The organism is Chromobacterium sp. INPA-IVC (assembly GCF_059047085.1).
The window spans coordinates 374,202-416,302 of the sequence record NZ_JBTNLS010000006.1 but is presented as its reverse complement, the minus strand read 5'-3'; the positions used below and the strand labels follow the sequence as shown (position 1 = coordinate 416,302).

Genomic DNA, 42,101 nt, shown 5'->3' with positions numbered 1-42,101 from the left:
TTTATGTCTGGTGGCCTTAGCGAGGTGGTCCCACGCCTTCCCATCCCGAACAGGACCGTGAAACGCCTTAGCGCCGATGATAGTGTGGCATTCGCCATGTGAAAGTAGGACACCGCCAGACGCTCCATTGTTGAGCGAATCGAAGATTCGCACACGAACGCAGAACCCCAGCTCAGACGAGCTGGGGTTTTTGCTTTGCGCGCCGCGCGCGCGACTCCCCCAGCCCCGACCGGACCCCGGCGGGGCTTTGGCGTTTCCAGATCGCGGTTTGCCAAAGCGTTTCGGATTGATTGCCGTCCATTCTTGAGCTCGACCCTGCCGCCGGTAGGGTTTGGCATTCGGTTGCCGCGACGTATCATGTGGGCTCCGGAGGATTCAAGATGACAAGACGACTGAGAGCGGGATTGTTGGGCTACGGCTATGCCGGAGCAACCTTCCATGCCCCCTTATTGGCTGCAACTGAAGGCGTGGAGCTGATCGCAGTGGCGTCCAGCAGGCCGGAGCAGGTTCTGCGCGCTTGGCCGCAGGCGCGCGTATTGCCGGATGCTGAGACCTTGCTCGCTGAGGACGACATTGATCTGGTGGTGATAGCCACGCCGAACGACAGCCATTTCCCATTGGCCCTGGCCGCATTGCGAGCCGGCAAGCACGTGGTGGTCGACAAGCCCTTCACTCTGGATGCCGCGCAGGCCAGATTGCTGATGGAAGAGGCTGAGCGGGCAGGCCGGCTGTTGTCGGTGTTTCATAATCGCCGCTGGGATGCGGATTTCCTGGCGGTGCGCCAGCTGTTGGACGAGGGCGCCTTGGGGCGGGTCGTCCATTTCGAGTCGCATTTCGATCGCTATCGTCCGCAGGTGCGCCAGCGCTGGCGCGAATCGTCCGGGGCGGGCGCCGGACTGTGGTTTGATCTGGGGCCGCATTTGCTGGACCAGGCCTTGCAGCTGTTCGGCTTGCCGCAGGCGTTGAGCCTGGAAATGGCAGCGCTGCGCGACGGGGCCGCCAGCGACGACTGGTTTCATGCGATGTTGCGCTATCCGGACAAGCGGGTGATTTTGCATGGCAGCGCGCTGGTCGCCGATGCGGGGCCGCGCTTCATACTCCACGGCACGCTGGGCAGTTTCAGCAAATACGGGCTGGATCCGCAGGAGGATGCGCTGAAGGCAGGCGCGCGTCCGGGCGGAGAGGGCTGGGGCGTGGATATGAATCCGGGCCGGCTGGTGGTCGGAGAGGAGAAGGCGGCATTTCGCGGGCCGGCGGGCGATTACCTCCGTTACTACGCGGGCGTGCGCGACGCCATCCTGCATGGCGAGGCGAATCCGGTGCCGGCGGAGGAGGCTTGGCGCGTGATGGCTTTGCTGGAGTTGGGCAAGCGCAGCGCGATGCTGCAATGCTGGCAGCCGGTGCCTGACAATCTGCGAGAGCCGGCTGCCTGAGTTTCAGCCCTTCTTTTTCTTGCCGCCCGCGGCCTCTTCGGCCTGGGCGGCGGCTTTCAGTTCCGGCGCGATCTCAGTCAGCAGCTGTTCCAGCAATTTGCTGCGCGAGCTGATGTGGTGATCGAAGCGCCAGTCTTTGAGCAGGTCGATCGCGACATCGAAATAGCGCATGTCTATGTCGTAAAGCTGGCTGAGATCGTAGGAGCGACCCATCTCCAGCGCCGCAGCCAGTTCTTTCAACACCTGCATTTGCTGCGGATCGTGTCCTTCCTCGATGAAGCGGCGGATTTTCTTGGCTGCATTCATAAACAGGTCCTTGCCTGGGGTGAGGCGATGTCAAGATGGGGAAACGCGTATGCAATGATGGTGGCAGAGGCGGCGACGCGTCAATCTCGTCTTGTTCGGAACGGTGTCCCATCGCGTTGGCGGCATTGACTGGCCTTACTGGCAGTGGTTTATGTTGCAGTGCGATATTTGCGACATATTGCGGATGGTTTGCATGCAATCCTTTCTGAAGGGAGTTCGCCATGAAACAGCAAGAAGTCCGGCAGCGCGCGTTCGCCATGCCTTTGACCAGCCCGGCTTTTCCGCCGGGGCCGTATCGTTTCTTCAATCGCGAGTACATGATCATCACCTATCGCACCGACCCGACGGCGATCGAGGCGATTTTGCCGGAACCGCTACAGATGGCGGAGCCGGTGGTTCGTTATGAGTTCATCCGCATGCCGGACTCGACCGGCTTCGGCGATTATTCGGAAAGCGGTCAGGTGATCCCGGTGACGTTCCGCGGCGAGCGCGGCAGCTATACCCTGGCGATGTTTCTGGACGACCAGCCGCCGCTGGCGGGAGGACGCGAGCTGTGGGGGTTTCCGAAGAAGGCCGGCAAGCCCCGGCTGGAGGTGCATCAGGGCACCTTGGTGGGCAGCCTGGATTTCGGTCCGGTCCGCGTTGCAATCGGCACCATGGGCTACAAGCACGAGACGCTGGATCAGTCCTCGCTGCTGGCCGGCCTGGCCGAGCCTAATTTTCTGCTGAAGATCATCCCGCACGTGGACGGCGCCCCGCGGATCTGCGAGCTGGTGAGGTATCACACCACCAATGTCGTGATCAAGGGCGCGTGGAGCTCGCCCGGATCGCTGGAGTTGCACCCGCACGCATTGGCGCCGGTTTCGGCCCTGCCGGTGCTGGAGGTTCTGTCGGCGCGGCATTTCATTTGCGACCTGACGCTGGACCTGGGGACGGTGGTGTTCGATTATCTGCAGCAATGACGGAATTCTGTCCGCTGGATTAAAAAAACGGCCCCGAAGGGGGCCGTTTTGCATCCACGCGTAGCGTTTCAGAACCAGAAGTAGCGCTGCAGCGCCGCGTCCAGGTTGGCGACGTCCGGCGCGCCGACGCCGGTGGCCTGGTCGTAGCCGCGATGGGCGTTGTAGCCCCAGTTGTTGCCGGCGGTGATGTCGCGCAGCGGCGCGCCATGGCGGCCGGAGCCGTGGTAGGCGTGGCCGGTGGCAACCAGGCCGTACAGCGAGAAGTTCAGCAGGCCGATACGTCCGCCCAGCGACTGGTTCAGCAGCGCGGTGATGCCGGCCAGCTGCGGCGCGACGAAGCTGGTGCCGCCGTTGTTGGTCTGGATCGAGAAGCCGGTCTTGCTGGAGGTGTAGTACACCACGTAGCCGGTTTCCGGGTCGCCGTTCATCGATATGTCCGGCACGTTGCGGCCCTTGAAGTTGGCGGGCAGGGTGCCGATGACCTGGGGAGGATTCTGGCTGCTGTCCACCAGCTGTTGGCCGGCCGGGCTGTTCTGCATGCCAGGCAGCCAGTTCTGGTAGAACGGGCGTGCAATGAAGCTGCTGACGCCGCCGCCGTCGCCGACCGGGAAGATGCCGCAAGCCACCGGGTCTTTGCCCAGCGCCTTGCACAGGCCGCCCAGATAGTCCCAGCCCCACGCGCGCTCGGTCGGAATCTTGACCTTCATTTCCTTGCCGTTGGGATGGAAGGTCAGCGTGGTCGGCACGGTGGTGGCGCCGGCTGCGGTGATGAACTGCTGGTTGGCCGGGCTATCCACCGACAGCACCTTGTTGTACTGCGGCAGCGGCGCGGCGCGGTTCACGTCGTAGGCGCCGGAGTCGCCGGAGGCGGCGAACATGGTCTGGCCTTGCAGCGCGGCCTGCAGGAACAGGTCATGGTAGGTCTGCAGCACATTGGCGCTCTTGCCGCCCACCGGATTGACCGCTTGGGCCTGCTGGTCGAACCATTCCCACTCGCCCCAGCTGACCGACAACGTGTCGGCGGCATTGGATTCGATCGCCTTGGCGAAGGCGTCGACGAAGCCCTGGGTGGTGTTAGGCGCCTGGTAGACGATGATCTTGGCGTCCGGGGCGATGCCGCCGGATTGTTCGACGTCCAGCGTGGTTTCGCTGGAGCCGCCATCGTCGCTCGGCGCGCCGGGGCCGCCGTCGATGTCGACTACGGTGAGGCGGTTCGGATCGGTAGTCAGGCCGATCGAGCTCCAGTACTGGAAGGCGTCGGACGGGGTGAAGCTGGCCAGGGTGACGATGCCGATGGTGGCGCCCTTGCCGTGGATGCCCTTGTTGTAGAGCGGCGTGATGTTGTAGTGGCGCGCCAGGTCGGTGACGGTCCATTTGCCCGGCGCATTGCCGGTGGTCACGGCGCTGGCGCTCTTGTCCATCGATGCTTGCAGGTGGTTGGGCAGCTGGCGCAGGTGCGGGCGGAAGTGCGGACGGCTGTCCAGACCGATCACAGCCTGCACGTCGCTCAGGTCGACGCCGGGCGTCGAGGCGCGCACCGGCGCGGTGTAGCGGGCGGCGGCGCCCTGGACCACGGCCTTGTTCTGGAACACGTGCACTTCGGCGCCGAAGGCCTTTTGCACGGTGGCGGCCGGTCCGCTGACTTGCAGCAGGGTGCTGCCGACGCGCTTGACGCTCAGGCCGGCGGCTTGCAGACGGGCGCTGACTTTGGCCACGCTGGCTTCGGACGGCGCGTAGCGGGCGCGGAATTCGGAGGGGGTCAGAAACTGGTGGTAATTCGGGCTGGAAGGCGTATGCACTTCCTGCAGATAGCGGGCGGCGGCATCACGGTCGCGCAGGCTCAGCGCGATGGTCACGGTCAGTTTTTGCGCGGGGGCGGCTTGTTCCACCTTGCCCAGATCTTGCGGGGCGGCGGCCATCGCGCCGGAGGCGGCGACGGCGGCCAGGGCGGCTGCCAGCATTTTCATTTTGAACGCCATATTGTTTGCTCCTTGTGTAGATGCCGGGCCGCGTTTCTGTGGTGCGGCTCCGGTCCGGATGGGGTTTCCGGATATCCAATCGGAATAATTGGAGTGGCCAGTATAGGGAGCGGCTTCTGTGACGAGTTAAGCGTTTTTGTAACATTCTGTGTGGCCATTCCACCGATTTGTCATGAAGGGGCCGGGAGGGAGGCGCTAGCAATAGCTAGCGTTTGCAACTGAATTGTCCGTGGGGGGGGGAGGCGCTGCCGCGGAGGGCGGGACGACAGGGCCCATGCTTGCTGGAGCTTGTGATGCGCGCTTTGATTTTGATGGCTATCGATCAGCTTGTCCGCGCATGGTGAAGTACAATGGAAGAATAGTCGCGGACGATCCTGCTCCGCGGCTGGCGGCGGTGGCGAGACGATGTCAGATTGTCCGTGTAGTGCCGACTAAATGAGACACAAGGGAAGCGCTGCGGAGGATGCATGCTGATTGATCGTTTTGGCCGGGCCATCGAGTACCTGCGGCTGTCCGTCACCGACCGCTGCGACCTGCGCTGCAATTATTGCCTGCCCAAGGGCTTCAAGCATTTCGAGGAGCCGGACAACTGGCTGACCTTCGACGAGATCGAGCGGGTGGTGGCGGTGTTCGCCCGGCTCGGCACCCGCCGGGTGCGCTTGACCGGCGGCGAGCCGTTGCTGCGGCGCAATCTGCCGCAGCTGGCCGCGCGGCTGTCGGCCTTGCCCGGCCTGGAAGACTTGTCGCTGACCACCAACGGCACTCAATTGAGCCGCCACGCGGCGGCGCTCCATGCCGCGGGCGTGCGGCGCATCAACCTGAGCCTGGATTCGCTGCGGCGCGACTGCGTGGCGGAGATCACCGGCAGCGACAGCCTGCCCAAGGTGCTGGAAGGCCTGACGGCGGCCAAGGAGGCGGGTTTCGCGCCGATCAAGATCAATATGGTGGCGATGCAAGGCGTCAACGAGCAGGACATCGAGGCGATGACCGCTTTCTGCATCGAGAACGGTTTCATCCTGCGCCTGATCGAGGCGATGCCGATGGGCGACACCGGCCGTTCCGCGCATTATCTGGATCTGCAGCCGGTGATGCGCCGCCTGTGCCAGCAGTTCGACCTGGTCGAGCAGGCCAAGAGCCTGGGCGGAGGGCCCGCCCGTTACTGGAGCAGCCGCGACGGCAGCTTCTCGCTGGGGATGATCACCCCGATCTCGCAGCACTTCTGCGCCACCTGCAACCGGGTGCGGCTGTCGGTGGACGGCACGCTGTACATGTGCCTGGGGCAGGAGGAAAAAATTGAGCTGCGCCCATTGCTGCGCGCCGGCATCGACGACGCCGGCCTGGAGGCGGCGCTGCGCGAGGCGATAGAGCTGAAGCCGGAGCGGCATGAATTCCGCGAGCAGCCGCAGAAGCTGGTCCGCTTCATGTCGATGACCGGCGGCTGAGGCCTCGAACCGGCTTCAGCGCTCCAGTATCGCCCGGCGGTGGCGCCGGAACACCCATTTCTCCCACATCAAATGCGTATCCAGATCGAAGCTGCCGTGGATGTCCGCGCTCAGCAGGCGAAGCGTGCCGCCGTGAGGACGGGATTCCAGCACCCGCCCGTGCAGGCACAGGCTGAGCGCCGAGTCGGGGTTGGGATACAGCGACAGCAGAAGTGGCTGCCCCGGCGTCCACGGCTGGGTGTCCAGCCAGGCCACCGCGTTCAGTCCCAGGCGGCACGGCGTGCAGGATGGGCGGTCCGGGTGGCGTTCCAGCAACGAGACTTCCAGCGCCAGATCCAGCTTGGCTTCCAGCCGCATCAGCACCGGATTGGTGTCGTCCGGCGTTTCGCCGGGCGCGGCCAGCACCCGCAGCGCCAGCCGGGTTTCGCGCTGCAGCCGGGGAGGATAGTCGCCTTCCAGCGGCTGAGCCAGAAAGGGCAGATCGGCGTCGAAGCTGACGGTGTCCAGCTCCAGAAGTTGGGTCGTTTGCTTGTCGGCCATCATCGTCGCTCAGTGAAATAGCCGCAGGATGGCGTCCAGGCCGCCATGCTCGATGGCGATGTCGGCTTCGGCGCTGACGCGGGGCTTGGCATGGTAGGCGACGCCGGTTCCGGCCTCGCGCAGCATGGGCAGGTCGTTGGCGCCGTCGCCGACCGCGATCACCTGTTCGGGCCGCAGGTCCATCGCGTCGCGGGTGGCGATCAGCAGCCGCTTTTTCGCTTCGGCGTCGACGATGTCGCCCTGCACCCGGCCGGTGAGTTTGCCGTCGACGATTTCCAGCTGGTTGGCGTAGGCGTGGTCCAGGCCATAATCGGCCTTGAGCCGGTCGGTGAAATAGGTGAAGCCGCCGGAAACCAGCAGCGTCTTGATGCCGAGGCGCTGGCAGGCGGCCAGCAGCTGTTCGGCGCCCGGGTTCAACCGCAGCCTCTCCTCATACACCTGGCGCAATGCCGCCTCCGGCAGGCCCTCCAGCAAGGCCACCCGTTCCCGCAGGGCGGCCGAGAAGTCCAGCTCGCCGCGCATCGCGCGCTCGGTGATCTCCGCCACCTGGGGCTTGATGCCCTTGATGTCGGCGATCTCGTCTATGCACTCGATGTTGATCAGCGTGGAGTCCATGTCGGAAACCAGCAGGCGGAAATCGGCGAAGGCCTGGCCGTTGTCGATATAGGCGGCGTCGTAGCCGTGGGCGCGGCAGCGTTCCAGGACCGAGGGGCTTTGGTCCGGATTGGCGCCGCGCATCCGCACCACGTCGATGTGGGGATGGTCCAGATGCGGCGCTTCGGCCAGGCGGGCGATGTCGGAGAGATGCCGCGGGTCCGGCTGCGGGGCGAGTACGACCAGGGTTTTCTGAGTGCTCATTGTGCGATCGGGCGTCAAGACGATTGCTTTCATTATGCCACGTCTTGCGCCCGCCGCCGCCTCGCGCGCGGTTCCCGCTCAGCTGAGGCTGGCGGGGCAGCGGCCCGCGCACCAGCGCTTGAGCAGTGTGTCCAGCGACAGCAAGCCGGGGCCGAAGGACAGCAGCACCAGCAGCTGGGCGCCCCAGAAGTAGTGGAACTGGCGGGTGACGTCGTTCAAGCCGGGATAACTGATCACCGCCACAGCGTTGAGGATGAACAGGCCGGCGGCGGCGAAGCGTCCGCCCAGGCCCAGCGCCAGCAGCGTGGACAAGCCCAGCTCGCCGCAGGTTGCCATCACCGCGGCGACGGCGGGCGGCAGCAGCGGCACGTGGTATTCGTCGGTGAACAGCGCCAGCGTGATGTCCCAGTCGTCTATCTTGGTCAGGCCGGAGCGGAAGAAGACATCCAGCAGCCACAGCCTGAGCAGCAGCAGGACCAGCGGCTGCAGTCGGTCGGCGCTGCGGATCAGCAGCTGGTAGGCGGAGACCGCCGGTTTGGCGAGGGTATTCATTCGGTTTCACCTTGTCGGATATGGATGGAGGCCAGCAACGGCGGCTGGAACAGGCCGAGCAGCGCCGGCTGCAGGTCAAAATCGGCGTCGAACGCCTGGGCCGCTTCGATGGCTGCGGCCAGCGGCTCCCCGCTGAACAGCGCGGCGTAGAAGGCGTGGCGGGCGTCGTCCAGCGCCAGGGCTTTCACTTCGCCGCGGTCGCGGTAGACCAGCGCGTTTTCCGGCGGCAGCGCCAGCAGGCCGTCCAGCGGACCGTGCTCGCGGTGGGCACGCCAGATGCTAAGCGCAGGGCTGCCGGCCCGGCACAGCGCGACGTCGGGCAGCGGCGCGAAGACCAGCGCCTCCCATCGCTCCGGCGCGACGGCCGCCAGCGCGGAGGTGTCCAGCGGCTGAGCGTCCTCAGCGTAATAGCTGCGGTGGACCGCCCACTCCAGCCGCGCGACGTCGGCGAGGTAGGGCAGGTCGCGGCAATGCTCGAAGCCGGCGATGAAATCGGCGAAGCTTGCGCCGTAGCGGTGCAGGTTGCCGCTGTCCGAGGCATGGCTCTTCACGTATTCGCGCGCCAGCGCGGTGAAGAAATCTTCGCCCACCAGTTCGCGGCAGACCGGATGGCTGTGGGCCAGCGCGTCGATCAGGCCGATGCGGTAGTTGTTGCGGTAGACCGCCAGCCCGGCTGGATTCAAATCCAGTTCGACGGCGGCGGATGCCTGCGCCGGATCGGCTATCGCTTCCAGCAGCGCGTGTTGCCAGTCATGCCAGTCCATCGCGGCCCTCCAGTATCGCCTGCGCCTTGGCGGCTTCGGCCTGCAGCGTGGCCAGCGGCGGGATGTCGAGATCCCACTCGATCAGCGTCGGACGCGGGCCGATGCGGCGGATCACTTCGCGGTAGAACTGCCATACCTCGTCGTGAACCGCCTGGCTGTGGGTGTCCACCAGCATGCCTTCGCGCTCGCTGTAGCCGGCCAGGTGGATCTCGCCGATCGCGTCCAGGGGCAGGGCAGCCAGCACGGCGTCGGTGTCGGTGCCCAGGTTGACGCGGTTGACGTAGAGATTATTGACGTCCAATAGGATGCCGCAGCCGGTGATGCGCGTCAGTTCCGCCAGGAATTCGCCTTCGTTCATCTCATTGCCGGGGAATTCGACATAGCTGGACAGGTTTTCCAGCAGGATGGGACGGCCAAGCGCGTCCTGGGTCTCTGACACGTGGCCGGCCACCGAGTCCAGCGCCGCGCGGGTATACGGCATCGGCAACAAATCATTGACGTAGCGGTGCGGCGAATGGTTGAACGACAGGTGCTCGGACACTGAGGCCGGACAGGTCTCGTCCACCAGCCGCTTGAGCGACGCCAGATGGCCGCGGTCGGGGCGAGCGGCCGAGCCCAAGCCCAGGCCGACGCCGTGTAGCGACAGCGGCCAGCATTCGGCCACGCGGCGCAGCATGGCCAGCGGGGTGCCGCCATCGAAGAAATTCTCGCTGTGCACTTCCACCCAGCCCAGCTCGGGTTGAAGCGCCAGGGCTTCGCGGTAGTGCGGCGCGCGCAGGCCGATGCCGCAAACGCCGGGAAGAGTGGTGAGGGACATGCTGGTGTTCCGGAAAAGGCGGCCCGCCGATGAGCGGGCCGCATGGGGGGGGCGGGGATTACTTGGTGCCGGCCTTGCCGCCCATTTTCTCGCAGCTGCCCTTGGCTACGTATTTCCAGTCAGCGGGGTCCTTGTCCACCTTGGCCTGGCCGGCGCAGGAGTGGGTGCCGGACGCGCAGTCGTTCTTGCCTGCCTGGGCGATGCCGTAGCATTTTTCCTTTTCCGCGGCGGCGGCCGGGGCGGCGCTCAGCGCGCCCATGGCGATGACGGCGCCCAGGGCGGATGCGATCAGTGCTTTGTTCTGCTTCATATGTGACTCCTTGCTTAAGTGTGCGCCGGACGGTTCCTGCCGTCCGGCCGGGGTATGGTAATCAAAGCGGCTGGAATTGCCAGCCGGATAAATCACATCGGTTTGGTTTGACCGCCCATCTTCTGGCAAGTGCCGGCGGGCACCAGCTTGAAGTCGGCCGGATCGTTGTCCATCTTGGACTGGCCGGCGCAGGCGTGGGCATCGGTCTTACAATCGTTCTGGCCGGCTTTGGCGACGCCGAAGCACTGGTCCTTGTCCGCGGCGGCGGCGGGGGCGCTGGCCAGCACGCCGAGGGCGATCACTGCGCCGAGCGCGGAGGCGATCAGAGTCTTGTTGCTGTTCATGGTTTCTCTCCTGGGTAGTGCGATTGTTGTAGATGGCGACGGATGCCTGAGTCCTGGTGGCGTATGGGCATCGCCGCACAACCATTGAGTCGCGATGCCTTTTCGTTTCTTACGCGAATTTTCAAAAAATTTTCGCGGAGCAGGATCGCCGCGCCGGAGGGCCGTCGTCCTCCACCCGGCGCGGATGTTTTCGTCGTTATAGTGCGGGTTTTCCGGATGGCATAGAACGGTGGCGTGGAATGGCTGATGAGCGGAACCGCGGCAGGCGCATGTTTCCGCGGGGAAGCGTTTGAGAGGAGGAGAGCGGGTGGCTCGGAAACGAAGATGCCCGGACATGCCGGGCATCGGGCGCATGCCGTTGATCAATGGCATGCGAAACAGGATGGGGTCGCGTTCAGCGGATATTCACCACCTTGTGGGTCTGCACCGACAGCCGCCACTGTGGATGCGCCATGCAGTAGGCGATGGCGGCGCGGGTGTTGGCGGCCAGGTCGGGGCCGTCCATCGGCTGCAGGTAGAAGGTGCCGAAGTCCAGGTGGGCGACGGTTTCCGGCATCTGGGCCGCCTGCGGATAGACCAGCTTCAGCTCGTCGCCTGCGCGCTGCTTCAGCTCGGATCCCGCCTTGGGACTGACGCATATCCAGTCCAGCCCGGCCGGCGCGGCGACGGTGCCATTGGTTTCCACGGCGATCTCGAAGCCCTCGGCGTGCAGCGCGTCCACCAGCTCCGCGTCCAGCTGCAGCAGCGGCTCGCCGCCGGTGCAGACCACATAGGGCGCGCCGCCGGCGTCCTGCGGCCATTCGGCGGCGATGCGGGCGGCCAGCGCCGCCGCGCCGTCGAACTTGCCTCCATCCGGGCCAGCGCCGACGAAGTCGGTGTCGCAGAACTGGCAGACGGCCTTGGCGCGGTCTTCCTCGCGGCCCGACCACAGATTGCAGCCGGCGAAGCGACAGAATACCGCCGCGCGGCCGGCCTGGCGGCCTTCGCCCTGCAGCGTGTAGAAGATTTCCTTGACGGTATAGGTAGTCACGACATTCTCTCGCAATCGATGGTGGCGGTCACAGCAAGGGCCAGCGCATGTCCTGGCGGAAATGCAGCGACACGCCGGCGTCGTCGCTTTCCATCAGGTCTATCCGGGACAGCTCCGGGACCAGCGGCGCCAGCTGGGCGTGGATCCATTCCGCCACCGCGGCGTTGTCGGCGCGGCGCAGGCCGGCCAGCTTGTCCAGCGGGTTGTGGTCGAGCTGGCGGTAGATGGGCTTGAAGCGGTCCTTGACGTCGCCGAAGTCAAGCAGCCAGCCCATGGTGCGGTCGATGCCGCCGGACAGCATCAGCCGGACCAGATAGCTGTGGCCGGTGTAGTTGCCGTCGGTATCGAAGGGCATTGCGCTTTCGAAGCGCTGCTCCTTCCAGATGCGGAAGGTCTTGCCGTCGAACTGGCTGCCGGCGCTGTGCGTCTCGCGCACCTCCACCCAGGCGAGGCCGGGCACGATGCCAGCCAGTTGCTGGTGCAGCCACAGGGCCAGCACCTCGCTGGTTGGATTCTCCAAGCCGGGAATATCGTTCAGATAGCGATGGTTGAGCCGGCCGTGGAGCGTTGCCCAGGCGCGGGCCAGGTCATGCTGGCCGCTCAAGGCGGCGTCGGCGACGATGCGCACGCCGAAGCCATGGCCATGCAGGCGGCCGCATTTATGGCCCGGGGGCACGTGGGGCAGGTGGTGGGCCGCCTCGAAGGATGAGTTGATCCAGCTGAGCGCGCGCGCGCCGTCCAGCATCACGCCGCGGTCCGGCGCGCCGCGCAACTGGATGGCGGCGGGGTGGGGCAGGGCGTCGGCGATGCGGCGCGCCAGCGAGAGATCGTCGCTGGCTGCGAGCGCGGCGTTCAGATCGGTGTAGTCCAGCGGCGCCACGGCTGCCCGGACGGCTGCCTGCAGCGCGTCCTGGCTGGTGTTTTGGGCATCGCTGCGCACGCTAAGGCGGAAGCTATGGCCATGCGGCCGCGCGGCTTGGCCGTGGTCGGCCGGCAGCCGCCGCGCCGCTTCGAAGCCGGCGCCGGCTATCAGGTAACTGGCGTGCATTTCAGTGTCCTTGCGCTTCGGCCTGGCAGCGTTCCACCAGCGGATCCGGCATGCCGGCCTCGGCGAAGCCGCGGGCGCGCAGTTCGCATGACGCGCAATGGCCGCAGGGCGGCACCTCGCCGTTGTAACAGGTGTGACTCCAGGCCAGGGCTTCCAGCGCGCCCACCTGTTGCGCAAGAGTCACAGTTTCGGCCTTGGACAGGTACATCAGCGGCGTGTGCAGTTCCACTCGGCTGTCCATGCCCAGCCTCAGCGCCACTTCCAGCGCCTTCAGCGTGTTCTCGCGGCAATCGGGATAGCCGGAGTAGTCGGTCTGGGCGACGCCGGTCACCAGATGGCGCGCGCCGCGGGTATAGGCGAAGGCGGCGGCGAAGGTGAGGAAGACCAGATTGCGTCCGGGGACGAAGGTGTTGGGCAGCGCGTCGTCGTCGCGGACGCCTTCTTCAGGGGCGATGCTGGCATCGGTCAACGCATTGCCGCCGATGGCGGCGAAGGTGTCGATGGGCAGCACGGTCTGGCGCACGCCGGCAAGCGCGGCGATCTTGCGCGCGCAGTCCAGCTCCACGCGGTGGCGTTGGCCGTAATCGAAGGTGACGGCCTCCACGTTGCCGGCGCCGAAACGGCGCAGCGCCCAGTAGAGGCAGGTGGTCGAGTCCTGGCCGCCCGAGAGCACCACCAGGGCTTTTTCATCAGATGCTTGGTTCATATTCCGTCGAAAAACAGTCGAAGGTTTGTGACGGCGCGCCGGGATCGGTCTCACCCGCCGCGCAAACCGCTGATTTTAACCCACTATAGACCTGGCGGGGGAGGTGGATGGTTTGTGGTTGAAATATGACATGTGGGATATGTGCAACTGTGGGAATTTTTCTGATTGCGATCATGACATGTTCATGCAATTAATGATCTGTGCATGATGACTGTGCACTTTATAACTTTTCGTGATGTACAAAGCATCCTGACAATAAAGGGAAAACAATGGACAAGAGATTACCTATCGCGGCTGCAGCCCTGCTGCTCGCCTCATCCGCATTCGCCGGCGACCTGCAAGTCAGCCTGGGCCAGCCGGCAGTCAGCGCCGCCCAGGACGTGGACGTCACCGTCACCTACCGCAACACCGGCAAGGAGACCTTGCACGTTTACCGCTGGTACCTGCCGGGCAAGGAACTGCAGGAACAGTTCCTGGCTGTGAATGTGAACGGCAAGCAGGCTGAATACCTGGGTCCGCGCTACAAGCGCGTGGTGCCGTCGCTGCGGGACACGGTTTCCCTGGCGCCGGGCGCGGCCCTGAGCGCCAAGGTTCGGGTATCGGATTATTACGACCTGTCCAAGGGCGGCCAGCTTAATGTGCGTTTCGAGAGCAACAGCGGCAAGGTATTGAACCGCAGCCTGCCGGCCGGCGTCAGCGCCAAGTCGTCGGGCGCGGCGCAGCCGCAGGATGAGGCGATCGTTTCCAATGCGGTCAGCGGCTACAGCGGCGGCAAGGCCAGCCCGCTGCTGCAGCGTTCGCAGGCGGCGAAGCTGGAGTGGCAGGCTCTGGCCCGCACCGCGGTCAGCGGCGTGACTTACGCCGGCAATTGCTCAGTCACCCAACAGAACCAGTCCAGGGACGGCGTCACCGCCGCTAGCGCGATGGCCGACGAGACCAACGCCTATCTGAACGGCACGCCGTCCGGCACCCAGCGCTATACCACTTGGTTCGGCAAGTACAGCCAGGCCAACTGGAGCACCGCCAAGTCGCATTACGTGAACATCAAGGACGCGCTGGACACCAAGCCGATCAAGCTGGATTGCAGCTGCACCGATGGCGGCACTTATGCCTACGTCTACCCGTCGCAGCCCTACACCATCTATCTGTGCGGCGCTTTCTGGACCGCGCCGACCAAGGGCACCGACTCCAAGGGCGGCACGCTGGTGCATGAACTGTCTCACTTCACCGTGGTGGCGGGCACCGACGATCACGTCTACGGCCAGGCCGGCGCCAAGAACCTGGCGAAGACCAATCCGGCCCAGGCGCTGAACAACGCGGACAACCACGAATACTTCGCGGAAAACACGCCTAACCAGCCGTGAGCCGGCTTAGCCGGACAAGTCCGAACCCGCCCGCTTCGGCTGGCGGGTTTTTCATGGCCGTCGTGCATCTTTTCGTCATGATTCGCATATCCGGCTAATGGGGTGGAATACGGTCGGAACGGGGCTTATTATGGAATGGCCCGGCGGACGGGGCGTTTTGACCGCGTCCGCCATGGCCGGCCAAAGGCCGGGCTACCGTGTGCATGATCAGCTGCAATGGCTTGGGGATGCGATGCCGTCGACGACCATCTTGCTGGTAGAGGATAGCGCCACCAACCGCTACTTCATCGAACAGTTCATCCAGAAGCTCGGCTATCTCTGCGTGTCGGCGAAGAATGGCGTGGAGGCGGTGGAGTACTGCCGCAGCCAAGTGCCGGATCTGGTGCTGATGGATGTCATCATGCCGGAGATGGACGGCTTGCAGGCCACGACCGAGTTGCGCAAACTGTTCGGCGAGCATTGGGTGCCCATCATCTTCCTGACCAGCCTGAACGAGCTGGAAAGCGTGGTCTCCGGCCTGAAGGCGGGCGGCGACGATTATCTGGCCAAGCCTGTCAGTTTCGATCTGCTGACCGCCAAAATCCATGTTTTCCTGCGCATCGCCGAGATGCAGAACCAGATCAACCAGGATGCGATCCGGCTGGAGAAGTATTACCAGGAGAACGAATTCGAGCAGCAACTGGCGCTGGAACTGATGGAGCGGCTGATCCGCCTGCGCACTTCCCGGCCGGGCCATATCTGGCAGTATCTGAGCCCCGCCGCAGGCTTCAACGGCGACCTGATCATCATTTGCCAGTCGCCGGGAGGCGGCGAGCACATCATGCTGGCCGACTGCACCGGCCATGGCCTGACAGCCGCCATCAGCGCCTTGCCGGCGATTGATTGCTTCCATGAGATGACGGAGGCCGGGTGCGATATGCCGGCCATCGTCCGAGGTGTCAATCAGAAACTGCACAAACTGCTGCCGAGCGGCCGCTTCGTCGCCGCCGCGCTGATCGCGATCGATTCCGCCGGCCGCCAGGCGCGCGTCTGGAACGGCGGCGTGCCCTGCGTGCTGCTGTTCAATGCGCGGGGGGAAGTCGAGGCGCGCTGCAAGTCCGAGCATCCTCCGCTTGGCGTGCTGCCGGCCGATGCCTTCGACGACAGCATGCAGACGCTGGCCTGGCAGCCGTCCCAGACCCTGGTGGTCAGTTCGGACGGCATCACCGAGGCCAAAGACGGCCAGGGAGCGATGTTCGGCTTGTCCGGCGTCGAGGCGGCGGTCCGCTGTGGCTGGCCGGACCGGATCGGGGAGACGGTGCTGGAGGCCGTCAAGGCGCATAGGCAGGGCGGAGCGGCCAGCGACGACGTCTCTTTGCTGGTGATCCGCCATCCGGATGGCGGGCCGTCCTCCCGTTGACGCGAGCCGCGACCAAGTCCAACCGCCGCCGATCAAACGTTGCCCAACGCCTGGGCCTGCGGCGTTAAACCGCGCAGACGCGGCCGCGGCCGGTTCGCTTGGCCAGGTACAGCTGGTCGTCCGCCAGGCGGAGCAGGCGCTCGCCATCCTCCCCGGCATCCGGTTCGATCACGGCCACCCCCTGGCTTAGCGTGACGCAGACGTCGACACTCGAGGCTGGATGCTGGATGTGCAGGGCCCGCACCGCGGCGTCTATCTTGATGGCCACCGTCACCGCGCCGGCCAGCGTGGTTTCCGGCAGCAGGCAGACAAATTCCTCTCCGCCGTAGCGCGCGGCCAGGTCATAGGGGCGGCGCATCTGCTCCTGGATCGCCGACGCCACCTGGCGCAGGCATTCATCGCCAGCGTGGTGGCCGCAGCTGTCGTTGTATTTCTTGAACAGGTCGACATCGGACAGAATCAGCGCCAGCGTGCTGCGCGCGCGCTGGCAGTGGCGCCAGGCCTTGTCGAGGCGCTCGTCGAAATTCCTGCGGTTGGCGATGCCGGTCAAGCCGTCGTGATAGGCCAGCACGCGCAGCTGATCGGCCTGGAATTTCAGCGTCAGGTGGGCGTTGACGCGGTTGAGCAGGGTGATGGGCGTGACCGGCTTGCTGACGAAATCGGCGGCGCCGGCTTCCCAGCAGGCCACTTCCTCCTGCGGACTTTGCAAGCCTGTGACGAAAATCACGGGAATGTCCTGGGTCATCGGGTCCTGCTTCAGGCGCCGGCAAACGTCCATGCCGTTGAGGCCGGGCATTTCCACGTCCAGCAGCAGCATGTCCGGCGGCGTGGCCCGGCAGAACTCCAGCGCCTGCTCGCCGTTGGTGGCCATGAAGACGTCGTGCCGTTCGCGCAGTATCTGATGCGCGACCACGATATTGGCCGGCTGGTCGTCGACGACCAGTATCCGGCCGCGCCGGCCGGCGGGAGGCCGGGCAAGGCCTGGGATATCTTGGTTCATGGCTGTGGCGCTTTCTGCTGCCGCATGTCCTCGCACAGGCGGACGGCAGCCGTGAAATTCATCTGCATGATCGCCTCGTTGAGCCGGTCGAACTCGCCGGGCCGGGCGCGGCCATGGCGTTGCCGGAGCGAGGCGAACAGCTGCACGGCTTCGACATTGGCTTCGCGCAGCAGCTGGGTCAGTCTGGCAAGGCCTTCGGCCAACTCGAGGCCTGGGTCCTGTTCTGCGTCATGCTGCGGCGCGTTGAGGCGCGACGAGTTTTCCAGCGCCTCCGCCAATTGCCTGGCGGCCTGCTCGGCTTGTCCGGCTTCCCGTTCGAGATCGGCGTAGTCGGCGGGCCAGTCCTGCTCGGCGTCCCGCAGCGTTTTTTCACCCAGGGCGGCTGTCGCCGCCAGGGCTTCCGCGCCGATGGTGGCCGCCAGTCCTTTCAGTGTATGCAGAAACTGTATGCCTTGCTCGCGCTGCCGGAGGCCGCGCGCCTGCAGCAAGCTATCCCGCAGCGTGCGGCTTTCCTCGCAGAAGCTGAGCAGGGTATGGCGATAAATTTCCAGGTTGCCGCCAAAGCGCACGATGGCGGCTTCGCTGTTCAGCAACTTGCCGGCGGCGGCGGCGGGCTGCTGGTTGTTTTCCGGAGCGGCCTGGCCGCGGGCGTGGTGCAGGATGACGCTGACCAGCTGCGCCAGGTCGAAGGGCTTGCCGACATGGTCGTTCATGCCGGATGCCAGCGCGGCTTCGCGATCCGCCGGCATCACGTTGGCGGTCATGGCGACGATGGGCAGCGCCTCGGGGGGGAAGTCCTGCCGCAGAAGCCGGGTGACGGCATAGCCGTCCATATCCGGCATCTGGATGTCCATCAATACCAGATTGTAAGGCGCGGGGGCGTTGCGAACCGCGTCCAGCGCCGCCATGCCGCAATCGGCCACGTCGATCTCGGCGCCCTCGCTGCCCAGCAGCTCGCGGGCGACTTGCTGATTGGTCAGATTGTCCTCCACCAGCAGCAGGCGCAGCCCGCTCAGCCGCATTTGCCGGGGCGTGTCAGGAAGCGGGAGGCTTTCGCGGCGGCCGTTGCCCGCGCGGGCGTCGGCGACGGCGTCGAACAGCATGGAGGCGGTGATGGGCTTGACCAGCAAGCTGTCGAACATGTCGGGAGATTGGCTTCGCCGCTGCTCCAGCAACTCGCGGCCATAAGCGGTGACCAGCACGATCACCGAGGCGCGCGCGCGGCTTTCCAGCTGGCGCAGCCGGCTGCAGGTTTCCCAGCCGTCCAGTCCCGGCATCCTCCAGTCCACCAGGATGACGTCATAGTCTTTGGCGTCAGGCTGTTCCATCAGGGCCAGCGCCTCCTCGCCGCTGGCCGCGGTATCCACCATCCAGCCAAACGCGCGCAGCAGGCCGCTTTGGGTTTGGCGGGCGTTGTCGTTGTCGTCTATCACCAGGCAGCTGAGGTCGCGCAGCGAGACGATGTCGACCGCCGGTTTCGGCGCTTCGGCCGTTTCGCAATCGATCTCGAAGCGGAACAGGCTGCCTTTGCCCGCTTCGCTTTCCACGCTCAGCTGGCCGCCCATCAGCGCCACCAGCCGCTGGCTGATGGCCAGGCCCAGGCCGGAGCCGCCGTAGCGGCGGGCGGTGGACGCCTCAGCCTGGGAAAAGCCCTCGAAGATGCGTTGCAGATGCTCGGGCGCGATGCCGATGCCGGTGTCGCGCACCGAGAAGGCGATGCGCAGCTTGTCCTGTTTCCGGCCAAGCAGCCGCGCCGCCATCACCACTTCGCCGCGTTCGGTGAACTTGATCGCGTTGCCGGAGAGGTTGATCAGGATCTGCTGCAGCCGCAGCGCGTCGGCTGAGATCCAGTCCGGCAGCTCGGGGTCGATGTCGAACAGCACCTCCACGTCCTTGTCGCCGACGTTGGCGGACATGATCACGCCGATGTCGCGCAACAGCTTGTCGACGCTGAATGGATGGGGGGCCAGCGTCAGCTTGCCGACCTCCACCCGGGAGAAGTCCAGGATGTCGTTGAGTATGCCCAGCAGGGTGCGGGCCGCCGAGGCGGCCTTGTCGGCGTAGTCGGCCTGGCGCGGATTCAGTTTGGTCTGCTGGATCAGCTGCAGCATGCCCAGGATGGCGTTCATCGGCGTGCGGATTTCGTGGCTCATATTGGCCAGGAATTCCGATTTGGCGCGGTTGGCGCTGTCCGCCGCGGTTTTGGCCTGGTTCAGCCACGCTTCGCGTTCGCGCTCCAGGGTGATGTCGCGATTGATGCCGGCCACCCGGAGCGCCTTGCCGCCGGAGCCGTACTCGATTCTGGCCGCGGCTTGCAGATGGCGGGTTTCCCCGTCCTGCCGCAGGATGCGGAAGTCGGCGTTGTAGACGTCGGAGCCTTCCAGCGCGCGCTGCAGCTGGTGTTCGGCCTGTTCGACGTCGTCGGGATGGACCCGGCCGCGCCAGTGGTTGTAGTAGAGGCCGAAGTCGCGGAATGATCGGGGCAGGTCGTAGATTTCGAACATGCGGTCATTCCATTCCAGCATGTCGCTGTCCAGCGTCCAGCTCCAGATGCCGAGCTCGGCGACTTCCGCCGCCTTGACCAGTTGATCGCGCGCCAGCTCCAGCTGGCGGCGGTCCTGCTCGCGCTGGGTGATGTCCGCGGCGATGACGAGATAGCCGGTGACGAGACCATCGTCGTTTTCCAGCGCCGACACGGTCAGCAGCACCGGCAGGGTGCCGCCGCTGCGGCGGACGTAGAGCCATTGGCTTTCGTCGGAATGGCCCTGGCGGGACGGGGCGATGATGGCGTCGATCCCGGGAGCGATGTCCTGGCCCAGCCGCTCTCCGGTCAGCCGCGCCCGCTCGGCCAGTTCGCGCGGATCGTGGAAACGGGTCAGGGATTCGCGTCCTATCATGTCGGCGGCGGCATAGCCCAGCATGCGCTCGGCGGCGGGATTGAACAGCGTGATCACGCCGTCCTGGTCGGTGGCGATGATGGCGTAGCCGGCGTTGGCGAGGATGGCGTTTTGCAGCGCGGAAAATACCCGGATCTGGGCCGTGCGCTGTTCCACTTGTTGTTCCAGCCAGGCGTTCATCTCGCGGATATGCCGTTCGTTCACCACTTGCTCGGTGATGTCGCGGATGATCAGGGCGACGTCGCCTTGCCTGCCTGCGTTCAGCACCGGCGAGACGGTGACGGCGGCATCCAGCCGCCTGCCTTCCCGGTCATGCAGGAAACAGATCAGCTCCAGCGGCGTCTGTTCCCGCGGTTCGGCGTTCAGGGATGACGGCGAGCGGCTGTCGGTCGCCGGCAGTTGAATGAAGCTTTCCAGCGGCTGGCCCAGGGTTTCCTCCGCCGGGTAGCCCAGCATTTTCTCCGCGCCCAGGTTCCAGCTGGCGATGCGGCCATCCGCGGAGCAGCCGATGATCGCGTCGTGCGAGCTTTCCACGATGGCCGCCAGCTCCGCCTGGCGGGCGCTGGCTTGTCGGTATTTGCGCCGGTAGACCGCCAGCACCAGGGCGATCAGCAAAAATACGCCCAGCGCGCTGCCTAGCGAGGAAAGGCGGGCGGTCTGAGCCAGCATGGCGACTTCCTGGTCCGGCAGCACGGCGTAGATGCGGCAATAGTGCGCGGGGAAGGCGGGATCGAAGGGAATGTCCAGCCAGCGGGCATAAGCGGTGCCGTGGGGCGAGGCATAGGCTTGCAGTCCATCCGGCTGGTCGGCTCCGGCGGGAATCGGCCGGAAGTCGTCTTGCCAGCGCCAGCGATGGCCATGCTCGAAGCCGAACGTGCGCTGAGGGTCGGGCTGCAGCAGATAGTCGCCGTCGCGGTTGGTCAGATAGATGCGCAGCTCCACCGGGATGCTGTTCAGGAGCGATTGCAGCAGCCGGCTGGCATTGTAATTGAGGATCACGATGCCGAATATGCGGCCTTGCTCGTTGAATATGGGGGTGGCCACGCGCAGCGTAGGGAGCAGCGCGGCATCGGGTTGCGGATGCGGAGAGTGGCGCCGGCCCGCCGTGATGTCGGAAAAATAGACTTGTCCCCGCGCCAGCTTGGCCGTGGCTTGCATGTAATCGCTGCCGCCGTGCGTGCGCAGCGTTTGGGCGGATACGATTTGCGTCTGGCCGCCGGGGCCGCGTTCCGCCCGCACCAGTTCCCGGCCATTGTCCGCCACGCCTATGAAGCGGATTGTGGTCAGATCGGGGTTGGCGTCGAGGAAGGAGGCGAATATGGTGCCCAGTTGCCGCCTCCAGGTTTCATCGCGGGTGTTTTCCCGGCGGTCCAGGTTGCGGTTGGACGCAGCGCGGACAATGCCGGACACCGGGGGCGTATTGCCGAGAAACAGCGCGTCGCGGCGCAGCTGGTCAAATTGCTGCCGCAGGATGTCGTTGCGGGTATGGGTGACATAGCCCAGGCGGATCTGGTAGGCGCTCAGCAACTGTTGGCGCTGGTGCAGGCCCGCCTGGAACGCCACCACCGCGGCGACGGCCGCCACCATGCACAGGAAGGCGACGATCAGCCGCAATTCCTGTTTCAGCCAGCCGGACAGACGCGGAATCCGAGGCAAGGGCAGCTCCTGCAAGTAAGGAGGGCGGATCGACGATACCGTTTTCGATTATAGGTAGAGCCGACGCGCATTTGAATTGCATTTTTTGCGAAGGCGCGGCGTAGCTGGCTGTAGAAGCGGGGCGAGGCGTTCCGGCGGGGAGGCAAAACGTCCGGGCGCGCTTGGCCGGAAGGAAAAAACGGCCCCGGGACGGGGCCGTCGTGGATCAGCGCAGTTCCTTCCACAGGAAGGCGTATTCCATCGCCGCGATGCGGGCTTCCTCGTCGTGGCTGGCGGCGGCGCCGTGTCCGCCTTCGGTGCGCTCGTAGTAGCGGACGTCGGCGCCCATCGCCTTCATCGCCGCGTACATCTTGCGGGCGTGGCCGGGGTGGACGCGGTCGTCCAGCGTGGAGGTGGCGAACAGCGTGGCCGGATATTTGGCGCCGGCGCGGAGGTTCTGGTACGGCGAATAGCGCTTGATGTAGTCCCAGTCCGCAGGTTGATCCGGGTTGCCGTATTCGTCCATCCAGCTGGCGCCGGCCAAGAGCTTGTTGAAGCGCCGCATGTCCAAGAGTGGCACCTGGCAGACGACGGCGTGGAACAACTGCGGATACTTGGTCAGCATCACGCCCATCAGCAGGCCGCCGTTGCTGCCGCCCTTGATGCCGAGATGGCGGGAGTCGGCGATGCCGCGCCGGGCCAGGTCCCTGGCGATGGACGAGAAGTCGTCGTAGGCTTTCTGGCGCTTGTGCTTCAGCGCCGCCTCGTGCCAGGCAGGGCCGTATTCGCCGCCGCCGCGGATATTGCCCAGCACGTAGACGCCGCCTCGCTCCAGCCAGGCCTTGCCCAATGTGCCGCTGTAATAGGGCGTCAGCGACACCTCGAAACCGCCGTAGCCGTACAGCAGCGTCGGGTTCTTGCCGTTCAGATTCAGGTTCTTGCGCGCCACCACGAAGTAGGGCACGCGGGTGCCGTCGTCGGAGCGGGCGAAGAACTGCTGGATGCGATAGGGCTTGGCGTCGAAGAAGGCGGGCTGCTGCTTCAGCGGCTCGCGCGCGTCGCTGCCGGCGTGGGCGAGCGACAGCGAGGTCGGAGTCAGGAAGTCGGTGAAGGTGAAGAAATAGTCGTCGGAGTCGTCGCTGTCCACCGCGCTGACGCTGATGCTGCCGTAGCCGGGCGCGGCCACCGGGCGCGACTGCCATTTGCCGTCCACCACTTTCCATTCGACCAGCCGGCTCTTGACGTTGTCGAGCACGGTCAGGATCAGCGCGTCGCGGGTGCCGGCGCTGCCGCCCAGCGAGGTGGTGGCGCTGGGCTGGAACAGGGCGGTGACGTCGCGTTTGCCCTGCAGGTAGTCGCTTGCCTTGATGGCCAGCAGGCTGCCGGCTTTCCAGTCGTGGCCGCCGACATTCCAGTCCTGGCGCGGCCGCAGCAGCAGCCAGGGGCCATGGAAGGACGCTTCGACGTGGCCGGGCTTGTCCAGCTTCAGCCACTTGCCGTCCTGTTTCAGGTAGGTGTCGCTGGCGAAGAAGCTGGTGCCCTGGCTGATCACGTCGTAATGGTGGCCGGCGGTGTCGATGCCGTCGGCGTTGACCGAGATGTCGGTCTGCTTGCCCTCGAACAGCGTCGCGGCGGCGGACAGTGGCTGGCCGCGCTTCCATTCCTTGACGATGCGGGGATAGCCGGAATCGGTCAGCGAGCCTTTGCCGAAATCGGTGGCGACGTACAGCGTGTCGCGGTCGGCCCAGTTGACCTCGCTCTTGGCTTCCGGCACCACGAAGCCGTCGGCGAGGAAGCGTTTGGCCGGCAGGTCGAATTCGCGCACCACCGCGGCGTCGCCGCCGCCGCGGCTCAGCCGGATCAGGCAGCGGTCCTGCTTGGGCTTGACGCAGTCCGCGCCTTGCCACACCCAGTTTTCCTTTTCATCCTTCGCCAGCTTGTCCAGGTCCAGCACCGTTTCCCAGGCCGGATCGGCCTTGCGGTATTCGTCCAGCGTGGCGCTGCGCCACAGGCCTCGCGGGTGCTGGGCGTCGCGCCAGAAGTTGTAGTAGCGGTCGCCTATCTTTTCGATGGAGGGAATGCGCGCGCTGGAGTCGAGGATGGCCAGGATGTCCCGCTTCAACTGCGGAAAGTTTTTCCAGCCCTCGGTTTCCTTGACGGTGAGCGCGTTCTGCTGATGCACCCATTGCAGGGCGTCCTTGCCCTGCACGTTCTCCAGCCATAGATAGGGGTCCTGCGCGGCGGCGTGGCCTTGCGCCGCCAGCAGCAAGGCGGCGGACGCGAGCAGTCTGGTCTTCATGATGTTCTCCTAAATGCGGGGCCCTTGCCGCCGGCGCGGCCGGCGTGCAGGACGCCCTGTTGTCGCGGCGCGCGCGGCCGGGCCGGCGGCCAATCCCAGACTGTAGCGCGTTTCAAATCCTTTTGTCATCGGCGTGGGACGCCGGTTTCCCTGTCTGCTTGAAGCGTCTGGGTCCGGCTGCCGCGGGCTTCAGGCTTTTCCCGTCCATATCGTCGGCTTGCGGCCTGCCCACGGCAGGCTGCGCTCCAGTTGGCCAGCCATCCGGAACAGCGCGTCCTCCCGTCCTGCCGGCGCGACGAATTGCATGCCGACCGGCAAGCCGGACGCCGCATCCAGGAACAGCGGCACCGACATGGCCGGCGCGCCGGCGGCGTTGAAGACCGGGGTGAACGGCGAGCCGCCCATCACGCGGTCGGTCCACTGGTGGCCGTCCATCGTTTCCGCGCCGGCCGCATAGCTGCCGATGGGCGGCGCCAGGTCGGGCAGCGTCGGCGTCAGCAGCAGATCGTAGCGCGTGAAGAAGGCGGCGACGCTGCGGGTGACGGCGTTGCGCAGATCCAGCGCCCGCACGATCTCGATGCCGCGTATCCCGTGTCCGGTCCGGTAGACGGCGAGCGTCTGCGGCTCCAGCGTGGACAGATCGATCTTGCGCCCGGTGGCTGCCGCCATGTCGTCGACCCAGGCGGCGATGTTGGCGGCCCACAGCACCGAGCTGGCATGGACGAAGGCGTCCCAGCTGCATCCCAGGGGAAGCGCCGCTTCCTCTACGATGTGGCCGAGCGACTCGCATAGCCGCGCGGCTTCGGCGAGATGCCCGAGGACGGACGCGGCGGTGCGCTGGCCGCCCCAGGCTTGCGCCATCACGCCTATCCGCAGCCGGCCGGGTTCGACGCCGACTTGCGCGAGATAGCTGCCGCCTGGCTCTTCGATGGAGAAGGGCTGGCCGGCGTCCGCGCCGCGCGCGGCGTCGAGCAGCGCGGCGCTGTCGCGCACCGAACGACTGACGCCCAGCTGCGCGGCCAGACCGTGGATGGCCTCATCGAGAATCGGGCCGTTGGATACGCGGCCGCGCGTCGGCTTCAGTCCGAATACGCCGGATGCGGCGGACGGGATGCGGATGGAGCCGGCGGCGTCGGTCGCATGGGCCATCGGCACGATGCCGGCGGCCACCGCCGCCGCGGCGCCGCCGCTGGAGCCTCCCGCGCCGCGCGCCGGATTCCAGGGATTGCGGGTCGGACCGCAGAGCGCGGATTCGGTGGTGCCGCTCCAGGCGAACTCGGGAGTGGTGGTCCGTCCCAGCGTCGCCAACCCCGCTTCGCGGAAGCGCCGCATCAGGATGGAGTCGGCCGCGGCGGTGAAGCCTTGCGCCAGCCGGCTGCCGAATTCTATCTTCCTGCCCGCCATGGTCACGCCGACATCCTTGATCAGGAAGGGCACGCCGGCGAGCGGCGAGCCGCGCTCCAGCGCCGTGGCGATGCCGGAGAGCTCGGGCTGCCAGGTTTCGATGACCGCGTTGATTTGAGGATTGACCGCCGCGCACGCCCGCAGCGCCGCATCGGCGAGCTCCTGCGGGCTGACTTCGCCCCGCGCGACCAGATTGCCCAGGCCCACCGCGTCATATTGCGCATATTCTGAAAGCTTCATCGCTGATTCCCATGGAGGATGCCCCGGCTCGACATGGGCCGGAGAGTGGTGATACCGTACGGTATCACTGCATGAGCATGATGATACCGATCGGTATCATCGTCAAGACGAATGGAAAAATGAACAAGCGAAAAGCAACCGATGCTTCGGTCCCGCCGCGGGAGCGCCTCCTCGAGGCGGCAGGCGAACTGTTTTACAACGATGGCATTCGGGCGACCGGCGTCGAGGCGATCGCCGCCCGGGCGAATACCACCAAGATGGCGCTGTACCGCCATTTCCAGTCGAAAGACGCGCTATTGGCGGAATGGCTGCGCCAGGTGATAGCCGGCTACTGGCGCGCGTTCGACGCCATCGAGGCTGAGCACGTCGGCGATCCGCGCGCGCAGATTCTGGGATGGGCGGCCTTTTTCGCCGACGACGCCGGCGGCTGGTCGCACCGTGGCTGTCCGTTCATCAACTCGATCGCCGAGCTGCCGGACAGGGAGCACGTCGGCCGCAAATTGATAGAGGAATACAAGCAAAGCCAGTGGCGGCGGCTGGCGGGTTTGTGCCGGGCCGCCGGCCTCGCGTCGCCCGAGGACACGGCGAGCGAACTGATGCTGGTGTTCGAGGGCGCGCAGGTCGCCGCGCAGAACCGGTCCATCGCCGATGCCGGCGCGCTTGCGCTGCGGATCGCCAGCGCCATTGTCGAGCGGCAGGCCGCGGCGAAATAAAAAGCCCCGCGGAGACGCGGGGCTGGACTGGAGAGGCTTACAGCGCGGGGTAGTCGGTATAGCCTGCCGCGCCGCCGCCGTAGAAGCTGTCCGGCTTGGGCGGATTCAGCGGGGCGTTTTGTTTCAGCCGCTCCACCAGGTCCGGGTTGGAGATATAGCTGCGGCCGAAGGCGGCGGCGTCGATATAGCCTTTCCTCAACAGCGTTTCGGCCTTCTCCGCGGTGTAGCCGCCGGCGCCGACGATCACGCCCGGATAGCGCTGGCGCAGCTCGGCGCGGAAGCCGTCGTCCAGCACCGGGCCGCCGGCCCAGTCCGGCTCGGAGATGTGCAGGAAGGCCAGCTTGCGCTTGGCCAGCTGCTCGGCCAGGTACAGCGCCATTTCCAACTGATCGGTGTTGGTGACGCCGTTGAAGATGCCCAGCGGCGAGATGCGGATGCCGACGTGATCGGCGTCCCACTCGGCCACTACCGCGTCCACCACTTCCAGCAGGAAGCGGGCGCGGTTTTCCACGCTGCCGCCGTATTGGTCAGCGCGGACGTTGGCTTGCGGCGACAGGAACTGGTCGATCAGATAGCCGTGGGCGCCGTGGATTTCCACCAGGTCGAAGCCGGCGCGGCGCGCGTTGTCGGTGGCGCGGCGGTAGTCCTCGATGATGTCCTCGATCTCCTCGATTTCCAGCGCGCGCGGGGTGTCGCATTGCTCGCGCACCAAGCTGCCGTCGGCGGCGCGGATATTGGTGCGGCTGTCGGCCTGAATCGCGGACGGGCCGACCGGCGCGTCGCCGTTAGGCTGCAGCGAGCGGTGCGAGATGCGGCCGGTGTGCCACAGTTGCAGCGCGATCTTGCCGCCGTCCTGATGCACGGCGTCGGTCACTTCGCTCCAGGCGCGGACCTGTTCCTCGCTGTAGATGCCGGGCGCGCCGGCATAGCCCTTGGCGGTGGGCGAGATGTGGGTGCCCTCGGCCACGATCAGGCCGGCGCTGGCGCGCTGGCGATAGTATTCCTTGGCTAGCGGGCCGGGAACGTCGCCCGGTTCGATGTTGCGCAGGCGGGTCAGCGGGGCCATCGCCACGCGGTTGGCCAGGGCGACGGCGCCCATTTGCAGCGGGGTCAGCAGTTTATCGGCGTGCATATCGGTTTCCTTGGAGGAGTGGTCGGAGTTACTGCTCGAAGCCAAAACCCTGGGCGCGCGCGACGGGCGCGACCTTGGGGAAGTAAACCTGGCGGTAGTAGCGGGCGGTGTTGGCGGTCCAGGGCTCGCCGTCGGCGCGGCCGATGTCCTGCCAGTGGCGGCGCAGGGTGTCGTCGTAGGCGGCGATGTGGCCGGCCAGCTCCGCGGCCTGGTAGCTTTCGCGATGGACGAAGCTCGAGCGTGGCAGGCGGGGCTTCGGTTCGGCGTCATCCTGAACGTGGCCTATCACCAGGCCAACCAGCGGGAAGGTCAGTTCCGGCAGATCCAGCAGGTCTATCATCGCCTGCGGATCGCGGCGGATGCCGCCGATCGGCACCACGCCCAGGCCGGCGGCGTGCGCGGCGGTGATCATGTTGCCCAGCGCGATGCCGGCATCCACCGAGCCGACGGCGAAGGCTTCCACGCTGTCGTGTATCACCTGCTTTTCGCCGGCCATTTCCACGCCGAGATGGGTTTTGTGGAAGTCCATCACCACGGCGACGAACACCGGTGCCTGGGCGATCCAGGGCTGGCCGCCGGCGATTTCGGCGATGCGCTGGCGGCGTTCGGCATCCTGCACCACCACCAGCGAGACCTGCTGGCCGTTGATCGAGGTTGGGCCTTTCCAGGCGGCGTCCAGCACGGCATCCAGCAATTCCGGGGCGATGGGCTTGTCCTGATAGCTGCGCACGCTGCGATGGCTGTGCATCAGTTGCAAGGTTTCGTTCATGATTCGCTCCATTTCAATTAAATGAGTAGACCAGTCGTCTAGTATTGGCTTCAAGAAAACCCGCCGGCTGCGGCGGGGTGCTCTCTTTATCGTTTACAGCTGGCGTTGTCGGGCTGCGGCAGCATGGTTTCCGTCAAGCGGTAGGCGTTGTGCATGGGTTGGTCGGAGCGCTGCACTTTGTACAGCAGCGCGCTGCCCACCCACAGGCTGTACAGGCTGGCGGCCAGCTCGTCGGCTTCCAGATAGGTGCACAGGCTGCCTTCGCTCTGGCCGCGGCGTATGGTGTCGGCCAGGCGGGAAATCAGCCGGCCCATGCCTTCGGCCAGCATTTCGCGCATCGGCTCGGACAGGTCGGACACTTCGGCCGCCAGCTTCACCGCCAGGCAGGTATGGCTCTGCTCGGTGCAGCGGTGGGTGTCCAGCCAGCCCTGGAAATAGCGGATCAGGCAGTCGCGGGCGTTGCCGGACTCGGGCCGCAACAGCACCACCAGTCTTTCGTCGTAACTCAGGAAGTAGCGGCGCAGCATTTCCACGCCGTAGCCTTCCTTGGACGGAAAGTAATGGTAGAACGACCCCTTGGGCACGCCGGCGGTGGAGAGGATCTCCGCCAGCCCGACGGCTGCGAAGCCTTTGCCGAGGATGATTTCCTCGCCGGTGGCCAGCAGGTGCTCGCGGGTGTCGGCTGAATGATTGGCTCGTGACATGCGCTGAATACTACTAGACCAGTCGTCTAGTTTCAAGAAAATTATCCGAAGCCTCTCAAACCGTTGTCGTTTTCATTCCACAGCGGCGCGGCTTGACTGCGCCGGATGCCCATCCTACAACCAGCTCAGCGCGTCGCCGCCAAGCGGCCGATCCGGTCGGACGGCCGGGCGGAGGCGCATTGCGAAAGGAGCGGGCGATGGACGAAAAGGATTCAACGGATCAAGAAGGCGCGCCGGACGCAGGCCGCCGCGAGGCCTTGGGCTGTCTGGCCGCCTGGTCCGGCGCGGCGCTGGTGTGGACCATGGCGGGCGGCGTGCCGCGGGCGCAGGCTGCTGGATCTATCGGCGCGGGCGAGGGCGGCCTGAGTTTCGTGCAGATCAGCGATACCCATCTGGGTTTCCACCGCGAGGCCAATCCCGACGTGCAGGGCAGCCTGCGCCGCGCGATCGCCGACATCAACGCCTTGTCGCGGGCGCCTGCCTTCGCCGTGCACACCGGCGACGTCAGCCATCTGTCCAAGCCGGAGGAGTTTGATCTGGGGCGGCAGATGTTCAAGGAGATCCGCGTCGACCGCGTCCACACCATCCCCGGCGAGCATGACGCGCTGGACGACGGCGTGTCCGGCTATCTGAAGTTCTTCGACCACGACGGCAAGGGCAGGGCCTGGTACAGCTTCGACCAGGCCGGCGTCCACTTCGTCGCGCTCAACAATGTGCTGAATTTCTCCACCAGCCGGCTGGCTGCGCTGGGCGACGAGCAACTGGCCTGGCTGAAGCGCGATCTGGCCGGCCTGTCGCGCTCCACGCCCATCATCGTGCTGGCCCATATTCCCTTGTGGACGGTGTACGAGCCCTGGGGCTGGGGCACCGCCGACGCCGACCGGGTGATGGCGCTGCTGCGGCCGTTCGGCTCGGTGACGGTGTTGAACGGCCATATCCACCAGGTGATGCAGAAAGTGGAGGGGCATGTCGCCTTCCACACCGCGCGCTCGCTGGCCTATCCGCTGCCGACGCCGGGCCAGGCTGGTTTCGGCGAGCCGGCGCCGGTCAAGGTGCCGGCCGGGGAGCTGGGCAAGCTGCTGGGCACTCGGCAGCTGACCATCGTTCCGGGCAGCGGCCAGCTGGCGATGGTCGACACGCCGCTGGATCATTGAGAGAGGGGGATGGCATGAGCGCTTGGAAAACGGGAGCGGCGCTGGGCGCCTGGCTGGCCGCCGGCATGGCCTGGGCCGGGCCGCAGCAGGTGGACATCAGCAAGTTCGCCTTCACGCCGAAGGAGGTGACGGTGGCGCCGGGCACCAAGGTGACGTGGGTCAACCATGACGAAATCCCGCATACGGTGTCGGGCCGCGACAAATCCTTCGTCTCCAAGGCGCTGGACACCGACGACCGCTACGAGCATGTGTTCGACAAGGAAGGCGACTATGCCTACTTCTGCGCGGTGCACCCGTACATGACCGGCGTGGTGCACGTGCGCAAGCCCTGAGCGGGTTTACTTCAGATAGGAGCGGAGCACTTGCAGCACGGCGTCCAGGTCGTGCTGGCGCTGCTCCAGCTCCGGTTCCTTGACCACGTGGTCGGTCAGGTGGCCTTCCATCACCGCCAGCATCAGTCCGTTGACCGCGCCGCGTATCGCGGCGATCTGCTGCAGGATGGCTGAACAGTCGCCATCGCTCTCCAGTTGTTTTTCCAGCGCGGCGGCCTGGCCCTTCAGGCGGCGCACCCGCGCCAGCAGCTTGGCCTTGTCCCGTACCGTGTGCGACATCGTGTGGTTCTCCGTTTTCGATCGCCTGATCTTAGCATGGCACATACTGGGGGCTAGTATATTGATACTGGGGGTGAGTATAATGCGGCGCATCTACCCCCTATCCGGAAATCGCCATGACTTCGTTCTCCGCCCTGCTGCTGCAGGGAAACGCCTGGCTGTTCATGCCCAGCGCCATCGCGCTGGGCGCCTTGCACGGCCTGGAGCCGGGCCACTCCAAGACCATGATGGCCGCCTTCATCGTCGCCATCCGCGGCACGGTGCGCCAGGCCGTGCTGCTGGGCCTGGCCGCCACGGTGTCCCACACCGCCGTGGTGTGGCTGGTGGCGCTGGCGGGCATGCATTTCGGCCGCAGCTGGAATGCCGAAACCGCGGAGCCGTATTTCCAGATCGCGTCCGCGGCGCTGGTGATCATGGTGGCGGCGTGGATGATGTGGCGCACCTGGCGCCATAGCCGGCATGGCCACGATCACCATCACCATGATGGCGAGGCCAAGGAGATAGACACCGGCCACGGCGTGGTGGCGCTGGAGATTGCCGAGGCCGGCATGCCGCCGCGCTTCCGCCTGGCCGCGGCGGATGGTCATCGGCTGTCGTGGCGGGCCGAGCACGTGTCGCTGGAAACCGAGCGGCCCGATGGCGGTCGGCAAGCGTTCGCGTTCCGCGACGTCGGCGGGTTCCTGGAGTCGGTGGAGGAAATACCCGAGCCGCATGCCTTCGTCGCGCGGCTGAAGCTGGGGCACGGCCATCACAGCCATGATTACGACATCGAGTTCGCCGAGCACGGCCATCATGCGGTGGCTCGGGACGAGGGCCTGGACGTATCCGCGTCCGGCTACCAGGACCCGCACGAGTTGGCGCACGCCAACGACATCCGCCGCCGCTTCGCCGGCCGCGACGTCACCACCGGCCAGATCGTGCTGTTCGGCCTGACCGGCGGCCTGGTGCCGTGTCCGGCCTCCATCACCGTGTTGCTGTTGTGCCTGCAATTGAAGCAGGTGGCGCTGGGCGCGACGCTGGTGTTGTGCTTCAGCATCGGCCTGGCGCTAACCATGGTGGCGTCCGGCGTGCTGGCGGCGCTGAGCGTCAAGCACGTGGCGGGGCGCTGGAGCGGTTTCGGCGAATGGGTGAGGAAAGCGCCGTATGTCTCCGGCGCGCTGATCATGCTGGTGGGCTTGTACCTGGGCTGGTCCGGCTGGTCGCACTTGGCTTGAGCGGCTGAATAGGGCGGCAAGGGCGGCTTCCGCGCGGGGCTGCCTTTTTTTATGCGTTTTCAAGGAATGGATTCCGAGGCCTTGATCTGTATCATGCTTAAAGATGTGCAATATATACATCTTTAATTCCAGCATGTAGGCTGCGGATTGAGTCAGTTACTTGGGAGGCCCGCGAAGGGAGCGCATATGAAAAACACGCGAAGACTATGGGGATGGCTGGCGGTGATCTGCCTGCTGTCATTCTCGGTCCTGCTCTATATGGGCAAGGAAATCTATCAGGCGGCGCCGCCGATTCCGGCCGTGGTGCAGGGCGCCGACGGCAAGGCGCTGTTCACCGGCGAGCAAATACGCCGCGGCCAACAGGCCTGGCTGGCGTCTGGCGGCCAGCAGCTGGGCACGGTGTGGGGGCACGGCAGCTACGTGGCGCCGGACTGGTCGGCAGACTGGCTGCACCGCGAGGCGCTGGCGCTGAGGGAGGAGTGGGCCAGGCAGCGCTTCGGCAAGCCTTACGCGCAGCTGGATGTCGGACATCAGGGCATGCTGGACGCCGAGCTGCGCCGCGAGATGCGCGCCAACGGCTATGACGCGGCCAGCGACAAGCTGACGCTGAGCGCGGCCCGCGCTGCCGCCGCGCGCGAGGTGGCCGCTCATTATCAGGGCCTGTACGGCGCCGATCCGGCTTTTGACACGCTGCGCGAGCAGTACGCGATGACCGCCAACGCGCTGCCGTCGGCCGACGACCGTCTGGCGGTGTCGGCGTTCTTCTTCTGGTCGGCCTGGTCCGCCGCCGCCGATCGTCCGGGCGAGACCGGCGTGTCCTACACCAACAACTGGCCGCACGAGCCGCTGGTCGGCAACGCGCCCACCGCGGCCAACGGCATGTGGTCTATCGCCAGCGTGATCCTGATGCTGGCCGGCATCGCCGCCATGGTGTGGTACCACATGGCCGCCGGCGAAGGCGAGGCGCCCGCGCAGGTGCCGGACGCCGATCCGCTGGGCCGGCTCAAGGCCACGCCGTCGATGCGCGCCACCCGCAAGTATTTCTATGTGGTGATCGGCCTGTTGCTGACCCAGGTGGGCATGGGCGCCATCACCGCCCACTACGCGGTGGAGGGCCATAGCTTCTTCGGCCTGCCGCTGGCCGAGGTGCTGCCCTGGGTGGTGAGCCGCACCATCCACACCCAGTTCGGCGTGCTGTGGATCGCCACCGCCTGGCTGGCCACCGGCCTCTACATCGCGCCGCTGCTGTCCGGCCATGAGCCCAAGCATCAGAAGCTGGGCGTGGACGTGCTGTTCTGGGCGCTGATCTTCATCGTGGTCGGCTCCACCGTCTGCGGCTGGCTGGGCACGCTGCAGCGGCTGGGCACCGACTTCAGCTTCTGGATCGGTAACCAGGGCCTGGCCTACACCAGCATGGGCCGGGTGTGGCAGATCCTGCTGTTTGTCGGCTTGTTGTTCTGGCTGTTCCTGGTGGCGCGCGCGCTGCTGCCGGCGCTGCGCAATCCTGAAACCGAGGGCCGCAGCCTGATCGCGATGCTGCTGCTGTCCGCCGCCTGCATCGGCCTGTTCTACGCCACCTCGCTGGCCTGGGGCCAGCATACCCATTACTCGATGATCGAGTACTGGCGCTGGTGGCTGGTGCACCTGTGGGTGGAAGGCTTCTTCGAAGTATTCGCCACCGCGGTGATCGCGCTGATCTTCGCGCGGCTGGGCCTGATCCGCATGGCCAGCGCCAACCGCGCCATCGTGCTGGAAACCATCGTCTTCCTGTTCGGCGGCATCCTGGGCACGCTGCACCATCTGTACTTCACCGGCGCGTCCACCGCGGTGATTTCCATCGGCGCGGTGTTCTCTGCATTCGAAGTGGTGCCGCTGGCGCTGGTGGGTTTCGAAGGCTGGCAGACTTACCGCCGCGGCGGCGCCGCGCCGTGGGTGGCGCGCTACAAATGGGCCATCCTGTGCTTCGTAGCGGTCGGCCTGTGGAATACCGTGGGTGCCGGCCTGCTGGGCTTCGCCATCAACCCGCCGATCTCGCTGTACTACGTGCAGGGGCTGAACATGACGCCGGCCCACGGCCACGCGGCGCTGTTCGGCGTCTATGGCATGCTGGGCATCGGCCTGATGCTGTTCTGCCTGCGCGGCGTGTCGGAGGCGGAGCTGTGGGATGACGGCTTGTTGAAGCCGACCTTCTGGATGCTCAATATCGGCCTGTTCATGATGGTGTTCATGTCCATCCTGCCTTCCGGCATCTACCAGGCCTGGGCCAGCATCGAGCATGGCTTGTGGTACGCGCGCTCGCCGGAGGTGGTGCATTCGGCGCTGATGCAGAATCTGGTGTGGCTGCGGGTGCCGGGCGACATCGTGTTCGCGCTGGGCGTGCTGTATCTGGGCCGCTTCGCCCTGAAGCTGCTGGGCTGGGGCGGCAGGAAGGCTGCCGCGGCGCAACGGGCGTGAGGTGTAGTGAAGTGAAAAAAGCCGGGCTTGCCCGGCTTTTTCGCGCCTACAGCGTCTTGTACATCAGCGTGGTGGCTTGCAGCTTTTCGCCGCGGCCATCCCAAGCGTAGCCGGGAATCCTACCGGCTTCCTGATAACCCAGAGACAGATACAGCGGCTCGGCCTTGTCGCCGCTGGCGGTGTCCAGCGTCAGCAGGCTGCGGCCGTGTTGCCGTGCCTGGACTTCCAGTTCCGCCATCAGCGCGCGGGCCAGGCCCAGGCGGCGGTGGCGCGGATGCACCATCAGCTTGCATACCTCGGCGCGGTGCGGCTGGTTGGGCGGGGTGTCGCAGTCCAGCTGCGCGCTGCCGGCCAGCTCGCCGTCCGCCAGCGCGGCCAGCAACACGCGGCCGCCGCCGGCGACGCCGGGCAAGGTTTTGTCGCGCCAGAACGCGGCGGCTTGCTCGATGGGGAAGGGCTGCACGAAATGGATGCTGGCGCCGTCATGCACGCAGGCGTGCAAGAGTTCGGCCAACTCCGGCATGCGGGCTTGGGTTTGCGCGGCGTCGAGCGCGATGATTTCCAGCTGCGCCATCTTGAGTCTCCTGTTTTCTGTTTTTGGACATGCGGGCTTGATGGTGAAGCAAGAAAAAGGCCCGGGAGACCGGGCCTTCGCCATCGAAGCCGCAAGACGCCGCGGCCGGATCAGGGATCGGGCGGCCTGGGCAGCGGTTGCGCGTCGGGAATATCCGGCGCGCCGCGCTGGACTTCCACTTTGGCCACTACCGGCGCGGCATCCGGCCGCCAGCTGTCGCCGCCCTTTTTCACCGGCGGCAGCGCCGGACGGGCTGGCTGCCGCCACTGCGTGGCGGGCGTGGCCTGATGGACGATGGGTTGGGCTGGCGGCGCGGCGGCCGGTTTGGCGGTGGTCGGCGGAAAAGGAGAGGGCTCCGCTTGCCGCAGCCGCCAGGCCGCGCCGCCTGCCGCCGCCAGGCCTATCAGGATGAGGAGCCCGGCGCGGCGCGGGATCACCAGCTCACCTGGTCGTTCAGATTGAGGCTGCCGCTGGCCGGCGTTTGCAGGCTGCGGTTGCCGGACCGACTTTCCCAGCTCACGCTGCCGTCGGCGTTCTTGCGGTAATACTTGTAGGCGATCTGCTGGCCGGCGGGCAGATTGACGCCGTTGCGCCATGACGGGTAGGCGGCCGCGTCCAGCGGGATGCCGAGGTCGGTGTTCCAGTTGCCCAGCGCGCGGGCATTGCCGGTGACGTAGACCTGCTGGCCCCACTGCGTGCTGGCGGCGGCGTTGATGCCGACGGCCACTTCGCCCGCCTTGGGCGCGGCGCGGCAGTTGTTGTAGCGCGCGCAGACCACTTGCGGAATGTCGATCACGCGGCCGGCGTTGATCGAGGCCAGTAGGCTGATGTATTCGCCCATCGCCCAGTTCAACGGGCCCATCGACTTGGTGGCGTTGCCCGGCTGGTAGCCGGCCGGCGTGGTCACCGCCCAGCCGTCCGGCAGCGTGGCGCTGTTGGACCATACCTGTTCCGGCAGCATGCCTTCCGGCGTGGCCAGCAGCTTCAGCGTGGCGAAGTAGGGCTGGCCGGCGCTGCCCGCTCCCTGGCGGGCGATCTCGTACATGCCGCGCTCGGCGGTGAAGATCGGCCACAGCCGGCCGACGCCCGCGCCGTCGAAGTCGCCGCCGTCGTTGTGCTCGCCGTAGCCGTCGAAGTTGTAGCGGAACCAGGCGTTGGCCGGCAGCTTGGGCGCGCCGGGCAGCGCAAGATACTGGCCGAGCACGCTGTCGAACACAGCCATGGTGTTGACGATGGTGGGATCGTCGGCGCGCTTGACGCCCATCCGCACCAACTCCAGGAAGCCGCCGTCCACCACGCGGCGGGCATCGTGGCTGCCGCCGCCGTTCTTCACCGTCAGCGTCTGCGGCGCGTCCGGTCCGGCCGCCGGATTGAAGCTGGCGCGGTCGGCGCCGCTGCCGGCGCGATTGGCCGGGTTGATCCGGAGGTAGTAGCTGCCGTTGCCGAAGCCGCCGCTGGTGGTGTAGGTCCAGGCGGCGACGTTCTGTTGCCAGTAGTCGGCGGCGGACAGGTAGCGGCCGGCACTGGCGTCGTCGCCGTTGGCGCGGGCGATGTCGGCTGCGGCCGCCAGGCCGGCGATCTCGGCTGCGATCGTCGACGGCGAGTAGCCGGCGTTCTCTTCCCAGCGTTCCTGGTAGCTCCACGGACCGGTGGCGACGATGTAGTCGGCGGTCTGCTTGATCTTGGGCCACAGCGGATTGGAAACGGACGGCCCCAGCCGCCAGGCCAGCAGGATGGGCATCGCCTGCTCGTCCATCTGCGTGCCCTGCCAGTACGGCCAGCCGCTGACCCAGGCGTTCTGCGGGAAGCGGCCGACGCGGCTGTAGCCGGCGGCGCAGCCGGGCGCGTTGTATTCCGCTGCGCCGCAGTCGCTGTTCTGCTGCAGCGTGTTGAACAGATAGTTCACCACGGTGGTGGCGGTGGCGGCGTCGCCGGCGGTGTAGAGGGCGTTGGCGAACTTGAACAAGTCGCGCGGCCACACTAGATGGTAGCCGCCCTGGTTGGCGTCGCCCTGGGTCTCGCCCCATGGCGTGCCGATGCCGGCGATCATCGCGCCGTTGCTCTTGTCCTGCATGGTCTTCAGCGTCATCGCCGCCAGATAGTAACGGTCATCGGCCAGGCCGCCCTGGGTGGACAGGCCGGCGGCGTAGGCGTGCCAGGCGTTGTCGTACTGCTGCTGCGCGGCGGACAGGTCCGAGCCCAGCGAGGCGGCGGCGGTGTTGATTGCGTCGCCCTGGCTCTTGCCGAAAGCCAGCACCAGGTCGAAGGACGCGCTGGTAGCTGTCGGATCGCCTAGGTCCAGCCAGCCGGTTTGCGCCACGTTGCCGTTGGTGGCGGAGCTGAAGGTCCAGTGCATAGTGTTGTCGCCGCTGCCGATCAGATCGGTCCAGCCGTCGCTTTGGCCGACGAAGCCGTTGGACAGCATCGCCTGGCCGTTGACGGTTTTCCACGGCCGGCTGGCCATCAGCGCCGACGCGCGGCTGTTATGGCTGGCGGCCAGCGCGTAGCCGCCGGCGGTGGCCACGGTCTGGGCGCTGTTGCCGGCGCCGGCGTTGTCCAGATAGGGCTTGAACAGCACGTACACATTGAAGTCGCCGACCGTATGGCCGTTCAGCGCGGTGAAGGTCGTGCGCTGCACCAGCGCGTCGCGGGCGGGGTCGGCGAAGATGCGCTTGCTGATTCGCCAGTTATGGCTGTCGTTGCCGGTGCTGGCGATCCAGCTCATCGTGCGCTTGTCGCTTTGGCCGGCGGAATAGGCTTGGCGCTTTTCTTCGTCGACGAAAGTCTGGCCTGCGTCGCCGACTAGAAACTGTAGATCCACCGATTCCGGCGTGTCCAGCGTCGGGTAGTACACCTCGGACACGATGCCGCGGTAGCCGGTGAAATAGACTTTGGACGGGCTGCCGACGGCGGTGCCGACGAAGGACTTGGCCGCCGGGCCGCGTGCCGGCGCGCTGCCGGGGGCGCCGAAGGCCTCCGCGGCCTGGATGGCGGGCGAGAACAGGGCGGCGATCAGGACGCCCAAAAGCGCGGGGCGGGTCAGGGACGGATGGGGCATGATGGTTGTCTCCTCTTCGAATGTTTTGCTGGCGTTGATGAAGCCTATTGTTTTGATGTCATTGTAATTTTGTTACGCAATATACCAAATAAATGAGAGCGAGGCGGCGGCCGTGCGTCGGAGTGTTCTGGAGGACAGGCCGCGGCGAAACGCAAGCACCAGCAGGCCGTTGGGATGGGAGGAGGCGCGGCGAGCCGGGCAGCCATCACAAAGGATGGGGCATGGGCATGGGGCGACGCTTACGCTGTCAACAGCCGGACAAACTGTCCGGTTTTCCAACCGATATAGGGGGATGCAATGAGCCAGACCAAGGTGGAGTCCCAATCCGTCGCCCAGCCTCGGCACGGCCAAGTCTTCGAGCCCGCCTCGCGCGGCCAGCTGTGCGTGGACGGCGTCAACGCGCAATGTCCGCTGCAGAGCTGGCAGGTCAACGGCCTGGAAGGCGGCAAGTTCTTTCCGGCCGTGGAGGCCAATCTGCACGATCCGTTGGCGCCGACCGACGCCGTCAACGCCAAGCCCCCTGTCGACGGCAGGCTAGCCAGCGTCGGGCAAGAGCACGCCGCGGTGCTGGACGAGCAAAGCGCCGATCGCTGGCACAAGCATCAGGCGAGGCCCGGCCAGACGCTGGAATTCAAATGGAGCTACCACGCTGTCCATTTGACGCGGCGCTGGAATTACTTCATCACCAAGACGGATTGGGATCCGAATCGGCCGCTGACGCGCGCCCAGTTTGACGCGGAACCGTTCTACAAGGCGGAGCTGACCGCGCAGCCGTTTTGGGAGCATCAGGCCGAACTGACGCCGCCGCAGCCGACCATCCATCAGGTTCGCCTGCCGGAGCGCCGCGGCTACCACGTGGTGCTGGCGGTGTGGGAAGTGGCGGACACCGGCAACGCCTTCTATCAGGTGATCGACTTCAACTTCTCGTGATGCGTTGCGTAGTTTTGTGACACAGATCAAATAAACATGTATAATTTTTACATCTTTAAAAGATCCCCGGCAGAGAAGGGGATTTTTTTCGGCAATAAAGATGTATTTATTGAATATCTTAAGGAGCTGACATGCTGAGCGAACAAACCCGATCCCTGGTCAAGGCCACCGTGCCGGTGCTGCAGCAGCACGGCGTGGCGCTGACCAGCCACTTCTACCGCCGCATGTTCGAACACAACCCGGAGCTGAAGAACGTGTTCAACCAGGGACACCAGCACTCCGGCCAGCAGCAGCAGGCGCTGGCGATGGCGGTGCTGGCCTACGCCCAGCACATCGACGACCCGTCGCCGTTGCTGCCGGTGCTGACCCGCGTCGCGCACAAGCATGTCAGCCTGGGCATACGCGCCGAGCACTATCCCATCGTCGGCAAGCATCTGTTGGCCTCCATCCGAGAGGTGCTGGGCGAGGCGGCCGGCGACGATCTGATCCAGGCCTGGGCCGAGGCCTACGGCTTGCTGGCGGACACGTTGATCGGCATCGAAAACGGCATGTACCGCGACACCACCAACGCCGATGGCGGCTGGAGCGGCTGGCGGCCGTTCCGGGTGGCGAAAAGGGAAGCGGAAAGCGAGGAGATCGAGTCGTTCTATCTGGAACCGAGCGACGGCGGCGCGCTGCCGTCGTTCAAGCCCGGCCAGTACGTGTCGGTGAAGCGTTTCGTCGCAGAATGGGGGCTGAGCCAGCCGCGCCAGTACAGCCTGTCCGACGCGCCCAACGGCGAGTACCTGCGGATCTCGGTCAAGCGCGAAGACGCGGGAGAAGGCAAGCCCGCCGGCCGCATGTCCAATCTGCTGCATCGCGAGGTCCAGGTCGGCGACGTGCTGGAGCTGAGCGCGCCGCAGGGCGACTTCTTCCTGCATGAGGAACGGAACGGTCCGGCGGTGCTGATCAGCGCCGGCGTCGGCCAGACGCCGATGCAGGCGATGCTGGGCCAGCTGCTCAAGCGCGGCGGCCGCGAGGTGCGCTTCCTGCATGCGGCCCGGCACGGCGGCGCGCACGCGATGGGCGCGAAAGTGCGCCAGTTGGCCGATCGACATCCGCAGTTGCAGATTCATGTTTGTTACGAGACGCCGCGCGCGCAGGATGTGATCGGCGCCGATTACCACGCGGCCGGTCGCCTGAGCCTGGGCGAGATCAAGAGCCTGGCGCTGCTGCCGGATGCCGATTACTACCTGTGCGGTCCGCTGGGTTTCATGCGCGCGCAGCGCGACAGCCTGCGCGGCCTGGGCGTGACGGCCGACCGCATCCATTACGAAGTGTTCGGCTCCCACCCTGGCGACGATTGAGGCCATCGGCCAGACGCGGTATGCTGCCGCCGACTCCCCGCACTGAAGATAGACATGCAACTGACCCGATTCACCGACCTAGGACTGCGCGTGCTGATGTACCTGACCGGGCAGCAGCCCGGCCAGCTGGCCACCATTCCGGAGATCGCCGAGCGGTTCGAGGTGTCGCGCAACCATCTGGTCAAGGTGGTGCACTTCATGGCGCAGCAAGGTTGGCTGGCCACCACCCGGGGCAAGGGCGGCGGCATGGCGCTGGCGCGGCAGCCCGAACACTACCGGCTGGGCGAGGTGGTGCGCACGCTGGAAGGCAAGCCGCAGTTGATAGACTGCGCCGAGCCGCCGTGCGCGCTGAGCCGCGGCTGTTTGCTGAAAGGCGCGCTGGACGAGGCGCTGGCGGCCTTTTTCCTGACGCTGGACGGCTATACGCTGCGCGACATCGTGGCCAGTCCGACCGGCGAGGCCATCATCCGTCTGCATCGTCTGAGCAGCGGATAGCGCCTTGATCCTGCGTTGCGCCTCCTTGCCGTACGATGCGTACTGTTTGCGTCGGCGCGCCTTGGCTCAGGGCGTTATCAGCGGCTTTAGTGTTTGAGTTGCTTCCTTGCCGCGCTCTGCGCGGCACCCCCGCCGGTGGCCTTGGCGCTTAGGCCGCCGCCGGGCCTTTCAGCTCGATTCCGTTGCCGTCCGGGTCGCGCAGGTAGATCGACGGGCCGGTGCCTTCGGCGCCGAAGCGTTGCTTGGCCGGCTCGACGGCGATGCCCAGCTGGGCAAGGTGGGCGCGGATCGCGTCTTCATCGAATGGCGCTATCCGCAGGCAGAAGTGGTCGACATTGTTTCCGGCCGGCTCGCCGCCGGGCAGCAGGTCGATCAGCGCGCTGCCGGCATCCAGGTGCACCAATCCCAGTTTTTCCTGTCTCTTCACCACCCGGCAACCCAGCGCTTCCAGATAGAATCGTTCGGAGCGGGCTGGGTCGGCGACGCGCAACACGATGTGATCGAGTCCGAGGACATTGAATGGGGCCATGGTTTCCTCCTGTCGGTTGCTTATTGTTTCATGTTATTTGAATAATAATTGATTGTTAAATTGCTATTTTTCATGGCGCCGATAGCGCCGCGCAGGCGCAAGAGCGTGGGAGAACATATGGAATGGCTGTCCGGCCTGCCGCGCGTGGCGGGCCTGTTCGTGTTGACCGCATTGGCCGAGATCGTCGGCTGCTATTTGCCGTGGCTGGTGTTGCGCGAGGGTAAGTCCTGGTGGCTGCTGGCGCCGGCGGCGTTGTCGCTGGCCTTGTTCGCCTGGCTGCTGACTCTGCACCCGGCCGCCGCCGGGCGGGTCTATGCGGCCTATGGCGGCGTGTATGTCAGCGTGGCCTTGCTTTGGCTGTGGCTGGTGGATGGCATCCGGCCGGACCGATGGGACGCGCTGGGGTGTTCGCTGGCGCTGGCCGGAATGCTGGTGATCATGTTCGCGCCCAGAAGCTAGTAAAACTATTTCTTAAGCTTGAGATGCAGCGCTTGCAGCGCGCCCATCAAGCTGAACAAGCCTAACAGGGCAAAGCCCGCTTGATAGCCGGCGTGGCCCGTCCAGCGCTGCAAGACCAAAGACAGCAGAGCCAGCGCGACGGCGCCGCTGGCGTATTGCGCCGTTACCATCAATGAGCTGGCCGCGCCGTGTTGTTGCTCGGGAATGCTGCGAATGCCGACGGCGAACTTGGCAGTGTAGATCATGCCGTGAGCCAGGCCGCTGATCAGCAATCCCGGCAATAGGCGGCTCAGGTAGTCGTATTCCTTGGCGCAGATGGCGATCAGCCATAGCCCGATTTGCGCCAGCAAAAATCCCCAGAACAGCATTCGCGCGGCGCCGATTTTAGGAATCCCGCGCCCGGCCACCATATTGCCCGCGATGATGGCGCCGGCAAGCGGCAGAAACAGCAGCCCGGCTTGCAGCGGGCCATAGCCATAGCCTTCTTGCAGCAATAGCGTTACCAGGAAAAACTCGGTGCCGACGCCGGCCATATAGCAGGCGCTGGCGAAACAGCCGGCGCGCAAGCTGGGCAAGCGGCGCGTTTCGCGCGGAATCATCGGCTGCGGCAACTTCCATTCTGCAAGCAAA

At 65.9% G+C, this 42,101-nt stretch carries 39 protein-coding genes and 1 rRNA gene (1 of these 40 only partly in view); 15 read left to right on the top strand and 25 right to left on the bottom strand.

Annotation, left to right across the window (positions count from 1 at the left end; translation table 11 throughout):
• Positions 1-6: 6 nt before the first annotated feature.
• Both rrf and ACX17K_RS13725 read left to right on the top strand, forming a co-directional pair.
• Positions 7-121: ribosomal RNA gene (rrf, locus tag ACX17K_RS13730) — 5S ribosomal RNA — on the top strand.
• Positions 122-380: 259 nt separating this feature from the next.
• Positions 381-1,433, top strand: a complete 1,053-nt coding sequence (locus ACX17K_RS13725; protein WP_493775227.1) for an oxidoreductase — start codon at positions 381-383, stop codon at positions 1,431-1,433.
• A gap of 3 nt (positions 1,434-1,436) precedes the next feature.
• Here ACX17K_RS13725 and ACX17K_RS13720 read toward each other — a convergent pair whose 3' ends face one another.
• Positions 1,437-1,739 carry a hypothetical protein gene (locus tag ACX17K_RS13720; protein ID WP_493775226.1) on the bottom strand — a complete coding sequence of 101 codons (303 nt, stop codon included), beginning with the start codon at positions 1,737-1,739 and terminating at the stop codon, positions 1,437-1,439.
• 221 nt (positions 1,740-1,960) lie between these two features.
• Between ACX17K_RS13720 and ACX17K_RS13715 the strand changes: the two genes are divergently transcribed.
• Positions 1,961-2,701 carry an acetoacetate decarboxylase gene (locus ACX17K_RS13715; RefSeq protein WP_493775225.1) on the top strand — a complete coding sequence of 247 codons (741 nt, stop codon included), beginning with the start codon at positions 1,961-1,963 and terminating at the stop codon, positions 2,699-2,701.
• 68 nt (positions 2,702-2,769) lie between these two features.
• Here the strand turns inward: ACX17K_RS13715 and ACX17K_RS13710 are convergent, their stop codons facing one another.
• Positions 2,770-4,668, bottom strand: coding sequence for a S53 family peptidase (locus ACX17K_RS13710; RefSeq protein WP_493775224.1), 1,899 nt, complete (start codon positions 4,666-4,668; stop codon positions 2,770-2,772).
• Between the two features lie 479 nt (positions 4,669-5,147).
• On the opposite strand from ACX17K_RS13710, the gene moaA reads away from it, so the two are divergent.
• Complete coding sequence (gene moaA, locus ACX17K_RS13705; RefSeq protein WP_493775223.1) at positions 5,148-6,122, top strand: GTP 3',8-cyclase MoaA; 975 nt, start codon at positions 5,148-5,150, stop codon at positions 6,120-6,122.
• Between the two features lie 15 nt (positions 6,123-6,137).
• Here the strand turns inward: moaA and ACX17K_RS13700 are convergent, their stop codons facing one another.
• From ACX17K_RS13700 to queC, 10 genes are all read right to left on the bottom strand, one after another.
• Complete coding sequence (locus ACX17K_RS13700; protein WP_231163695.1) at positions 6,138-6,665, bottom strand: hypothetical protein; 528 nt, start codon at positions 6,663-6,665, stop codon at positions 6,138-6,140.
• A gap of 6 nt (positions 6,666-6,671) precedes the next feature.
• Positions 6,672-7,520, bottom strand: a complete 849-nt coding sequence (gene serB, locus ACX17K_RS13695) for a phosphoserine phosphatase SerB (RefSeq protein ID WP_493775222.1) — start codon at positions 7,518-7,520, stop codon at positions 6,672-6,674.
• 78 nt (positions 7,521-7,598) lie between these two features.
• Positions 7,599-8,072 carry a DoxX family protein gene (locus ACX17K_RS13690; RefSeq protein WP_493775221.1) on the bottom strand — a complete coding sequence of 158 codons (474 nt, stop codon included), beginning with the start codon at positions 8,070-8,072 and terminating at the stop codon, positions 7,599-7,601.
• Positions 8,069-8,836 (bottom strand): HvfC/BufC family peptide modification chaperone, encoded by a 768-nt coding sequence (locus ACX17K_RS13685; RefSeq protein ID WP_493775220.1) that lies wholly within the window; start codon positions 8,834-8,836, stop codon positions 8,069-8,071. The genes ACX17K_RS13690 and ACX17K_RS13685 overlap by 4 nt, the downstream gene beginning before the upstream one ends.
• Positions 8,823-9,653 carry an MNIO family bufferin maturase gene (bufB, locus tag ACX17K_RS13680; protein WP_493775219.1) on the bottom strand — a complete coding sequence of 277 codons (831 nt, stop codon included), beginning with the start codon at positions 9,651-9,653 and terminating at the stop codon, positions 8,823-8,825. Before bufB ends, ACX17K_RS13685 begins: the two co-directional genes overlap by 14 nt.
• A 58-nt stretch (positions 9,654-9,711) precedes the next feature.
• A complete protein-coding gene (locus tag ACX17K_RS13675) occupies positions 9,712-9,963 on the bottom strand; it encodes a BufA1 family periplasmic bufferin-type metallophore (RefSeq protein WP_343479679.1) in 252 nt (83 codons plus the stop codon).
• A gap of 92 nt (positions 9,964-10,055) precedes the next feature.
• Positions 10,056-10,307: a BufA1 family periplasmic bufferin-type metallophore gene (locus ACX17K_RS13670; protein WP_046157207.1), complete on the bottom strand. Its 252-nt coding sequence runs from the start codon at positions 10,305-10,307 to the stop codon at positions 10,056-10,058.
• 394 nt (positions 10,308-10,701) lie between these two features.
• The gene (gene queE / locus ACX17K_RS13665) at positions 10,702-11,337 is read right to left on the bottom strand and encodes a 7-carboxy-7-deazaguanine synthase (RefSeq protein ID WP_343479678.1); all 636 of its coding nucleotides are present in this window, start codon (positions 11,335-11,337) and stop codon (positions 10,702-10,704) included.
• A gap of 28 nt (positions 11,338-11,365) precedes the next feature.
• A complete protein-coding gene (locus ACX17K_RS13660; protein WP_493775218.1) occupies positions 11,366-12,385 on the bottom strand; it encodes a 6-pyruvoyl trahydropterin synthase family protein in 1,020 nt (339 codons plus the stop codon).
• Between the two features lies 1 nt (position 12,386).
• Entirely contained in the window at positions 12,387-13,091 is a 705-nt protein-coding gene (queC, locus tag ACX17K_RS13655) for a 7-cyano-7-deazaguanine synthase QueC (protein ID WP_493775217.1), read from the bottom strand.
• Positions 13,092-13,360: 269 nt separating this feature from the next.
• Here queC and ACX17K_RS13650 point away from each other — a divergent pair, with 269 nt between their 5' ends.
• Both ACX17K_RS13650 and ACX17K_RS13645 read left to right on the top strand, forming a co-directional pair.
• Positions 13,361-14,455 carry a M35 family metalloendopeptidase gene (locus ACX17K_RS13650; RefSeq protein ID WP_493775216.1) on the top strand — a complete coding sequence of 365 codons (1,095 nt, stop codon included), beginning with the start codon at positions 13,361-13,363 and terminating at the stop codon, positions 14,453-14,455.
• Between the two features lie 232 nt (positions 14,456-14,687).
• A complete protein-coding gene (locus ACX17K_RS13645; protein ID WP_493775215.1) occupies positions 14,688-15,854 on the top strand; it encodes a SpoIIE family protein phosphatase in 1,167 nt (388 codons plus the stop codon).
• Between the two features lie 64 nt (positions 15,855-15,918).
• Here the strand turns inward: ACX17K_RS13645 and ACX17K_RS13640 are convergent, their stop codons facing one another.
• The 4 genes from ACX17K_RS13640 to ACX17K_RS13625 all read right to left on the bottom strand — a co-directional run bounded on the left by ACX17K_RS13640 (position 15,919) and on the right by ACX17K_RS13625 (position 25,329).
• Positions 15,919-16,854, bottom strand: a complete 936-nt coding sequence (locus ACX17K_RS13640; RefSeq protein WP_493775214.1) for a diguanylate cyclase domain-containing protein — start codon at positions 16,852-16,854, stop codon at positions 15,919-15,921.
• Positions 16,851-21,407: a PAS domain S-box protein gene (locus tag ACX17K_RS13635; protein ID WP_493775213.1), complete on the bottom strand. Its 4,557-nt coding sequence runs from the start codon at positions 21,405-21,407 to the stop codon at positions 16,851-16,853. Before ACX17K_RS13635 ends, ACX17K_RS13640 begins: the two co-directional genes overlap by 4 nt.
• A gap of 205 nt (positions 21,408-21,612) precedes the next feature.
• Positions 21,613-23,685, bottom strand: coding sequence for a prolyl oligopeptidase family serine peptidase (locus ACX17K_RS13630; RefSeq protein WP_493775212.1), 2,073 nt, complete (start codon positions 23,683-23,685; stop codon positions 21,613-21,615).
• A 189-nt stretch (positions 23,686-23,874) separates the two neighbouring features.
• Positions 23,875-25,329 (bottom strand): amidase, encoded by a 1,455-nt coding sequence (locus ACX17K_RS13625; RefSeq protein ID WP_493775211.1) that lies wholly within the window; start codon positions 25,327-25,329, stop codon positions 23,875-23,877.
• Between the two features lie 71 nt (positions 25,330-25,400).
• Between ACX17K_RS13625 and ACX17K_RS13620 the strand changes: the two genes are divergently transcribed.
• Positions 25,401-26,042, top strand: a complete 642-nt coding sequence (locus tag ACX17K_RS13620; RefSeq protein WP_493775210.1) for a TetR/AcrR family transcriptional regulator — start codon at positions 25,401-25,403, stop codon at positions 26,040-26,042.
• Between the two features lie 37 nt (positions 26,043-26,079).
• Here ACX17K_RS13620 and ACX17K_RS13615 read toward each other — a convergent pair whose 3' ends face one another.
• From ACX17K_RS13615 to ACX17K_RS13605, 3 genes are all read right to left on the bottom strand, one after another.
• Positions 26,080-27,174: an alkene reductase gene (locus ACX17K_RS13615; protein ID WP_493775209.1), complete on the bottom strand. Its 1,095-nt coding sequence runs from the start codon at positions 27,172-27,174 to the stop codon at positions 26,080-26,082.
• Between the two features lie 28 nt (positions 27,175-27,202).
• Entirely contained in the window at positions 27,203-27,943 is a 741-nt protein-coding gene (locus tag ACX17K_RS13610; RefSeq protein WP_493775208.1) for an NADPH-dependent oxidoreductase, read from the bottom strand.
• Between the two features lie 86 nt (positions 27,944-28,029).
• Positions 28,030-28,647, bottom strand: coding sequence for a TetR/AcrR family transcriptional regulator (locus tag ACX17K_RS13605; RefSeq protein WP_347371264.1), 618 nt, complete (start codon positions 28,645-28,647; stop codon positions 28,030-28,032).
• Positions 28,648-28,844: 197 nt separating this feature from the next.
• On the opposite strand from ACX17K_RS13605, the gene ACX17K_RS13600 reads away from it, so the two are divergent.
• Positions 28,845-29,801, top strand: a complete 957-nt coding sequence (locus ACX17K_RS13600) for a metallophosphoesterase family protein (RefSeq protein WP_493775207.1) — start codon at positions 28,845-28,847, stop codon at positions 29,799-29,801.
• A gap of 14 nt (positions 29,802-29,815) precedes the next feature.
• A complete protein-coding gene (locus ACX17K_RS13595; protein ID WP_493775206.1) occupies positions 29,816-30,133 on the top strand; it encodes a cupredoxin domain-containing protein in 318 nt (105 codons plus the stop codon).
• A gap of 6 nt (positions 30,134-30,139) precedes the next feature.
• Here ACX17K_RS13595 and ACX17K_RS13590 read toward each other — a convergent pair whose 3' ends face one another.
• Entirely contained in the window at positions 30,140-30,412 is a 273-nt protein-coding gene (locus ACX17K_RS13590; RefSeq protein WP_046157194.1) for a metal/formaldehyde-sensitive transcriptional repressor, read from the bottom strand.
• 116 nt (positions 30,413-30,528) lie between these two features.
• Between ACX17K_RS13590 and ACX17K_RS13585 the strand changes: the two genes are divergently transcribed.
• A complete protein-coding gene (locus ACX17K_RS13585; protein WP_493775205.1) occupies positions 30,529-31,626 on the top strand; it encodes a nickel/cobalt efflux transporter in 1,098 nt (365 codons plus the stop codon).
• 186 nt (positions 31,627-31,812) lie between these two features.
• The gene (locus ACX17K_RS13580; protein ID WP_493775204.1) at positions 31,813-34,080 is read left to right on the top strand and encodes a nitric-oxide reductase large subunit; all 2,268 of its coding nucleotides are present in this window, start codon (positions 31,813-31,815) and stop codon (positions 34,078-34,080) included.
• A gap of 46 nt (positions 34,081-34,126) precedes the next feature.
• Here ACX17K_RS13580 and ACX17K_RS13575 read toward each other — a convergent pair whose 3' ends face one another.
• The 3 genes from ACX17K_RS13575 to ACX17K_RS13565 form a co-directional block, all read right to left on the bottom strand.
• On the bottom strand, positions 34,127-34,654 hold the full coding sequence (locus ACX17K_RS13575) for a GNAT family N-acetyltransferase (protein ID WP_493775203.1): 528 nt from the start codon (positions 34,652-34,654) through the stop codon (positions 34,127-34,129).
• Positions 34,655-34,764: 110 nt separating this feature from the next.
• Complete coding sequence (locus tag ACX17K_RS13570; RefSeq protein ID WP_493775202.1) at positions 34,765-35,091, bottom strand: hypothetical protein; 327 nt, start codon at positions 35,089-35,091, stop codon at positions 34,765-34,767.
• Positions 35,088-37,712, bottom strand: coding sequence for a glycoside hydrolase family 15 protein (locus ACX17K_RS13565; protein ID WP_493775201.1), 2,625 nt, complete (start codon positions 37,710-37,712; stop codon positions 35,088-35,090). Before ACX17K_RS13565 ends, ACX17K_RS13570 begins: the two co-directional genes overlap by 4 nt.
• Before the next feature lie 297 nt (positions 37,713-38,009).
• Here ACX17K_RS13565 and ACX17K_RS13560 point away from each other — a divergent pair, with 297 nt between their 5' ends.
• The 3 genes from ACX17K_RS13560 (at position 38,010) to ACX17K_RS13550 (ending at position 40,483) form a co-directional block, all read left to right on the top strand.
• Positions 38,010-38,642, top strand: coding sequence for a lytic polysaccharide monooxygenase auxiliary activity family 9 protein (locus tag ACX17K_RS13560; protein ID WP_493775200.1), 633 nt, complete (start codon positions 38,010-38,012; stop codon positions 38,640-38,642).
• Positions 38,643-38,773: 131 nt separating this feature from the next.
• Positions 38,774-39,988 carry an NO-inducible flavohemoprotein gene (gene hmpA, locus ACX17K_RS13555; protein ID WP_493775199.1) on the top strand — a complete coding sequence of 405 codons (1,215 nt, stop codon included), beginning with the start codon at positions 38,774-38,776 and terminating at the stop codon, positions 39,986-39,988.
• Between the two features lie 54 nt (positions 39,989-40,042).
• Complete coding sequence (locus ACX17K_RS13550) at positions 40,043-40,483, top strand: RrF2 family transcriptional regulator (RefSeq protein ID WP_347371274.1); 441 nt, start codon at positions 40,043-40,045, stop codon at positions 40,481-40,483.
• A gap of 148 nt (positions 40,484-40,631) precedes the next feature.
• Here the strand turns inward: ACX17K_RS13550 and ACX17K_RS13545 are convergent, their stop codons facing one another.
• The gene (locus ACX17K_RS13545) at positions 40,632-41,012 is read right to left on the bottom strand and encodes a VOC family protein (RefSeq protein ID WP_493775198.1); all 381 of its coding nucleotides are present in this window, start codon (positions 41,010-41,012) and stop codon (positions 40,632-40,634) included.
• 117 nt (positions 41,013-41,129) lie between these two features.
• Here ACX17K_RS13545 and ACX17K_RS13540 point away from each other — a divergent pair, with 117 nt between their 5' ends.
• Positions 41,130-41,471, top strand: a complete 342-nt coding sequence (locus tag ACX17K_RS13540; protein ID WP_493775197.1) for a YnfA family protein — start codon at positions 41,130-41,132, stop codon at positions 41,469-41,471.
• A gap of 5 nt (positions 41,472-41,476) precedes the next feature.
• Here the strand turns inward: ACX17K_RS13540 and ACX17K_RS13535 are convergent, their stop codons facing one another.
• Positions 41,477-42,101, bottom strand: partial view of an MFS transporter gene (locus tag ACX17K_RS13535; RefSeq protein WP_493775196.1) — the 3' end only. It continues 749 nt past the right edge of the window; the window shows 625 of its 1,374 coding nt (coding positions 750-1,374); its start codon lies beyond the right edge, outside the window; the stop codon is at positions 41,477-41,479.

What these genes read in the sequence shown, in the direction of transcription:
- ACX17K_RS13725 (WP_493775227.1), top strand. Translation starts at nt 381, where the DNA reads ATGACAAGACGACTGAGAGCGGGATTGTTGGGCTACGGCTATGCCGGA.
- ACX17K_RS13720 (WP_493775226.1), bottom strand. Translation starts at nt 1,739, where the DNA reads ATGAATGCAGCCAAGAAAATCCGCCGCTTCATCGAGGAAGGACACGAT.
- ACX17K_RS13715 (WP_493775225.1), top strand. Translation starts at nt 1,961, where the DNA reads ATGAAACAGCAAGAAGTCCGGCAGCGCGCGTTCGCCATGCCTTTGACC.
- ACX17K_RS13710 (WP_493775224.1), bottom strand. Translation starts at nt 4,668, where the DNA reads ATGAAAATGCTGGCAGCCGCCCTGGCCGCCGTCGCCGCCTCCGGCGCG.
- moaA (WP_493775223.1), top strand. Translation starts at nt 5,148, where the DNA reads ATGCTGATTGATCGTTTTGGCCGGGCCATCGAGTACCTGCGGCTGTCC.
- ACX17K_RS13700 (WP_231163695.1), bottom strand. Translation starts at nt 6,665, where the DNA reads ATGATGGCCGACAAGCAAACGACCCAACTTCTGGAGCTGGACACCGTC.
- serB (WP_493775222.1), bottom strand. Translation starts at nt 7,520, where the DNA reads ATGAGCACTCAGAAAACCCTGGTCGTACTCGCCCCGCAGCCGGACCCG.
- ACX17K_RS13690 (WP_493775221.1), bottom strand. Translation starts at nt 8,072, where the DNA reads ATGAATACCCTCGCCAAACCGGCGGTCTCCGCCTACCAGCTGCTGATC.
- ACX17K_RS13685 (WP_493775220.1), bottom strand. Translation starts at nt 8,836, where the DNA reads ATGGACTGGCATGACTGGCAACACGCGCTGCTGGAAGCGATAGCCGAT.
- bufB (WP_493775219.1), bottom strand. Translation starts at nt 9,653, where the DNA reads ATGTCCCTCACCACTCTTCCCGGCGTTTGCGGCATCGGCCTGCGCGCG.
- ACX17K_RS13675 (WP_343479679.1), bottom strand. Translation starts at nt 9,963, where the DNA reads ATGAAGCAGAACAAAGCACTGATCGCATCCGCCCTGGGCGCCGTCATC.
- ACX17K_RS13670 (WP_046157207.1), bottom strand. Translation starts at nt 10,307, where the DNA reads ATGAACAGCAACAAGACTCTGATCGCCTCCGCGCTCGGCGCAGTGATC.
- ACX17K_RS13660 (WP_493775218.1), bottom strand. Translation starts at nt 12,385, where the DNA reads ATGCACGCCAGTTACCTGATAGCCGGCGCCGGCTTCGAAGCGGCGCGG.
- queC (WP_493775217.1), bottom strand. Translation starts at nt 13,091, where the DNA reads ATGAACCAAGCATCTGATGAAAAAGCCCTGGTGGTGCTCTCGGGCGGC.
- ACX17K_RS13650 (WP_493775216.1), top strand. Translation starts at nt 13,361, where the DNA reads ATGGACAAGAGATTACCTATCGCGGCTGCAGCCCTGCTGCTCGCCTCA.
- ACX17K_RS13645 (WP_493775215.1), top strand. Translation starts at nt 14,688, where the DNA reads ATGCCGTCGACGACCATCTTGCTGGTAGAGGATAGCGCCACCAACCGC.
- ACX17K_RS13640 (WP_493775214.1), bottom strand. Translation starts at nt 16,854, where the DNA reads ATGAACCAAGATATCCCAGGCCTTGCCCGGCCTCCCGCCGGCCGGCGC.
- ACX17K_RS13630 (WP_493775212.1), bottom strand. Translation starts at nt 23,685, where the DNA reads ATGAAGACCAGACTGCTCGCGTCCGCCGCCTTGCTGCTGGCGGCGCAA.
- ACX17K_RS13625 (WP_493775211.1), bottom strand. Translation starts at nt 25,329, where the DNA reads ATGAAGCTTTCAGAATATGCGCAATATGACGCGGTGGGCCTGGGCAAT.
- ACX17K_RS13620 (WP_493775210.1), top strand. Translation starts at nt 25,401, where the DNA reads ATGAGCATGATGATACCGATCGGTATCATCGTCAAGACGAATGGAAAA.
- ACX17K_RS13615 (WP_493775209.1), bottom strand. Translation starts at nt 27,174, where the DNA reads ATGCACGCCGATAAACTGCTGACCCCGCTGCAAATGGGCGCCGTCGCC.
- ACX17K_RS13610 (WP_493775208.1), bottom strand. Translation starts at nt 27,943, where the DNA reads ATGAACGAAACCTTGCAACTGATGCACAGCCATCGCAGCGTGCGCAGC.
- ACX17K_RS13605 (WP_347371264.1), bottom strand. Translation starts at nt 28,647, where the DNA reads ATGTCACGAGCCAATCATTCAGCCGACACCCGCGAGCACCTGCTGGCC.
- ACX17K_RS13600 (WP_493775207.1), top strand. Translation starts at nt 28,845, where the DNA reads ATGGACGAAAAGGATTCAACGGATCAAGAAGGCGCGCCGGACGCAGGC.
- ACX17K_RS13595 (WP_493775206.1), top strand. Translation starts at nt 29,816, where the DNA reads ATGAGCGCTTGGAAAACGGGAGCGGCGCTGGGCGCCTGGCTGGCCGCC.
- ACX17K_RS13590 (WP_046157194.1), bottom strand. Translation starts at nt 30,412, where the DNA reads ATGTCGCACACGGTACGGGACAAGGCCAAGCTGCTGGCGCGGGTGCGC.
- ACX17K_RS13585 (WP_493775205.1), top strand. Translation starts at nt 30,529, where the DNA reads ATGACTTCGTTCTCCGCCCTGCTGCTGCAGGGAAACGCCTGGCTGTTC.
- ACX17K_RS13580 (WP_493775204.1), top strand. Translation starts at nt 31,813, where the DNA reads ATGAAAAACACGCGAAGACTATGGGGATGGCTGGCGGTGATCTGCCTG.
- ACX17K_RS13575 (WP_493775203.1), bottom strand. Translation starts at nt 34,654, where the DNA reads ATGGCGCAGCTGGAAATCATCGCGCTCGACGCCGCGCAAACCCAAGCC.
- ACX17K_RS13565 (WP_493775201.1), bottom strand. Translation starts at nt 37,712, where the DNA reads ATGCCCCATCCGTCCCTGACCCGCCCCGCGCTTTTGGGCGTCCTGATC.
- ACX17K_RS13560 (WP_493775200.1), top strand. Translation starts at nt 38,010, where the DNA reads ATGAGCCAGACCAAGGTGGAGTCCCAATCCGTCGCCCAGCCTCGGCAC.
- hmpA (WP_493775199.1), top strand. Translation starts at nt 38,774, where the DNA reads ATGCTGAGCGAACAAACCCGATCCCTGGTCAAGGCCACCGTGCCGGTG.
- ACX17K_RS13550 (WP_347371274.1), top strand. Translation starts at nt 40,043, where the DNA reads ATGCAACTGACCCGATTCACCGACCTAGGACTGCGCGTGCTGATGTAC.
- ACX17K_RS13545 (WP_493775198.1), bottom strand. Translation starts at nt 41,012, where the DNA reads ATGGCCCCATTCAATGTCCTCGGACTCGATCACATCGTGTTGCGCGTC.
- ACX17K_RS13540 (WP_493775197.1), top strand. Translation starts at nt 41,130, where the DNA reads ATGGAATGGCTGTCCGGCCTGCCGCGCGTGGCGGGCCTGTTCGTGTTG.